Raw genomic sequence first — 57,671 nt, 5'->3', positions numbered from 1 at the left:
CCTGCAGGTAGCTGTTGGCCAGGCGCTTGATTTCGGGCGAGAAGGTGGCCGAGAACAGCAGCGTAATGCGCTGCTTGGGCAGGTACGAGAGGATGCGTTGCAGGTCGGGCAGGAAACCGATGTCGAGCATGCGGTCGGCCTCGTCGAGCACCACGTATTCGACCTGGTTCAGCACCGTGTTCTTGGCTTCAATATGGTCCAGCAGACGGCCCGGCGTGGCCACCAATACCTCGACGCCCTTTTTGAGCTCCAGCGTCTGCGGCTTCATGTCCATGCCGCCGAACACCACGGTAGCGCGCAGGTTGGTGTATTTGGCATAGACCTTGATGGCCTGCGCCACCTGGTCGGCCAGCTCGCGCGTGGGCAACAGCACCAGCGCACGCACCGGGTGGCGCGCCGGCGATGTCGAGCTGTTTTCGTGCTTGAGCATGCGTTGCAGCAGCGGCAAGGCAAAAGCGGCCGTCTTGCCGGTGCCGGTCTGGGCCGCCCCCATCACGTCTTTGCCTTGCAGAACGACCGGAATGGCCTGTTCCTGAATGGGGGTCATTGACTCGTAGCCCAGTTCGGCTACGGCGCGTGCCAGCGGTTCAGCCAGCGATAGATTTGAAAAAGAATGGGTCATTTAGCCTTCTATTATCGCATTTAACGATAAAAAGAGCCGATTCCCCGCCGACGCCGCCCGTTACAGGCTGCGCGCGCCGAACGTATCGCAGTCTTTCACGCTGCCGCTTTGCAGTCCGGCATTGAACCAGTGCGTGCGCTGGGCGCTGGTGCCGTGGGTGAAGGTTTCGGGTACCACGTGGCCGGTGGCGGCCTTTTGCAGGGCATCGTCGCCAATCTTGGCCGCGGCGTTCATGGCTGACTCGATGTCGCCGTTTTCCAGGATCTGGCGCGACGTCTGCGCGTGGTTGACCCAGACGCCGGCAAAGCAGTCGGCCTGCAGCTCCAGTCGCACGCTCAGCGCATTCGACTGGGCCTGGCTCGCGTGGCTGCGCATCTGTTCCACCTTGGCGCTGATACCCAGCAGGTTCTGCACGTGGTGGCCGACCTCGTGCGCGATCACATAGGCCTGCGCAAATTCGCCGGGCGCGCCGAGCTGGTTCTTCAGGGTCTGATAGAAGTCCAGGTCGATATACACCTTGCGGTCCACGGGACAGTAAAACGGGCCCATGGCGGATTCGCCCTGGCCGCAGGCGGTGGGCGTCGCGCCACGAAACAGCACAAGCTTGGGATCGGTGTAGGTGCCCCCGGCCTTGGAAAATATGTCGGTCCAGACGTCTTCGGTGTCGGCCAGCACGGTGGAGACGAACTTCGCCATGCGGTCGTCGGCCGGCGGCGCGTGCGCTGGCGCCTGCTGGGTTTGCGTCACGGGAGCGCCGCCGCCACTGAGCAGGCTCAGCACCGTCATTGGGCTGATGCCGAAGAAATACGACGCGACCAGCGCGATCACAATCGAGCCAATGCCGATGTGCCGCCCGCCCAGACCGCCGCCCAGAAAACCACCGCCACCACCACCGTCATCCCGGCGGTCTTCCACGTTGTCCGATTCGCGGTTGCCTTCCCACTTCATATCCGGCTCCTGTAATGTGATACGCAGCGATCCTGCGCTACAGTGCCAGCATGGTAACCGTTCAACGCCCGCCCCCCACCGTGCTGCTGACTGGGTTCGACGCCTTCGGCGGCGAGCACCTGAACCCGAGCTGGCTGGCTGTGCAGGCACTGCACGGACGCCGGATAGCCGGGCACCGCGTGGTCGCGGCCCAGTTGCCAACCGTGTTCGATGAGTCGCTGCACGTGCTGCGTGGTCTGCTCAAACAGCACAGGCCCGCGCTCGTGATCTGCTTGGGCCAGGCCGGCGGGCGCCACGCGCTGTCGCTGGAGCGCGTGGCCATCAACGTCAACGATGCGCGCATTGCCGACAATGCCGCGGCGCAACCCATAGATACGCCGGTCATCGCGAGCGGGCCGGCCGCGTACTTCACTACCCTGCCGATCAAGGCCATGCTGGCGGCGCTGCAGCAGGCGGGCGTGGCGGTGGAGGTGTCGCAAACCGCGGGCACCTTTGTCTGCAACCATGTGTTCTACGGCTTGATGCACCTGCTGGCCACGCAGCGCGGCTTCAGGCGTACGCGCGGCGGCTTCATTCATGTGCCGTACCTGCCCGAGCAGGGCGCGCCCTCCATGACGCTGGACGACATGGCGCGCGGCCTGCGGCTGGCAGTGCGCTGCGCGCTGACGACGCAGCACGACATCGTGCAGGGCGCGGGCGCGGTGAGCTGATGAGCCGCCCTGAGCCCACCGATGCACGCGTGCTGGACGCCGCGCAAACCGCTCCGCGGCTGCCCTACCCCGAGCTGGCCCGGGAGCTGCACCGCCTGCTGCTGGATGACACCGTGCAGGTGCCGGCCCGTCTGGTGCAGGCCCTGCCCGGCGGCGGCAGCCTGTTTGTGATGCCGGCGCTGGACAGCCGGCTGGCCATCACCAAGCTGATCACCTTCACGCCGGCCAATGCGGGCACGGCCCGCGCCACGATCCAGGGCGATGTGGTGGTGTTCGACGTGGCCAGCGGCGAGCGCCGCCTGCTGCTCGATGGCCCGACCGTGACGGCGCGGCGCACCGCGGCGGTATCGCTGCTGGCGGCGCAGCGGCTGGCGCCCAACCCGCACGGCCCGCTGCTGATCGTGGGGGCGGGCGTGCAGGGCCGCGCGCACCTGGAGGCGTTCGCCGTGGGGCTGGGCGTAAAAGAGTTCGTGATTGCTTCACGCAGTGCCGCCAGCGCGCACGCACTGGCCAGCCATGCGACGGCGCTGGGGCTGAACGCCAGTGTCACGCCCGACCCGAACGCGGCACTCACCGACTGCCCGCTGGTCGTGACCTGCACGCCAGCCAGCGTCGTGGTGTTGCATGCGCTCCCGCGCGATGATGCTTTTGTAGCAGCGGTGGGCGCCTTCACGCCGGCCATGGCGGAGCTGGACGCTGCACTGTGCCGCCACTTTGCGGCGCAGGGCACGATCGTGGTGGACACGGCAGATGCCGCGCATGAAGCGGGCGACTTGCTGCAGGCTGGTTTGGACGTGGCGGCGTTCGCGACGCTGCGCGGCGTGCTGCAGCGCGCACCGGACAAACCAGGCGCCACACGCGGTCCGGTGCTATTCAAGAGCTGCGGCTGGGCGGGCTGGGATCTGGCCGCTGCGCGGCTCGCCGCGCGTCAGCGTTCGGGCGAGTAAGACACCGTGCTGACGCTTTGCGGCGTCTGCGCCCCGTCGGACGAGACGCTGGCAGTGGCCGTGCCGGCCTCCGCACGCTGCAACTTCTCGGCCTTCTGCGCCAGGTGCCGCGACTCGCGCGCCTCGCCGCGGTCGACCTGAGCCGTGACCAACCAATCCATGGCCAGCAGCTGCAATGCAATGATGACGAGCGCAACACCGAGAAACAGCAGCTGGCGCGGCTGCACGGCGTTGAAGACGGCCGGCCGGCGCCGCGTGGACGTTGCCTCTTGCTCTTGTTGTGTACTCATGCGTGAATGTTAGAGCAGTCTTTTGCGCGCCATGACGGCGCATGCCGTAACCGCGTGTAAGACAACACCGCATGGCGCGATCGCCGGCGCCCCACTAACGCAGCAGCGCCGACATGGCCGACAGGCTGTTCAGGGTACGCACGGCGTCCTGCACCGTGGCGCCGGTGAAGCTGACTGTTACCGCATCGGTGCGCTCAAGACCAGGCAGAACGGCGAACAGGTCGGCCAGCGCGCTGGTCTGGGCCTGCAGGCGGCACTGGACCGGCAGCGCCATCGGTACCGGAGCAGCGGGCGGTGCAGCGCCACACGCGTGCATGACTTCGCGTGCCGCCGCCTCGATGGCGCCGCAGCTGTTGTGCGGAGACAGCGAGATGCCGCTGGTGTGACCCTGCGCCGCTTTGGTCACCACGAAGCGCGCCTGCGGCAGCAACGCGCGGGTCTCGGCGGCGAACACGTCGTCGCCGCTGGCCAGCAGCACCGGCACACCGAACTCGGCCGCCAACGCGCCATAGAGGCCGGCCTCGCCCAGTTCCTGCGCGTTGAACCAAACGCGCGCAAAGGCGAAGCTGTTGATGGTGTGGGCCAGGATGCCACGGCTTTGCGAGCGCGCGTGGTAGCCGATCATGAACACGCCCTGGCAGCCCTGCTCCACGCCGGCCATCATGCCGAGCACGCGCGGCTTGCCCAGTACCGCCCGGGCGCGGGGGTCCAGCTCGTCGGGCAGCAGGTTGCGAAAGCCGCCATGCGAGTCGTTCACCAGCACATCGGACGCTCCGCCGACGAAGGCACCGCGGATCGCGGCATTCGCCTCGGCCGTCATGAGCCGACGCGCGCGCTCGTACTCGGGGTTGCTTGGGCGGGTCTGCTCGGGGTGAAAGACGCCGGCCACGCCTTCGATATCGACGGAGATCAGGATTTTCATGACGGCATCATCTCGGGTCGATCTTGGGGTCGAGCGCATCGCGCAGGCCGTCACCCAGCAGGTTGAAGGCCAGCACGGTCAGGAAGATGGCCAGGCTCGGGAAGATCGCAATGTGCGGCGAGGTCATCATGTCGGCGCGCGCCGCATTCAGCATCGCGCCCCATTCGGGCGACGGCGGCTGAGCACCCAGCCCGAGAAAGGACAAGCTGGCCGCCGTGATGATGGAGGTCCCGATGCGCATGGTGAAGTACACCACCACCGACGAGATCGTGCCCGGAAAAATGTGGCGCGTAATCAGGGTCCAGTCGGAAGCGCCGAGCGAGCGTACCGCCTCGATGTAGGTCTGATGCTTGAGCGACAACGTGTTGCCGCGCACCAGCCGCGCGAAGGCGGGAATGCTGAACACCGCCACGGCAAAGATCACGTTGACCATGCCGCTGCCCAGAATCGCGACAATGCCGATCGCCAGCAGGATGCCCGGGAACGCAAACAGCACGTCGGAGATGCGCATCACGATGCGGTCCCACCAACCCTCGTAGTAGCCGGCGAGCAGACCCAGTGTGGTGCCAACGAGCGCGCCGACCGCCACCGAGATGAAGCCGGCCGCCAGCGAGATGCGCGTGCCCATCAGGATGCGGCTGAAAATGTCGCGCCCCAGCGAATCCACGCCGAACCAGTGAACCCACGAGGGCGCCGCGTTCAGCGCGTCGTAGTCGAAGTAATTCTCGGCATCGTAGGGCACGATAAAGGGTGCGGCCAGCGCCAGCAGCACCAACAGCAACACAAAGACACCGGCAGCCAGCGCCACATGCTGGTCCTTGAACTTGCGCCAGAACTCGCTCCAGGGCGTGCGGATGCCCTGACCGGGCAAAGGCGTTGCCTCGGCAGGTGAAGCGACGGACGTGTTCACGGCAGCCTCACTTGTTGTAGCGAATGGTGGGGTTGATGACGGCATACAGCACGTCCACCACCAGGTTGATCAGGATGAATTCGAGCGAGAACAGCAGCACCTCGGCCTGGATCACCGGGTAGTCGCGCATCTCCACCGCATCGATCAGGAGGCGCCCCATGCCGGGCCAGTTGAAGACCACCTCCACCACGATCGAGCCGCCGAGCAGAAAGCCGAACTGCAGGCCCATCATGGTGACGACCGGAATCAACGCATTGCGCAGGCAGTGCTTGACGACGACCACGGTTTCGCGCAGACCCTTGGCGCGCGCCGTGCGCACGTAGTCTTCCTTGAGGATGTCGATGAACGAGGAGCGCGTGAAGCGCGCCATCACCGCGGCCACGCCAGCACCCAGCGTGATCGAGGGCAGGATGTAGTGGCGCCAGCTGTCGGCGCCCACGGTCGGCAGCCAGCCGAGCTGCACCGAGAAGACTTCCATCAGCACCATGCCCAGTGCGAACGCGGGGAACGAGATGCCCGAGACCGCCAGGGTCATGCCCAGCCGGTCCGGCCATTCGTTGCGCCAGACCGCCGAGACGATGCCGATCACCATGCCGAGCAGCACCGACCAGACCATCGCGGCCAGCGTGAGCCACAGCGTGGGCAGAAAGCGCTCGGCGATCTCGGTCGAGACCGGGCGCTTGCTGCGCAGCGAGCGGCCGAAGTCGGCCTGCGCCGCATTCACGAAGAACCGGACGAACTGCTGGTACAGCGGTTTGTCCAGCCCCAGGTCGGCGCGCACCAGCTCAACGGTCTGCTGGTCCGCCTCGGGGCCGGCGGCCAACCGCGCGGGGTCGCCGGGCAGCAGGTGCACGAACAGGAACACCAGCACCGCGACGATCAACAGCGTCGGGATCAATCCCAGCAGGCGTTTGACGATGTAGTTGAGCATTGGAGCCGATGGTCCGCAGTGTCATTCCCTGATCTGCGATGTCATTGCCTGACCCGTGATGTCATTCCCGCGAAGGCGGGAATCCACTGTTGTCCCCACCCCGGGCTGACGTTCTGGATTCCCGCCTTCGCGGGAATGACAAGCTCTTATTTTTGACATGAAGATGAAATTACTTCTTCAGGTCGATCTCATCGAAGTTGAACGAGCCGTCGGGCATCACGTAGACGCCGGTCAGGTTCTTGTTGTGGGCCGACAGCAGTTGCTCGGTCGCCAGAAAGGCCCAGGGCGCATCGTTCCAGATGTGTTCCTGCGCGTCCTTGTAGAGCCTGGCCTTCTCGGTCACGTCGGTGATGGCCAGCGCCTTGGCAAGATCGGCATCGACCGTGGGGTTCTTGTAGTAGGCCGTGTTGAACATCTTCGGCGGGAACGACTCGGACGCCAGCAGCGGACGCAGGGCCCAGTCGGCCTCGCCCGTCGAGGACGACCAGCCGACGTAGTACATGCGCACCGGTGCCGTGGCCGGGTCCTGCGCACTTTCCACGCGCTCCACGCGCTGGCCCGCCTCCAGCGCCAGCACCTGGGCCTTGATGCCGACCTGCGCCAGTTGCTGCTGCACGAACTGGATCACCTTCTGCGCCGTGGTGTAGTTGTAGGCCGACCACAGGGTGGTCTCGAAACCGTTGGGATAGCCCGCTTCCTTGAGCAGTTCGCGCGCCTTGGCGGGGTCGTAAGGCCAGGGGCCCAGCTTGACCGCGTACTCGACTCCCTTGGGCACCACGCCCTCGGCCGGAATGGCGTAGCCCGAAAAGGCCACCTTGACCAGCGCCTGCTTGTTGATGGCGTAGTTGATGGCCTGGCGCACCTTCACATTGTCGAACGGCTTTTGCTGCGTGTTCATCGAAATGTAGCGCTGGATGATCGAGGGCGCGGCAACCACCTCGACCGTGGACTTGCCCTTGAGCAGATCGGCCTGCTCATACGGCAGCGGAAAGGCAAAGGCTGCCTCGCCGGTCTGCATCATGGCGCTGCGGGTGTTGTTGTCGACCACCGGCTTCCAGGTGATGGTGTCGACCTTGGGATAGCCCTTCTTCCAGTAGCCGTCGAACTTTTCGACCTTCATGTAGTCGGTCTGCTTCCACTCGACGAACTTGAACGGGCCGGTGCCCACGGGCGCCAGCGCAATGCCCTTGCTGCCGTACTTTTTCAGCGCGGCGGGAGAGATCATCACGGCCGAGGGGTGGGCCAGCGTGTTGATGAAGGCGGAAAACGGCTCGGCCAGCGTGATGCGCACCGTGTACGGATCGAGCACCTCGGTCCTGGCGATGTTCTTGTACAGGCTGTAGCGCTTGAGCTTGTTCTCGGGATTGGTGACACGGTCGAAGTTGACCTTCACCGCTTCGGCATTGAAGTCGGTGCCATCCTGGAACTTCACGCCTTTGCGCAGCTTGATGGTGTAGCTCAGGCCGTCCTTGGCGGCCTGGTAGCTCTCGGCCAGCACGTTGACCAGCTTCATGTCCTTGTCAAAACCGAACAGGCCCTGGTAGAACGACTTGGCGACGGCCTGGGACAGCGTGTCGTTGGCGTCGTAGGGGTCGGTGGTGGTGAAGTTGGACTGCACCGCGATCACCACGTCCTTGGCGGCGTAGGCCGGCGCCGCAAACTGCACAGCCAGCGCCACCGCGCCCCAGGCCAGCAACGGGCGGGTCTTGCGGGGAGGATTGAGTCTTGGTTTCATGGGTCGTTCTCCAAAATAATCGCAGACGCGATGGGGTTGCAACAAGGGTTTCACGGTTTCAGTAAAGGCCGCCCACGGCATGCCGCGCGACGAAGTGGCCCGAGCCGACCTGCACCAGCGGGGCGACCACGGGCTCATCGCCCAGCGCGCGGATCGGGCTCGCTATTTCTTCGGACAGCAGCGCGCTGCGGCCGCGCCGGCGTGCCGGATCGGCCACCGGCACGGCCGCCATCAGGCGCCGCGTGTAGGCGTGCTGCGGGTTCTCGAAGATGGCGCGGCGCGGGCCGATCTCGACGATCTGCCCCAGGTACATCACGGCGACGCGGTGGCTGACGCGCTCGACCACCGCCATGTCGTGCGAGATGAACAGGAAGGCGATGCCGAACTCGCGCTGCAGGTCCAGCAGCAGGTTGACGATTTGCGCGCGGATCGAGACATCGAGCGCCGACACCGACTCGTCGGCAATGACGATCTTGGGATTCAGCGCCAGCGCGCGCGCAATCGCGATGCGCTGGCGCTGGCCACCCGAGAACTCGTGCGGGTAGCGCTGCGCGACCTCGGCCGGCAGGCCCACGCGCTCCAGCAGCCCGTTGACTCGTTCTTCGGCGGGTTTGCCGCGCGCCACGCCATGGATCAGCAGCGGCTCCATGATCGAGAAGCCGACCGTCAGGCGCGGATCGAGCGAGGCGAACGGGTCCTGGAACACGAACTGGATATCGCGCCGCAGGCTTTGCAGGGCGCTGCCCCTCAAAGGCGCAATGTCGCGCCCGGCCACCTCGACCGAGCCGCTGCTGATGTCCACCAGCCGCGAGAGCGAGCGCCCGGTGGTCGACTTGCCGCAGCCCGACTCGCCCACCAGCGCCAGCGTCTCGCCCGCATACAGATCGAAACTGACCTGCTCGACCGCATGCACGCGCCGCGTGACGCGGCCCAGCACGCCGCTGCGCAGGGAAAAGCGCGTGGACAGCTTGTGCACGCGCAGCACCGGGGCCTGATCCATGCGCACCGAGTCCGGTTCGGAGACGGGTGGCGACGGGGCGCCGCCGGCACCCGCCACGGCCAGCAAGGGAAAACGGGCCGGCCGCTCCAGGCCCTGCATGGCACCGAGGCGGGGCACGGCCGCCAGCAGGGCGCGGGTGTAGGGATGCTGCGGGGCGGCGAACAGCGGCTGGCAGTCGCCCTCCTCCACTTTTTCGCCCTGGTACATCACCAGCACGCGGTCGGCCACCTCGGCCACCACGCCCATGTCGTGCGTGATGAAGATCACGCCCATGTGCATCTCGTCCTGCAGGGCGCGGATCAGGCTCAGGATCTGCGCCTGGATGGTCACATCCAGCGCCGTGGTCGGCTCGTCCGCGATCAGGAGCGAGGGCTTGCACGACAGCGCCATGGCGATCATCACGCGCTGGCGCATGCCGCCCGAGAGCTGGTGCGGATAGCGGTCCAGCACGTTGCGCGCCTCCGGGATGCGCACCAGATCCAGCATGCGCAGGGCCTCGGCACGTGCGGCAGAACGGCTGGCGCGCTGGTGCAGGCGGATCGACTCGGCGATCTGCTCGCCGACCGGAAACACCGGATTCAGCGAGGTCATCGGCTCCTGGAAGATCATCGCGATCTCGGCGCCGCGGATCTGCCGCATGCTGGCCTGGCTGGCCTGCGCCAGATCGAGCGCGGCGCCGCCGCGGCGCGTGAAGTTGAGCTCGCCGCCAACGATGCGCCCGCCGCCGTGCTCCACCAGCCGCATGATCGCCAGCGAGGAGACCGACTTGCCCGAGCCCGATTCGCCCACGATGGCCAGGGTCTCGCCGGCGTCGACCTGAAACGACAGCGAACGCACCGCATCCACGCTGCGCTCGCGGGTCTCGAAGCGCACGCTCAGGTCCCGTACGTCGAGTACGCGCTGCGCGCCAGCGTCAGGAACCCTGGTGGGGTCGCTCACGACGGCCCCTGCTTCGTGGTGAATGGATCGGCGTCGTCGGCTCCGTAAATCGCGCAGACCGGCTCGCCGCCGACGCGGGCGTAGCCACGGTACATGCCCTCGGTGTTGAACGGCAGTGCGACCTGGCCTTGCGCATCGACCGCGATCAGGCCGCCGCGGCCCCCGATGCGCGGCAGCTTGTCCATGATCACGCGCTGCGTTGCCGCCTGCAGCGACAGGCCGGCGTATTCCACCAGCGCACAGACGTCATGGGCCGTCACGGCGCGCATGAACATCTCGCCCGTGCCCGTGGTGGACACCGCCACGAGATGGTTGGCGTAGCAGCCCGCGCCCACGATGGGTGAATCGCCGACCCGGCCCACGCGCTTGTTGGTCACGCCGCCCGTGGAGGTGGCCGCGGCCAGGTGGCCCTGCGCATCCAGCGCCACCGCGCCGACGGTGCCTAACTTGCTGTCCGGGTCCAGGGGCGCGGCCGCACCGGCCCCCACGCTTGCCACCGCGTGTGCTGCACTGCCCCCCGAGGGGGCCGAGCTTGCGTGAGGTGGCCCTTCGCCGCGCTCCTGCGCTGCCAGGCTGGCGGCGTCGTGGTCGAGCAGCATGGCGCCGCTGCCGGCCCCCGCCTGCTGGCGCGCGCGCAGCCACTGGGCGTGCCGCTCGGGGGTGGCGAACCAGTCGGGCGCGACCAGTTCCACGCCGTGGCGGGCCGCAAATTCCTGCGCGGCGGGTCCGATCATCAGCACATGGCCGCTGTGCGTCATCACGGCGCGCGCCGCCCGCACCGGGTTGCGCACCCGCGTAACGCCCGCGACCGCGCCGGCGGCCAGCGTCGCGCCGTCCATCACGCAGGCGTCCATCTCGTGGGTGCCTGCGTCGGTGTAGACGGCGCCCTTGCCGGCATTGAACAGCGGGCATTCCTCGAGCAGGCGCACGGCCTCGGTCACGGCATCGAGTGCACTGGCGCCGCCGGCCAGCAGCGCCACACCCGCGCGCAGCACGTCCTGCAGGGTGCGGCGATAGTCGGCCTCGAGCGTTGGGTTCATGCTGGCGCGCAGGATGGTGCCGGCACCGCCGTGGATTGCTATGACAGGGGTGATGCTCATGATGTCTTCATGCCCGCCATCCGGAGCCGGCCGCTTCAGGCCCGCGGCAAGGTCACGCCGCGCTGGCCCTGGTATTTGCCGCCGCGGTCCCTGTAGCTGGTTTCGCAGACCTCGTCGCTCTCGAAGAACAGCACCTGGGCGCAGCCCTCGCCCGCGTAGATCTTGGCCGGCAGCGGCGTGGTGTTGGAGAACTCCAGCGTCACGTAGCCTTCCCACTCGGGCTCGAACGGCGTGACGTTGACGATGATGCCGCAGCGCGCATAGGTGCTTTTGCCCAGGCAGATGGTCAGCACGTTGCGCGGGATGCGGAAGTACTCCAGCGTGCGGGCCAGCGCGAAGCTGTTGGGCGGGATGATGCAGACGTCGTCATGAAAATCGACAAAGCTTTTTTCGTCGAAGTTCTTCGGGTCCACCACGGTGCTGTGGATGTTGGTGAAGACCTTGAACTCGGGCGCGCAGCGGATGTCGTAGCCGTAGCTGCTGGTGCCGTAGCTGATGATCTTGTGGCCGTCGTGCTCGCGGATCTGGCCGGGCTCGAACGGCTCGATCATGCCGGTCTGCTCGGCCATGCGGCGGATCCATTTGTCGCTTTTGATGCTCATAGGGGGTTCCTGCGTTGCCAATGATTGTAGGCAAGCCCGGGCCGCGCCAGCCGTGCGCCGGTTTCGTCAATCCCGCACGGGCAGAAATGACCGTCAGGCGCCCGCGATCACGGTCTTTTCGACCAGCCGGTCGTCACCCAGAACGATCATGGCGAACAGCAGTTCGTCCAGACTGCTGGCGCGCGCCGTTCGGCGGGCCAGCAAGGGCGTGGCCTGCGGATTGAGAACGATGAAGTCGGCTTCGCAGCCCGGCTGCAGGTTGCCCACCACGCCCGCCAAGCCGAGCGCCTGCGCCGCGCCGGCGCTGTGCTGCCACCACAGGTGCTGGGGCGTCAGGCTCAGGCCGGGCCGGAGCTGCCCGCCCTGCTCCACCGAGGCGCGGCCCACGTAGTACGCGGCCAGCATGGTGTGAAACGGGCTGAAGCTGGTACCGCCGCCCACGTCGCTGGCCAGGCCGTAGCGGAAGCCCGCGCGGTCGGCACCGGCGTAGTCGAAGAAGCCGCTGCCCAGGAACAGGTTGCTGGTCGGGCTGACCGCCGCCGCCGTGCCGGTGTCGCGCATCAGGGCCCGGTCGGCGTCGTCGAAGTGGATGCAGTGCGCGTAGACCGCACGTTCGCGCATCAGGCCGAAATCGTCGTAGACCGACAGATAGCTTCGCGCGGCGGGAAACAGCTGACGCACCCAGGCCACCTCGTCCCGGTTCTCGGCCACATGCGACTGGATCCAGACGTCGGGGTAGCGGGCGGCCAGCTCACCCGCGCCGCGCAGCTGCGCCTCGGAGCAACTGGGCGCGAAGCGCGGCGTGATGGCATAGCCCAGCCGGTCCTTGCCGTGCCATTGCCGGATCAGTGCCTCGGTGTCGGTGAGGGACTGCTCGGTGTCATCACGCACGCCGTCGGGCGAGTGACGGTCCTGCAGCACCTTGCCGGTGATCAGGCGCAGCCTGTGTTTTTGCGCTTCACCAAACAGGGCGTTTACCGACGCGGGGTGCGAGGTGGCAAAGGTCAGCGCCGTCGTGACGCCGTTGCGCAGCAGCTCCGCTATGAAAAACGTAGCTGCCTGCGCACTATGGTCAAGGGCTACAAAGCGTTTTTCTTCAGGAAACGTGTAGTTCTCGAGCCACGGCAGCAAGCCCTCGGCGGGCGAGCCGATCACGTCCGTCTGCGGGTAATGCAGGTGCAGATCCACAAAGCCGGGCGCGAGGATGCGTCCCGGCAGGTGCTCGACGGTAATGCCGGGAAAACGGACCGCCAGATCGCGGTACGGTCCGACCGCGTGCACGACCTCTACCGCGTTCGTGCCGGGCCCGACCACCAGCAGGCCGTCTTCTTCATAGACGGCCGATCGGTGCGGGTCGCCATCGGTGGCGAAACGGAGAATGGCGGCGCGGTAGGCATGCATGGCAGCGCTATTTTGCGATCTTTCCCTGCACGCCTGATACGAGAAAATTCATATTCAGTATTTGTTCATCGCTCAAGGCCTGGCCCCTGGCCAGCACGAGGTGGCCTTCGTTGTCCTCGATCGGACCGGCGAACGGCTTGAGCTTGCCGCTGGCGATGTCTTTCTCGCGCGCCAGCACTTCGCTGCGAACCGCCTTGGGCACTTTAGCCCCAAAGCCTTCCATGCGGATCATGCCCTCCTTGACGCCGCCCCAGACATTGCCGCTCTTCCACGTGCCGTTCAGCACCGCCCGCGCGCGCGCCGTGTAGTAGGCGCCCCACTGATGCGTCACCGCGACGATCTGCGCGTCGGGCGCGACGGCCCGCATGTCGGAGTGGTAGGCCACGGCGAGCTTGCCACGCTCCTGGGCCGCTGCCATCACGGCATTCGAGCCGGTGTGGAAGGCAATCACATCGGCACCCTGGTTGAACAGCGTCATGGCGGCATCGCGCTCGCGCGGCGGGTCGAACCAGCTGTTCAGCCAGATCACCTTCACCACTGCCTTCGGGTTCACCGAACGCATGCCCAGCGTGAAGGCATTGATGCCCTGCAGTACCTCGGGAATCGGAAAGCCCGCGACATAGCCCGCGACGTTGGTTTTGGTCATGCGCCCGGCCGCGATGCCCGACAGGTAGCGGCCCTCGTAGTAGCGCGCATTGGCCACCGCGACGTTGGGCGCCGTCTTGTAGCCCGTGATGGATTCGAACTTCACATCCGGAAAGTCTTTGGCCACCCGGAGCGTGGGCTCCATGTAGCCAAAGCTCGGCGTGAAGATGAGTTTGTTGCCCTGCTGCGCAAGGTCGCGGATCACGCGCTCGGCGTCGGCGCCTTCGGGAACATTTTCCACGTACGTGGTCTTGACCTTGTCACCCAGTGCCGCCTGCACGGCCTGGCGTCCCAGTTCGTGCTGATGCACCCAGCCGGCCGGCGTGATGGGCGTGACATAGACAAAGGCGATCTTGAGCGGCTCTTTGAGAGCCACGGGTGCGGCGTCTTTGGCTTGGGAAAAAGCGGGAGAAAACAGGCAGGCGGCCGCGAGCGCGGCAGCGAGGTTTTTATACATGGTAGTCCTCTACATGGCCCCGGTATGAACAAACGCAAAACCCGCCGGGGCGGCGGGTCGGTGCGGCGCTATTTTACCGCGCTCTCCCTGTCATTCCCGCGCAGGCGGGAATCCACGGCAACGTGCCAACCCCGTCTGGATTCCCGCCTGCGCGGGAATGACAAGAGTATTTGCGGGAATGGCATGGAGTAGGGAATGACGAAGAGTCATTCAAACGAGACAAACACCTCAGCAACCTGGTCTAGGTAGCGGCGCTTCGCGCCCGACTCGATGAAGCTCGCCTCGAAGCTGTTGCACGCTAACTGGTAGGCGTGTTGCGCGGTCAGTCCCGTTGCCGCGAAGGTCTGCAGGAAGTTCTCGTTCATGTAGCCGCCGAAGTAGGCCGGATCGTCGGAGTTGACGGTGGCCACGAGGCCCGCATCCAGCAGCGCGCCGATGTTGTGGTCGGCGAGCTGCGGGAACACGCAGAGCCTGAGATTGGATAACGGGCACACGGTCAGCGGAATGCGGTCACGGGCAAGGCGCTGCATCAGAGCGGGATCTTTCGACGACTGCACGCCGTGGTCGATGCGTTCGACCCGCAGCACATCGAGCGCGGTCCAGATATAGGCGGGCGGCCCCTCCTCGCCGGCATGCGCCACCAGATGCAAGCCCAGTTCGCGGCAGCGCGCAAACACGCGTGCGAATTTTTCGGGCGGATGCCCGAGCTCGCTCGAATCGAGCCCGACGCCGATGAACTTGTCGCGGTGCGGCAGCGCCTGCTCCAGCGTCTCGAAAGCCTCTGTTTCACTCAGGTGCCGCAGGAAACACAGGATCAGCGACGCGCTGATGTTCAGTTCGGCCTGGGCGTCCACACAGGCGCGGTGCAGGCCGTTGATCACCGTGTCCATCTTGATGCCGCGCGCCGTGTGGGTTTGCGGGTCGAAGAAGATTTCCGTGTGCGCTACGTTATCCATAGCAGCTCGCGCAAGGTAGGCGCGGGCCATATCGTAAAAGTCCTGCTCATGCAGGAGCACGCTGGCGCCCGCGTAGTAAATGTCCAGAAAGCTTTGCAGGTTGGTGAAGGCATAGGCGCGGCGCAGGTCCTCCACGCTCGCGTAGGGAAGGGCCACGCTGTTGCGCTGCGCGAGAGCGAAGATCAGTTCGGGCTCGAGCGAGCCTTCGATGTGGATGTGCAGCTCGGCCTTGGGCATGCGGCGCAGCAGCTCCGGCAGGCGGTCAGGGGATATGGGTTTCACGGCAATGTTCATCAGCAGACTCCAAACGTGATGCCGAGGGTTTTGAGGTGGCGCCGATAGGCCGACGAGGCCTTGTCGGCGGCGGTGTGCAGCTCGGCCCGCAAGTCCAGCGGCAGGCGTCGCGGGCGCTGCGATTCGAGCACCGGCTGGTCCTGCATGAAGATGGTGTGCTGGAACGCGCGCAGCTTGTCGTCCGGCGACTCGAAATCGGCCACCGCGAGCCGGAACCACACGCAGCTGGCTTCCGGTGTCAGCGGGCAGACGAACAGGGCGATGGACTCGTGGTAGCCCGCGATGGCCACCGTGGCGGCGTCCGGCACCTTGGTCAGGACGGCGCTGTACGGCCCGGTCACTTCGTAGGTGTACTCCACCTGGGCAGGCGCCGTCGAATGCAGATTGGATTGCGGCTGCCAGGCCTTGCAGCCGGTGGCCAGCAAACCGGTGGGCGTGGGCCGCACCTGGTAGTCGTCGATCGCGGTGGCGTGGCGTGCGTCGCCGGGCACGCTGCGCATTCCGAGCCAGCCTTCGTGCACGAAACCGAAGTGCGCCATGTCCAGGAAATTCTCGACCAGCCGCGGCGCGCTGGTGGCCACCCCGTAAGGGCCGCAATGGAGCTTGCGCAGGCGCGCATCGTCTTCCGCGGCAAACGCGGGCAGCGCGGCCTCGCCCTGCACAATCTGCACCCATACCAGCCCGTAGGCTTCGCGCGCCGCATAGGTGTGGGCGCAACTGGAGGCCGGGGGCACAAAGCTGGGCAGCGCCGGCACGTGCATGCAGCGGCCCGATGCCTCGAATTGCCAGCCGTGATACGGACACTCCAGTCGGCCGTCCTGCACCCGCCCGAGCGACAGCCGGGCGCCGCGGTGCGGACACTGGTCGGCCCAGGCGTGCACCGTGCCGGCCGCATCGCGCCAGAGCACCACATCGCGCTCGAGCAGGCGCGCCGCGAGCGGCTGCCCCACCACATCGGCACCGAGTGCCACCGGATGCCACAGTGTTTCTTCGATCATGGTTTTCCAATAAAAAAGGGCCGCCTCACGACGACCCTTGGCTTTATGACGATCAATTATTTCTTGTCGCCGGGGACCTTGCCTTCCACGCCCTTGACGTAGAAGTTGATGGCCTGCAGGAACTTGTCATCGGCCACCGCATCCTTGGCCAGCACCACCTTGCCGGTGTTGTCCACGATGGGACCTTTCCAGATCGCGAACGAGCCGTCTTTCAGGCCGCTCTTGATCTCGTCGATGCGGGTCTTGGTCTCAGTAGGCACATCGTCGGCGATCGACACCATGTCGATGGCGCCTTCCTTGACACCCCACCAGCTGCGGCTGGAGGTCCACTTGCCGTCGAGCACGTCATGCACGGTCTTGATGTAGTACGGCGCCCAGTTGATGATGGCCGAGCCCAGGTGCGCCTTCGGGCCGTAGGCCGTCATGTCGGAATCCCAGCCGAACGCGCGCTTGCCCTTTTCTTCCGCGGTCTTGAGCACCGCGGGCGAATCGGTGTTCTGGAACAGCACGTCGGCGCCGCCGTTGATCAAGGCCGTCGCGGCCTCGGTTTCCTTGGGCGGGTTGTGCCAGTCGTTGACCCACACCACCTTGGTCCGGATCTTGGGGTTGCTCGACTGCGCGCCCAGCGTGAAGCTGTTGATGTTGCGCAGCACTTCGGGGATCGGCACCGAGCCGACCACGCCCAGCGTGTTGCTCTTGGTCATCTTGCCCGCGATCACGCCGGCCATATAGGCACCTTCGTAGGTGCGGCTGTCGTAGGTGCTCATGTTGTCGGCGGTCTTGTAGCCGGTAGCATGCTCGAACTTCACATCCGGAAAATCCTTCGCCACCTTGAGCATGGGCTCCATGTAGCCGAACGTGGTGCCGAAGATCAGCTTGTTGCCTTGATTGGCAAGGTCACGCAACACGCGTTCGGCATCCGCCCCTTCGGGCACGCTCTCGACAAAACTGGTGACCACCTTGTCGCCGAATTCCTTGTCGACCGCCTTGCGGGCCTGGTCGTGCGCATAGCTCCAGCCACCGTCGCCGACCGGGCCGACGTAGGCGAAAGCGATCTTCAAGGGCTCGGGCTTGGCAGGCGCCGGTGCCGACACGGGGGCCGGTGTCGCAGCCGGGGCCGGCGCGGCCTCCTCTTTTTTGCCGCAGCCTACCAGGGCCGCGGCCGCGATGGCCGACAGGGCCGCCACTTTGAGCATCGAGCGTTTTTTCAGGTCAGTCATGTCAGTCACTTTCTTGCAAGGTTGGACACAGGTTGGCAAAAATCCGATTATGAACCGGGGTAAAAGGGTTTTCCAAGCGAAGCCGGCATGTTGATGCGAATCCAGGCCGGGTTGCGCGAAATTAGCGCCAGTACCACCACGGTGGCCAGATAAGGTGTCATCGCCAGGAACTGGCTGGGCATCTCCACACCCCGGCTCTGCAGGTAAAACTGCAGCATGGTGACGCCGCCGAACAGGTAGGCGCCGAGCAGCACGCGCGCCGGCCGCCAGGTCGCAAAGGTGGTCAGCGCCAACGCGATCCAGCCCTTGCCGGCGACCATACCCTCGACCCACAGCGGCGTGTAGACCAGCGAGATATAGGCCCCCGACATACCGCACAGTGCGCCACCGGCCACCACCGCCGCCAGGCGGATGCGCCGCACCGGGTAGCCCAGGGCGTGCGCCGAGTCGGGCGATTCGCCCACGCTGCGCAGCACCAGGCCGGCGCGCGTTCGGTACAGGAACCAGATCAGGCCGAAGGCCAGCGCGATGGTCACGTACACCAGCGGATGCTGGCGAAACAGGGCCGGGCCGATCAGCGGAATATCGCCCAGCACGGGGATGGAAAAATGCGGGCGCTCGGGCAATTTGGCCTGCACGTAACCGGCGCCCACAAAGGCCGAAAAGCCGGCCCCGAACAGGGCCAGCGCCAGCCCGGTCGCGTACTGGTTGGTGTTGAGCCAGATCACCAGCACGCCAAAGATGGCGGCCAGCACGGCGCCCGCGCCCATGCCCGCTAGAAAACCGATCCAGTCGCTGCCGGTATGCACGACAACGGCGAACCCGGCAATGGCCGAACACAGCAGCAGGCCTTCGGCCCCGAGGTTGACGACGCCGGCCTTTTCATTGATCAGCAGACCCAGCGAGGCGATGGCGAGCACGGTGCCCGCATTCAGCATGGAGGCGAAGAGCAGGGCATAGGATTCCATCACTTCACTCCCTCTTTGTTCGACCAGGTGGTCTTGATCCGGTACGCAATCAGGGTGTCGCAGCCCAGCAGGGTGAACAGCAACAGACCCTGGAACACATCGGTGAGCGACTTGGGCAGGCCCAGACGCGATTGCGCGAGTTCGCCGCCGATGTAGAACATGCTCATGAGGATGGACGAGAACACGATGCCCACCGGATGCAGGCGCCCGACAAAGGCCACGATGATGGCCGCAAAACCGTAGCCCACCGGGATGTAGGGGGTGAGCTGGCCGACCGGGCCGGCCACCTCCAGCGCGCCGGCCAGGCCCGCCGCGCCGCCCGAGATGAGCAGCGCCGTCCACAGGGCCTGGCGCGATGAAAAGCCCGCGTAGCGCGCGGCGGCGGGCGCGAGACCGCCCACCTGCTGTGCAAACCCGGCGCGTGTGCGAAACAAAAACACCCACAGCGCCGCCACACCGCCCAAAGCAATCAGGAGCCCGATGCTCACGCGCGAGCCGTGCATCAGCCGCGGGATTTGCGTCACCGCCTCGAAGGTCTTGGTTTGCGGAAAGTTGTAGCCCGCCGGATCTTTCCAGGGACCGAACACCAGATAACTGAGCACATAGATGGCGACGTAGACCAGCATCAGGCTGACCAGGATTTCGTTGGCATTGAAGCGGTCGCGCAAAAAGGCCGTGATGGCCGCCCAGGCCATGCCGCCGAGCACACCGGCGCCCATGATGGCGATGACGATCCAGCTGCCGGTGCTCTTGTCGGCCAGCAGCGCCACGCCGCCCGCGGCCACGGCACCGATCACGTACTGGCCTTCGGCGCCGATGTTCCAGACGTTGGTGCGGAAGCACACCGCCAGCCCCAGCGCAATCAGGAGCAGCGGCGTGGCCTTGACCATCAGCTCGCCCAGTGCGTACGGGGAGCGGATCGGCTCCCAGAAAAACACCTGCAAGCCCTTGACCGGGTCCTTGCCCAGCGCCACGAACAGGATGACGCCGATGATGACGGTGATCAGCAGCGCCAGGAGGGGCGAGCCGTAGCTCCAGAATTTCGACGCCTGCGGGCGCGCTTCAAGCTTGAGCATGCTGCACCTCCGCGCTGGCCGGCGCATTCCACAGGCCGCTCATCCATTCGCCGATCTGGGCCACGGTGGCGCGCGCGCGATCGACCGAGGGCGACAGCCGCCCCTTGGCGATCACATACAGGCGGTCGCTGATCTCGAACAGCTCGTCGAGCTCCTCGCTGACCACCAGCACGGCGCAGCCCGCATCGCGCAGCGCCAGGATTTCACCGCGAATCTGCGCCGCGGCGCCGACATCGACACCCCAGGTCGGCTGCGAGACGATCAGCAGCGTCGGATTCGCGTCGATCTCGCGCCCGACAATGAACTTTTGCAGATTCCCGCCGGACAGCGAGCGGGCCTCGGCGTTCGGGCCGCCGGCCTTGACATTGAAGCGCCGGATGATGTCGCTGGCCTGGGCTTCGAGCGCGCGCACGTTGATCCAGCCGCGATTCCACCAGGCGGTGCCGATTGCATTGCGCCGCGTCAGCAGCAGGTTATGCGCCAGCCCGAGCGTGGGCACGGCACCGCGCCCCAGCCGCTCTTCCGGCACAAAGTGCACGCCCAGCGCGCGCCGGCGCCCCGGGCCGAACCTGCCGGCGCTCTGGCCTTTGATTTGAATCATCGGCGCTGCCGCGCGCGTGTCCTCGCCCGACAGCGCATACAGCAGCTCCTGCTGGCCGTTGCCCGAGACACCGGCGATGCCCACCACCTCGCCGGCGCGCACGCTCAGGGAGATGGCTTCCAGGTCCACGCCGAACTGGTTTTCGGTGGGCAGCGTCAACTGGTTCACCGCCAGCACGGTGGCGCCGGTTTTGACCTCGCGGTGCTGCAGCGCCGGCGGCTCGGCGCCGATCATCAGGCGGCTCAGCGAAGCGTTGGTCTCCTGGCGCGGGTCGCAGACCCCGGTCACCTTGCCGCCGCGCAGCACGGTGCAGGCGCTGCACAGCTCGCGGATCTCGTGCAGCTTGTGGCTGATGTACAGGATGCTGCAGCCCTCGGAGGCGATCTTCTTGAGCACCCCAAACAGCCGGTCCACGGCCTGCGGCGTCAGCACCGAGGTGGGCTCGTCCAGGATCAGCAGCTTGGGGTCGGTCAGCAGCGCGCGGATGATTTCCACGCGCTGCATCTCGCCCACGCTGAGCGTGTGCACCGGGCGCAGCGGATCGACCTCGACGCCGTATTCGGCCGCCTTGGTGGTGATACGCCGCGTGACCTCCGCCAGCGTCAGGCTCCTGGACAGCCCGAGCCAGACGTTCTCGGCCACGGTCAGCGTGTCGAACAGGCTGAAGTGCTGGAACACCATGCTGATGCCCAGAGCGCGCGCCTCCTGCGGGTTGCGGATGTGCACCGGCTGGCCGTTGAACACGACGCTGCCTTCGTCGGGCTTGACCGAGCCGTAGATGATTTTCATCAGCGTCGATTTGCCGGCGCCGTTTTCACCGAGCACGGCATGGGTTTCGCCGGCCTGCACGGTGAGCGACACATCACTGTTGGCGACCACCGCCGGGTAGCGCTTGGTGATGTGCGCGAGCTGGAGTCTGGGAGGAGTCATGGCGCCGATTGTCTCTCGTATATTTATGGTTGAACAGGCTTCGGGTCGTGGCACAGTATGGGTAGTTCGCTATTTCTTTCGTAGCGCTTCGGCGACCGACCGGACGCGCTCGCGCAGCCATTTGGCGGCGCTGGAGGCGTGGCTGCGTTCATGCCAGAGCTGGTAGTACATCAGCTGCGGGAATTCGATCGGGCAGGGCAGGATTTTGACCGGCAAGCGCTCGGTGAAGCGTTCGCAATACTGGCGCCCCGTGGTCAGCACCAGCAGGCTCGAAGCCACCATCGCGGGGATCAGGCCGAAATGCGGGCAGCGCGCCGTGATGTTGCGCTGCAGGCCCAGCGAGTCGAGATGGTCGTCAATCACGCCGCGCCCGCCCGGGTGCAGCGGCGTGGGCGCGATGTGCTCGCCCTGCAGCCAGCTCGCGGCGTCCCAGGGCCGGCGCACGGCAGGATGATCCTTGCTGACCAGGCACACCACCTCGTCGCCAAACAGGCGGCCCATGTGCAGGTCGTCCGGGGCCTTGAGCCAGTTGCCGATCACCACGTCGACCTCACCCTGCGCCAGATGCGTGTGGTAGTCGGAGTCGGCCGACAGCGGGTGGATTTCGATGTGGCACAGCGGCGCCTGGGCCTTGATTTGCGCGACCAGCTGCGGCAGAAAAAACGGGTCCAGGTAGTCGCTGGCGGCGACGCGGAACGTGTTGCGCGCGGTTTGTGGCTCGAACCCGCGCGCCTCGGTAAACAGCACCTCGGCCGCGCGCAGGATGCCGGCGCTGGGCTCGACCATGCGCAGCCCGGCGTCGGTGGGCACCATGGCGGCGCCCGAGCGCACCAGCAGCGGGTCGCCGGCCAGCTCGCGCAGGCGCTTGAGCACCGCGCTCACCGCGGGCTGGGACATGCCCAGGCGGATGGCGGCTCGCGAGACGTTGCGTTCGGTTAGCACGGTGTACAAGACCCTGATCAAGTGGAGGTCTATCTTGTCAAAAAGCGCCTGGTCTCTCATATAGGTATGTGCATGCTCGTCATATGCCGATGCTTATGTCGGATCGCCGCCGCCGGTGCGCTCTTTTGCGCAGGGACACTTTTGTGTCCGATGCACGAAACCATTCGATTCGTCAGTTGCCGCCGCCAGCCTGTCTCGCTGGGCAATGTACCACCCGCCCGCCCGGATGGTCGAGCTGGCCGCCTACAGCCGCTGCATCCACGACGCCATCTCGTCGGCCACCTGCGCCACCAGCGCCGGCTGGCCCGCGAGGTAGTGGTTGCCGCCCTGGATATCCACATTGCGGATGCGCGGGCCGCCGGCGCTCAGCCACGCATCGCGCGTGCTCGGAAAGGTGGACTGGTCTGCCGTGTAGGTGCACAGCAGCGCCGGCACGCTGGTGCGGGCCAGATTGGCCGGGCCGTCGGCACGGCTGTGCGATGACCATTGCGACAGGAACGCGGTGAGCGAGGTAATGCGGCCCATCTGGCTGGCCGCGTAGTTGACGGCGCGCGCACCCTCAACCCCGTTGCCCCAGACGCTGCCGGGCTGCCGGTCGTTCGGCTCGATGCTGAGATCGAGGCAGCGCGGGTCGGCATGGGTGCGGTAGATGACGAAGGTCTGGTCGCACGGGCTGCCGGGCGTGCGCTGGCTGCGCAGCAGGCGCAGGCGCGCCCAGACCCAGTCCTCGATGCGTGCGAGGCGTGCGCGCTGCGCGGCCTTGAAGCGGGCCAGGAATTCAGGCGTGTACGGCGGCGAATGGGCCGCGCTGTAGATATCAAGCGCCGGGTCGGCGCTGAGCGGGTCGTGCTCATCGATCACCGAGGGGTCGATCCAGTTGCGCATCAGGATGGAGCGGCCTTCGTGCGCGGCGCACAGCGCCAGGCCGTCCGCCGGCGGCAGGTCGGCCGCCGACAGCCCGGCCGGGTCGCCGTCCACCAGGGTGTCGATGGTGAGCCGCTCGGCCTGGGCCTGGTAGAAACTGGCCAGCGAGGCGCCGCCCGAATTGCCGATCAGCACCACCTTGTCGTAGCCCTGCGCGCGCAGCCATTGCACCCCCGCCCCCAGATCCTGGATCACGCGCTCCATCAGCAGCAGGGTGTCGTTGCCCGCGTAGCGCGAGTTCAGCCCCAGGCAGCAGATGCCGCGCTCGGCCAGCGGCCCGATCAGGTAATGCCCCATGAAATTGCTGGCCGGATGCATCACGATGGCGGCGGTCTTTTTGGGGCCGGCCGGCGCCGCATAGGCGCCGTAAATGCGCGGGCGCAGCAATTGCAGGCCCGACTGGCTTTCCAGCGCGGCGCCGGGCTTCACATCGATCACGGCAAGTTGCAGTGCAGGCATGGGTCCTCTCGATTCGGCTCCTGGCTTGATGAAAGTTGTACCGGGTTGTACCTTATTCGGCAAACAAATCTACCAGCGTCTGGCGCAGCCAGCGATTGCAGGGGTCGGCCTCGAAGCGCCGGCTCCAGTGCAGCGACACGGTGAAGTCGCGCAGCGGGAATTTCGGCTCGAGGATGGCGTAGCCCCCGCCGGCGTTGAATTCGCGCGCGATATTGCGCGGCATCACCACGCCCAGGTCGGTGGCCTTGACGATGGCGGGCAGCACCAGGTAGTGCGTGGTGGTCATGCGCAGCTGCTTTTCCAGCTTGAGCATCTTCAGGATGCGCAGCGTATCGCTGTGGGAGCGCACCGCCACCAGCTCGACGCGCCGCAACTCCGCCATCGTCGGTGCCTTGCCGCGGCTGGACTTCACCAGCGGGTGGCCGGCACGCAGCAGCAGCACATAGCGGTCGTCGAGCAGGCGCTCACGCCGTGTGTCGGTGACGGTGGGCAGGAAGCCCACGGCAAAGTTGAGGTAGCCGCTGTCCAGCCCCGGCACCACCTGGGCCGGCTCGAGTTGCACCAGCTCCAGCCGCAGGCCGGGCGCAAGCTGCATCACACGCTGCATCAGCGGCGGCATGAACACGCGCTCGCCGATATCGCTCATGTGCAGGCGAACCAGGCGCTGCGAATTCGCCGGATCGAACTGCTCGTCCTCGGTCAAGGCCTGCTCAATCGCCGCCAGCGCGAGCTGCACCGCCACCGCCAGCCGCTCGGCACGCGGCGTCGGCTTGACGCCGCCGGGGGCGCGCTCGAACAAGGGATCCTTGAGCAACAGGCGCAGGCGCATCAGGCCCTGGCTGGCGGCCGGCTGCGTGAGGTCCAGCAGCTCGGCGGCGCGGCTCACATTGCGCGTGCGAAAGACGGTTTCAAACAGCCGCAGCAGGTTCAGGTCGATGTCTTTGATATGCATATATCTAATACCGAATATTCCGGTTATTTTATTGATTTATACAGCCATCGCCCGCAAGATTGAAGAATGCCCATCCACCCCACGTCACCAGGAGCCGCGCCCTTGCTGGCGAAAGTCAGCGTTCGCGCCGCCGTGCTGGACTTGCTGCGCGGCTTCAACATCACGACCCTGTTCGGCAACCCGGGCTCCACCGAATTGCCGCTGTTCCTCGATTTCCCCGCCGACTTCCGCTACGTTCTGGGCTTGCAGGAATCCGTGGTGGTGGGCATGGCGGACGGCTATGCACAGGCCACGCGCAATGCCTCGTTCGTGAACCTGCATTCGGCCGTGGGCGTGGGCCACGCCATGGGCAACATCTTCACCGCCCACAAGAACCGCACCCCGGTGATCATCACGGCGGGCCAGCAGGCGCGCTCCATCCTGCCGTTTGATCCATTCCTGTTCTCGGCCCAGGCCACCGAGCTGCCCAAGCCCTACGTCAAATGGAGCTGCGAGCCGGCGCGGGCCGAAGACGTGCCGCTGGCCATTGCCCGCGCCTACTACATCGCCATGCAGGAGCCGCGCGGGCCGGTGCTGGTGTCGGTCCCCGCGGACGACTGGGACAAACTCACCGAGCGGGTGCTGCCGCGCGTGGTGAGCACCGAATCGCGTCCCGAGCCGCGCGTGCTGGCGCAGATCGGCGCCGCGCTCGACGCCAGCGCGCGCCCGGCCTTCGTCATCGGCGCCGCGGTGGACCGCGGCAATGCCTGGAACGAGGTGCTGCAACTGGCCGAGCGCCACAACGCGCGTGTCTGGACGGCCCCCATGTCGGGACGCTGCGGCTTCCCCGAAGACCATCGCCTGTTTGCCGGATTCCTGCCGGCCATGCGCGAGGCGATTGTGAGTCTGCTCGGCGGTCACGACCTGATTTTTGCCATCGGCGCGCCAGCCTTCATCTATCACGTGGAAGGCGCCGGCCCGCATGTGCCCCCTGGCGCCACGCTGTACCAGCTGATCGACGACCCGACGATTGCGGCCTGGACGCCGGTCGGTACGTCGGCCGTAGGCAGCATCCGCCTGGGCGTGCTCGATTTGCTGGCGCGCCCGGCGCCCGCACCACGCGCCCTGCCAGCCTCGCGCGCCACGCTGCCGCGGGCCGAACCCTCGGTACCGATGTCGACGGCCTATGTGCTGCAGACACTGGCCGAAGTGCGCGAGCCGGCATCCATCGTGGTCGAGGAGGCGCCGAGCGCGCGCGCGCCCATGCACGACTACCTGCCAATTTTGCGCAGCGAAACCTTCTACACCATGTGCAGCGGCGGCCTGGGCCACAGCCTGCCGGCGGCCGTAGGCGTGGCACTGGCCAAACCCGGCGCGCGCGTGATCGGCCTGGTGGGCGACGGCTCCGCCATGTACTCGATCCAGGCGCTGTGGAGCGCGGCGCAGCTGCGGCTGCCCATCACCTTCGTCATCCTGAAAAACCGCCGCTATGCGGCGCTGCAGGAGTTCGCCCCGGCCTTCGGTTTCAGGCCCGAGGATCAGTTGGAAGGCACGGCCCTGCCCGACCTCGACTTCGTCGCGCTGGCCAAAGGCCACGGCTGCGACGCGGTGCATGTCAGCGACGCCGCGCAGTTGCACGAAGTCCTGCGCCAGGCGCTGCGCTCGACCAGCCCGATCCTGGTGGAAGTGGATGTGGCCTGAACGCCATCCCCTCAAAAAAAAGAAAAAACCCTCATGGTTCCCAAATTCGCCAAGGTTTCCCCGCTTGCCCAAAGCGCGGCATCACGTTAAGAATCCGGACACCGCCCGCTCACCCACGATAAGCCTCACTCGACCCAGACAGATTTTTCTTCAGCGCGATTTTTGGTTTCGACCTTTCCACCTTCTGCCTTCAAGAGCAGGAATCACAACCAGGAGACAAGACATGCGTTACACCAAACTGCACAGCACACTCACCACATTGCGTGCCCACGCGGGCACGGCGGCGCTGGCCGGCGCCACGGCTTTGCTGCTGCTCGGCACCGGGGCGCAGGCGCAGGACAAACCGGTCCAGCTCAAGCTGTCCAGCTGGGTGCCGCCACAGCATCCGCTGAACCCCTCGCTGATCGCCTGGGCCGAAGACATCAAAAAGGCGTCGGGTGGCAGCATCACCGCGACGATGTATCCGTCCGAGCAGCTCGGCAAGGCCTTCGACCACTACGACATGGCGCGTGACGGCATCGCCGACTTCGCCTACGTCAACCCGGGCTACCAGCCGGGGCGCTTCCCGGTGATGGCCGGCGCCGGCCTGCCCTTCCTGTTCTCCAACGCCAAGGGCGGCTCGGCCGCCATCGACGCGTGGTACCGCCCCTACGCGGCCAAGGAAATGAAGGACGTGCATTTCTGCTTCGCCTTCGTGCATGACCCCGGTACCTTCCATTCACACAAGAAGATCGTGCTGCCCTCGGATGTCAAGGACATGAAGATCCGTCCCGCCACCAGCACCATCGGCCAGCTCGTCACCTCGCTGGGCGGCACCAACGTGCAGGCGTCGGCACCGGCCGCGCGCGATGCGCTCTCGCGCGGCGTGGCCGACGCGATCACCTTCCCGTGGGGCTCCATCGTGCTGTTCGGCATCGACAAGGTGGTGAACTATCACATGGACGTGGCGCTGTACACGACGCCGTTCGTTTGGGTCATGAACAAGGACAAGTACAACGCCATGTCCCCCGCGCAGAAAAAGGTGATCGACGACCACTGCACCACCGAATGGGCCGAGAAGGTCGCCTCGCCCTGGGCCGACTTCGAGTACGCCGGCCGCGCCAAGATCGCCGCCGAACCCGGCCACGAGATCTACAAGCTGACGCCGGACCAGCTCGCTGCGTGGCACAAGGCGGTCGCGCCGGCCGAGGCCGAGTGGGCCAGCAGCGTGAAGAAGGCCGGCTACGACCCGAAGGCGGTGATGGACTCGCTCAAGCAGGAGCTGGTGAAGCACAAGGCCGGCCTGTAACGGCGGGCAGCAGCAGCCATGAAGCGCGATTTCATGGACCGCGTGATCGACACCATCGAGTGGCTGGCGGCGCTGTTCATCGGCATCGTCGCACTCGACATCTTCGTCGCGGTGGTGCTGCGCAAGTTCTTCAACACCTCGATCCCCGACAGCTACGACTTCGGCAAGCTGCTGCTGGGCACGCTGATCTTCTGGGGCATCGCCGCCACCAGCTACCGCGGCACGCACATCACGGTCGACCTGGTGTGGAGCAGCGCCAGCGTGCGCGGCAAGCGCTACATCGACGTCTTCGCGACGCTGGTACTGCTGTTCGTGGTGACCGTGCACACCTTCGCGATCTTCGACAAGGTGCGCGGCACCTACCACGACCACGTGCAGACCTTCGATCTGAACCTGCCCGTGTGGCCGCTGTACGCGCTGGCCTGGGCGGGGGACGCCGCGGCCGTGATGCTGATTGCCATCCGCACCTGGCAGCTGATCTTCCGGCCGGAACGGCTCGCCGAGCCGGAACATGGCCGGGAAGTTGAATGAGATGGAATACATGACGATTCACCTTGTTTCCGGGGGCGCGCGATGAGCAACGACATGGTGGCCCTGGTCGGCTTCGCCGTGCTGTTCATCCTGATGCTGGCACGCGTGCCGGTCGGCATGGCGATGGGCCTGGTGGGCGTGACCGGCTACAGCTACATCGTCGGCGGCGGGCCGGCCATGAAGCTGGTCAGCCTCACGTCGATGCGCACCGTCACCGACTACACCTTCGGCGTGATTCCGATGTTCATGCTGATGGGCGCGTTCGTGTCCGCGTCGGGCCTGTCGAAGGAAATGTTCCGGGCGGCCGACGCCTTCATCGGCCACCTGCGCGGCGGCCTGGGCATTGCCACCATCGTGGCCTGCGGTGGCTTCGCGGCCATCTGCGGCTCCTCGGTGGCGACCGCCGCCACCTTCTCCGTGGTCGCGTATCCGGAGATGCGCCGCTTCGGCTATCCGCAGTCGTTTTCGACCGGCGTGATCGCGGCCGGCGGCACGCTGGGCGCGATGCTGCCGCCCTCGACCGTGCTGGTGGTCTACGCCATCCTCACCGAACAGGACATCGGCAAGCTCTTCATGGCCGGCATCCTGCCGGGCCTGCTGGCCATGGCGATGTACGTGATCACCATCAATCTCATCGTCAAGCTCAGGCCGGACCTGCTGCCGGCCGGCGAGCGCAGGCCCTGGGGCGAGCGGGCCCAGGCGCTCAAGACGGTGTGGGCGCCGTTGACCCTGTTCATCTTCGTCATCGGCGGCCTGTACGGGGGATTCTTCACACCCACCGAGGCGGGCGGCGTGGGCGCGAGCGGCGCCTACCTGCTGGGCGTGCTGCGCGGCAAGCTCGATCGCAAGAAGACGCGCGACGCGCTGTTGCAGGCCACGCGCACCACGGCGGCGGTGTTCACGGTGCTGATCGGCGCGCTGCTGTTCGGCTACTTCCTCACGATCACGCAGACGCCGCAAAAGCTCACCGAATTCCTCACCTCACTGGGCATCGGCCGCTACGGCGTGCTGGCGCTCATGATGGTGACGTTCCTGATTCTGGGCAGCCTGATGGACGCGATGGCGATGATCATCCTGACGGTGCCCATCGTCTTTCCGGTCATCACCGCGATGGGGTTCGACCCCATCTGGTTCGGCATCATCATCGTGATGACGGTCGAACTCGGACTGATTCATCCCCCCGTGGGCATGAACGTGTTCGTGATCAAGAGCGTGGTGAAAGACGTGAGCTTCACCACCATCTTCAAGGGCGTGCTGCCCTTTATCGCCACCGACATCCTCCGGCTGGTCATCCTGATTGCGTTCCCCGTCATCGCGCTGTGGCTGCCGCAGCACATGGGCTGACACATCCGGGATACCCGCGCGTCCTATTCGGTCTTGGCGCCGTCCTTGAACCAGCGCGCGAACATCGCGCGCTCCTCGTCGGTCATGCCGGTGGCGTTGTTCATCGGCATGATTTTAGTGACCACGACCTGCTGGTACATGTCCTGCGCGTGTTCCTTGATCAGCGCCGGGGAGTCGAAGCGGATATTTTTCATCTGCACCGTGGCGCCGTGGCACATATAGCAGCGCTGCTCCACGATTTTTTGCACATCCTTGAAGGAAACATCGGCTGTAGCCCCCGTGGCGCCTGCACTTGTAGCTACGGAGTTGGTAGCAGCCGGCCTGATCCAGGCGATCACACCCGCGATCACCAGCATGCCGGCCAGCGCATACGGCAGCGGATTGCCGTTGCGCCCCAGTTTGAAGCCGTGGCGCATCACGAAGAACTGGCGGATGGCGGCGCCGGCGAACATCATGAGAATCAGCACCAGCCAGTTGTTCGGGTTGCTGTAGGCAAAGCTGTAGTGGTTGGACAGCATGGCAAACAGCACCGGCAGCGTGAAATAGGTGTTGTGCACGCTGCGCTGCTTGCCGCGCTTGCCGTGGATCGGGTCCACCGGCTGCCCGGCCTTGATGGACGCCACGACCTTGCGCTGGCCTGGAATGATCCAGAAGAACACATTGGCGCTCATCGAGGTGGCCATCATGGCGCCCACCAGCAGGAAGGCGGCGCGCCCGGCAAAGAGGTGGCAGGCCAGCCAGGACGCCACGCACACCAGCACCAGCACCAGCGCACCGACGATGGCGTCGCCGTTGTTGCGCTGGCCGAACACGCGGCAGATGCCGTCGTACAAGAGCCAGAACACCACCAGGAAGGCCAGCGCCGCCGCGATGGCCGCGGCCGGCGCCCAGTCCATGAGCGATTTGTCGATCAGGTAGATGTTGGCGCTCCACAGGTAGGAGACGGTGAACAGGCTGAAGCCGGTCAGCCAGGTGGTATAGCTTTCCCAGTAGAACCAGTGCAGATGGTCGGGCAGTCTGGGCGGCGCGACATTGAACTTGACGGGGTGGTAGAAGCCGCCGCCGTGCAGCGCCCAGAGTTCGCCGCTGACACCCTGTTTTTTGAGGTCCTCGTCGACCGGCGGCGTCAGGCTGCTGTCCAGAAAAACGAAATAGAACGAGGAGCCCACCCAGGCGATGGCGGTGATGACATGGACCCAGCGCAGCAGCAGGTTGGCCCAGTCGAGATAGTAACTTTGCATGTCTCTCAACCTCGCGGCGCGAAGCCGCATTTTTCCAACCTGCTCACCACTGCGGGCGCTCTGAGCAGAAATCCGGCCGCGAACTACAAAATTTGTGCCCCGCTGCGACCTGTACACGAGAAGTGTATACACTTTTCCGTCCGGGCTCCAGCGCCTTGCCGTGCCGGCGACTCAGTACAAACCCTAGATTTGGAGCTGCAGCAATTGCGCGGCAACGCCCACGGCAATCACCTCAGGTTCCTTGCCCTGGATGCCGGGCACGCCGATCGGGCAAGTGATGTGCGCCAGCTCCTCGGCCGTGAAACCGCGCGCCTCGAGCCGGTGCCGGAACGTGGCCCATTTGGTCTTGCTGCCGATCAGACCGATATAGGGCAGGTCGGCCCGCGCACGCTGGCGCTGCAGGCAGGCCGCCACGATGTCCAGGTCCTCGGCATGGCTGAAGCTCATGATGATCACGCGCGAACCCGGTGCCAGGTCCTTCACCGCGGACTGCACCGGATCGGAATATTCGCAGCGGACGTCGGCGGGAACGTCTTGCGGAAAGATGCCATCGCGACTGTCGATCCAGGTCAGCGAGAACGGCAGCATGGCGATCACGCGGGCCAGCGCGGCGCCCACATGGCCGCCGCCGAACAACGCGACCGGCTGCAGGCGGGGTGCCAGCCGTTCGCGCAGCGCCGGGACATCGGCCAGCGTGACGCATTCAAACTGCAGGTGCACAACACCGCCGCAGCATTGGCCCAGGCTCGGGCCCAGCGCAAAGCGCAGCACCGGCTCGCCCGGCGCACCGGCCAGGCGCGCGCGCGCAGCGTCGATGGCCTGAAACTCCAGATGACCACCCCCAATGGTGCCGATCAGGTCCTGCGCGAACACCGCCATCCAGGCGCCGCGCTCGCGCGGTGCCGAGCCTTTGGTTGACGCCACGCTGACCAGCACCGCGCCCTCACCCGCGAGCCGGGAGAAGAAAACTTCTGTCTTATTCACAAACCGATACCTCTGCGCGCGAACCTGTAGCGCGCGCCGCGACTGATTTCAGGCAAAGTATGCTCCGAGCCTTTTAAAACCCGTTCAGCCATCTCGTGCCTGCCGCCAATATGAATCACACCCCTCCCCTCCGGCTTCGAAAGACCGCTTCGGCGCCCGTCCCGAACCGGCGCCTGTTGCTGGGTGCCGGCTGCGCCGCAGCAGCGGCTCTGATCGCCGGCTGCACGACGGCACCAAGTCTGGCGCCTGCGCGCGCACCCGCGGCACCCGTGGCACCCTTTGTGCCAGGTGCGAGTACCGCGCCACGGGCTTCCACTGCGACCACGGCCCGCGAATACCGTCGTGACGCGGCACGTCACCTGTATGCCCTCAACGCCGACAGGATCTACAAGGGCAAGCTGCCGCCCATGCTGTACGCCGTCGGGGTGCTGCAGGTGGACATCGACGGCCGGGGCCGGGTACTGCGTACGCGCTGGATGCGCGCGCCCACCCAGGCCCCCGAAGTGATCGCCGAGATCGAGCGCACGGTACGCCAGGCGGCGCCGTTCCCGGCGCCGCAGCGGCTCGGTCAGGTCACCTACACCGACGTCTGGCTGTGGGACAAAAGCGGCCGCTTCCAGCTCGACACGCTGACCGAAGGGCAAATCGGGGAAGAGCCGCAGTAGCATGGTGCCGCGGCTCAGGAGCCGCGATAGGTCGAGTAGCTCCATGGGCTGACCAGGAGCGGGACGTGGTAGTGCTGATCGGTGTGGGCCACGCCGAAGTCCAGGCTCACCCGGCCCAGAAAATTCGGCTCGGGCAACGCCACGCCACGCGCCTTGAAATAGCCCGCGACGTCGAACACCAGGCGGTAGGTGCCCTGGCGCAGGCTGGCGCTGTCGAACAGCGGGGCGTCGGTGCGCCCGTCGCTGTTGAGCGTCAGTTTGCGGATCAGGGTCGTCGTGTCGCCCTGCGTGCTGTAGAACTCCACCGCCATGCCGGCCGCGGGGCAACCGTGCATGGTGTCCAGTACATGTGTGCTCAAGCCCATGGTGTATTCCGATCCATAAGGGTCCAACGGCAAAGCGCCAAATTTGGTCGACAGAAGTGTATACACTTTTTAAAAATGACGCTATCATGCCCTTCATGCAACCGTCCAGCACCAGTTTCATTGTCGATGCGCTGACCCGTGCCATCGTCGAGCACCGCCTGCAGCCCGGCGCCAAACTCGCCGAGCAGAAGCTGGCGGACCACTTCGGCGTGTCGCGCACGCTGGTGCGCCAGGCGCTGTTCCAGCTGGCGCAAAACCGGCTAATCCGGATGGAGCCGGCGCGCGGCGCCTTCGTGGCGGCACCGCCCGTTGCCGAGGCCAGGCAGGTTTTTGCGGTGCGCCGCATGCTCGAGGCCGAGATGACGCGCGCCTTTGTGCGCGAGGTCACGCCGGCCAAAATCCGCGCGCTCAAGGAACATGTGGCGCAGGAGCGGGCAGCGGTCGAGCACGAGGACGTGGCGGGCCGCACCGAGCTGCTGGGCGACTTTCATGTGCGCATGGCCGAGCTCATGGGCAACCAGGTGCTGGCGCAGATTCTGGGCAAGCTGGTGGCGCGCTGCGCGCTGATCACGCTGATGTACCAGAGCGCGAGCGCCGCCCGGCACTCCAATGAAGAACACGCCGAGATCATCAAGGCGCTGGCCGCGCGCGATGAAGAGCGTGCCGTGCACCTGATGAACGAGCACCTGCTGCACGTTGAAGAGAACCTGACCTTCGATCGCAAGGTGCCCACCAGCGATATTTCCATGGCCTTGTCCTGACCCCGCATCATGAACACCTACGACAGCACCCTGCCCTACCCGCGCGACCTCAAGGGCTACGGCCGCAACCCGCCGCACGCGCAGTGGCCCGGCAACGCGCGCATTGCCGTGCAATTCGTGCTCAACTACGAAGAAGGCGGCGAGAACTGCGTGCTGCATGGCGACGCCGGCTCCGAGCAGTTTCTCTCCGAGATGTTCAATCCCGCGAGCTTTCCCGAGCGCCACATCAGCATGGAAGGCATTTACGAATACGGCTCGCGCGCGGGTGTCTGGCGCATCCTGCGCGAGTTCGAAAAGCGTGGCCTGCCGCTCACGGTCTTTGGCGTCGGCATGGCGCTGCGGCGCGACCCCGAAGTCGCCAGCGCCATGAAGGAATTGGGCCACGAAATCGCCTGCCACGGCTGGCGCTGGATCCACTACCAGGGCGTTGACGAAGCCACCGAGCGCGAGCACATGCGCCTGGCCATGCAGACCATCGAGCAGCTCACCGGCGAGCGCGCGCTGGGCTGGTACACCGGGCGCGACAGCCCGCGCACGCGCCGGCTGGTGGCCGACTACGGCGGTTTCGAGTACGACAGCGACTACTACGGCGACGACCTGCCGTTCTGGATGAAGGTGCGCAAGAGCGACGGTACGGTGGTGCCGCAGCTCATCGTGCCGTACACACTCGACTGCAACGACATGCGCTTTGCGCTGCCCCAGGGCTACTCGCACGCCGAGCCGTTCTACCAGTACATGCGCGACAGCTTCGATGCGCTCTACGCCGAGGGCGACCCGGATGGCGAGGACCGGCCCAAGATGCTGAGCATCGGCATGCACTGCCGCATGCTGGGCCGGCCCGGGCGCATCGTGGCGCTGCAGCGCTTTCTGGATCACATTGCGAAGCACGACCGCGTCTGGGTGTGCCGGCGTGTCGACCTCGCGCGGCACTGGAAACAAGTTCACCCCTACCAAGGATGACCATGGCCATCACGCTCTCCCAACTCAATGCGGCCTCCAAGGGCGAGGCCCTGACGATGCTCGACGGCCTGTACGAGCACTCCCCCTGGATCGCCGAGCAGGCGCTTGCCGCACGACCGTTCCGCTCGCTGGCGCAGCTCAAGCATGCGATGGCCCGCGTCGTCGCGGACGCCAGCCGCGACGCACAAGTCGCGCTGATCCGCGCCCACCCCGAACTGGCCGGCAAGGCCATGCTGGCCGGAACACTCACGGCCGCATCGGCGAACGAGCAGAACCGGGCCGGCCTGACCGACTGCACGCCCGACGAGCTCACGAAAATCCGGCAGCTCAACGCCGCCTACAACGCCAGGTTCGGCTTCCCGTTCGTGCTGGCGGTGCGCGGGCCGCGCGGCACGGGCCTGAACAAGCGGGACATCCTCAAGACCTTCGAGCGCCGGCTGGAGAATCATCCGGATTTTGAACTGGCCGAGTGCCTGCGCAACATCCACCGCATCGCCGAAATTCGCCTGCACGACGTGTTCGGCGACACGCCCGAGCTCGGCAATCTGGTGTGGGACTGGGCCGAGCGGCTGACGGTGCACAGCGACCCCGGCTACGCGGAGCGCGGCGAGCTGACCGTGACCTACCTGACCGACGCACACCGCGCCTGCGCGCAGCGCCTGTCGCACTGGATGCGCGAGGAGTGCGGCTTCGACGAGGTCGCGATCGACGCGGTCGGCAACGTCGTCGGCATCTACCACGGCAGTGACCCGGCCGCCCGCCGCCTGCTGACCGGCAGCCACTACGACACCGTGCGCAATGGCGGCAAGTACGACGGACGCCTGGGCATCTTCGTGCCGATGGCCTGCGTGCGCGAACTGCACCACCAGGGCCGGCGCCTGCCCTATGGCTTCGAGGTCGTCGGCTTTGCCGAGGAGGAAGGCCAGCGTTACAAGGCGGTGTTCCTCGGCTCGGGTGCGTTGACGGGCCACTTCGACATGAACTGGCTGGAGCAAAAGGACGCCGACGGCGTCAGCATGCGCGAAGCGATGGAGCATGCGGGCCTGTGCATAGCCGACATCCCCAAGCTCAGGCGCGACGCATCGAAGTACCTCGGCTTCGTCGAGGTGCACATCGAGCAGGGGCCGGTTCTCAACGAACTCGATCTGCCGCTGGGCATTGTGACTTCGATCAACGGCAACGTGCGCTATCTCGCCGAGATCGTCGGCATGGCCAGTCACGCCGGCACCACGCCGATGGACCGCCGCCGTGACGCCGCCACGGCCGCCGCCGAGCTGGCGCTGTACGTCGAAAAACGCGGCGGCGCGGTGCCGCACCTGGTGGCCACCGTGGGCATGCTTGAAGTGCCCAACGGCTCGATCAACGTGGTGCCCGGGCGCTGCAAGTTCAGCATCGACATCCGCGCCACCACCAACGAGGTGCGCGATGCCTGTATCGCCGACGTGTGCGCCGAGCTGGCGCGCATCTGCGAGCGGCGCGGCCTGCACCACAAACTGGAAGAAACGATACGTGCCGCCGCCGCACCGAGCGCACCCGCCTGGCAGCAGCGCTGGGAGCGCGCCGTGGACGCCCTGGGCGCGCCGCTGTACCGCATGCCCAGTGGCGCAGGCCATGACGCCATGAAGCTGCACGAGGTGATGCCGCAGGCCATGCTGTTCGTGCGTGGCGAGAACGCCGGCATCAGCCACAACCCCCTGGAGAGCACGACCAGCGACGACATGCAGCTCGCGGTCGAGGCCTTCCAACAGCTTCTTGACAACCTTGCCGCGGAGATGAAATGACCGATTATGAAAAACTGGACGCTTGGATCGACGCCCACTTCGACGAAGAAGTGCGCTTCCTGCAGGAGCTGATCCGCGTGCCCACCGACACGCCGCCCGGCAACAACGCGCCGCACGCCGAGCGCACGGCCGAACTGCTCAAGGGCTTCGGCTTCGAGGCCGAAAAGCATGCCGTGCCGCAGGCCGACGTGCGCGCCTACGGCATGGAATCGATCACCAACCTGATCGTGCGCCGCCCCTATGGCAAGGGTCGCACGATTGCCCTCAACGCGCATGGCGACGTGGTGCCGCCCGGCGAGGGCTGGACCAAGGCGCCCTACGGCGCCGAGATCGTGGATGGCAAGATCTACGGCCGCGCCACGGCCGTGAGCAAAGGCGACTTCGCCACCTTCACCTTTGCCGTGCGTGCGCTCGAGGCGCTGCAGGCCAAACTGAACGGCACGGTGGAGCTGCACTTCACCTACGACGAGGAGTTCGGCGGCGAGATGGGGCCGGGCTGGTTGCTGCGAAACAAGCTCACAAAACCCGACCTGCTGATTGCCGCAGGCTTCAGCTACGAGGTCGTGACGGCGCACAACGGCTGCCTGCAACTCGAAGTGACCGTGCACGGCAAAATGGCGCACGCCGCCGTGCCCGACACCGGCGTGGATGCGCTGCAGGGTGCGGTGCAAATCCTCAATGCGCTGTATGCCCAGAACATCCTGTACCAGCAGGTCACATCCAAGGTTGTGGGCATCAACCACCCGTATCTCAACGTGGGCCGCATCGAAGGCGGCACCAACACCAACGTGGTGCCCGGCAAGGTCATCTTCAAGCTGGACCGGCGCATGATCCCCGAAGAGAACCCGGCGCAGGTCGAAGCCACGATCCGCCAGGTGATCGCCGACGCCGCGGCCACGCTGCCCGGCATCACGGTGGACATCCGGCGCCTGCTGCTGGCCAATGCCATGAAGCCGCTGCCCGGCAACCAGCCGCTGGTGGCGGCGATCCAGAAGCATGGCGAGCAGATTTTCGGCCAGCCCATTCCCGCCATGGGCACGCCGCTGTACACCGACGTGCGCCTGTACGCCGAGGCTGGCATCCCCGGCGTGATCTACGGCGCCGGGCCGCGCACCGTGCTGGAGTCGCACGCCAAGCGGTCCGACGAGCGGCTCGAACTGGAAGACCTGCGCCGCGCCACCAAGGTGATTGCGCGCACCCTGCGCGACCTGCTCGGCTAAGCGCCGCGGCCCCGGGCGCTCGTGCGCCCGATGGCCGCACCTGAATCCAAACAGTTTTAACCGGAGGGTGCCGAATAACACGGGATAACCCTGAATCCGGTTTTCAGTGGATTGTCTACATTTCTTGCATGCAAGATTTGTATTTGACTCTTGCATGCACTAATTCCATTCCTGGAGACTGCGATGCAAAAGTTTTTCAAGTCCTTGTTCGGACAGGTCCTGCTGGCCCTGGTGGCCGGCGTCATCATCGGCGTTGTCTGGCCCGCGTTCGCCGTTCAACTCAAGCCGCTCGGTGACGGTTTCATCAAGCTGATCAAGATGATCATCCCGATCCTGGTGTTCTGCGTGGTGGTGCATGGCATCGCGGGCGCGGGCGACCTCAAGCGCGTGGGCCGGGTCGGTGTCAAGGCGCTGATTTATTTCGAACTCGTCACCACCGTGGCCCTGGGGCTCGGCCTGCTGCTGGCCTTCGTGTTCCAGCCCGGCGTCGGCATGAACATCGATCCGAAGACGCTGGACCCGACCGCGCTGAGCGCCTACACCGAGACGGCCAGCAAGCTCACCGGCGGCGGCACGGTGCAATTCCTGATGAAGCTGATTCCCAGCACCGTGGGCAACGCGTTCTCTACCGGCGACGTGCTGCAGGTCCTGCTGTTCGCCATCCTGTTCGGCTGCGCGCTGTCGCTGCTGGGCGAACGCGGCACCCCCGTGAAGACCTTCATCGAAGCGCTCTCGCACGTCATCTTCAAGATCATGGGCATCCTCATCAAGCTGGCGCCGCTGGGCGTGCTGGGCGCCATCGCCTTCACGGTCGGCGGCTACGGCATCGGCTCGCTCAGGCAGCTGGGCATGCTGGTGGCGCTGTTCTATGGCGCGGTCGTCATCTTCGTGGTCGTGATCCTGGGCCTGATCCTGCGCGTGGCGGGCTTCAACATCTTCAAGCTGTTGCGCTACCTGCGCGAGGAGTTGATGGTCGTGCTCGCCACCACCTCGTCGGATGCCGTGCTGCCGCAGGTCATGTCCAAGCTCAAGCGCATGGGCATCCGCGACTCGACGGTCGGCCTGGTCATCCCCACGGGCTACTCGTTCAACCTCGATGCCTTCTCGATCTACATCACGCTGGCCGCCGTGTTCATCGCGCAGGCCACCAACACGCACATCACGATGGGCCACCTGCTGACCATCCTGGCGGTCGCGCTGATCACCTCCAAGGGCGCGCACGGCGTGCCGGGCTCGGCCATCGTGGTGCTGGCCGCCACGCTGCAGGCGATTCCCGACATTCCGGCCATCGGCCTGGTGATGGTGCTGTCGGTGGACTGGTTCATGGGCATCGCGCGCGCCCTGGGCAACCTGACCGGCAACTGCGTCGCCACCGTGGTGGTGGCCGCCTGGGAGGGTGACATCGACCGCGAGCGGGCCCACGCCGTCCTCGACGGCCAGCCGGTGCCCGCCACCGAGGACGACATCGATGTCGAGATCGCGCGTCAGCCCGCCGTCGCCTGATTCATGCCACGACCCAAAATAACGGAGTTGCCATGGCCAGTCCCTCGGAAATAGCCCGGCGCGTGGTCGAGTCCATCCTGTCCCAGCGGCTCTCCCCGGGCGAGCGGCTGGGTGAGCAGGATCTGGCGGACCTGTTCGGCGTGAGCCGCACCCTGATCCGCGAGGCCCTGATGCAATTGCAGGCGCGCGGCTTTGTGGAGGTCCGCTCGCGCCGGGGCTGGTACGTGGTGGAGCCTTCGCTCGAAGAAGCCAGGGATGCGTTCTCGGCCCGGCGCATTGTCGAGGCGGGCATTCTCTCGGCCGTGGCCGACGACCATCCCGACGGAAGGCCCCTGCAGTCGGTGGTGCGCACGCTGCGCCAGCACATCGTGCAGGAAGAGCAGGCCATTGCGGATGCCGATGCCGCCACCCGCGCCTTTTTGCTGGCCGACTTCCACGTGTGCCTGGCGGAATGCATGGGCCATCGCATGCTGTGCGACGTGCTGCGCGACCTGACCGCGCACACCACGCTGGTGGCCACGCTGTACCAGTCCGAGCACGACGCGCGGCAGTCGTGCGCCGAGCATTCGGACATCGTCGCGGCGCTGGAAACCGGCGATTTTGCGCTGGCGCGCCAGCGCATGCTAACGCACATCGGCCATGTGGAGGAAGCATTGAATCCCGGGGCTCCGCCCGTGCAGGGCCGGCTGCAGGCCGCGCTCACGCCCATGACGCTGCGCACCGGGCGCGCCGCGCGCTGACGGCGCCATTCCATTCAAAACAGTCAAAACTGCCTTATCCGGCAGCCTCCTCAATCCTAGGGTTTACCGCTATACGTGGGCGCCTGTAAAGTGTATACAGTTTCGTGCACACCTCTTCACTGCACGACAGGACGCACCATGACCGAAACCGTTCACCCCGTTGACGAGCATCTGCCTGCGGGCAAACTCACCGCCCTGGGCCTGCAGCACGTGCTGGTGATGTACGCCGGCGCCGTGGCAGTGCCGCTGATCGTGGGCCGCGCGCTCAATCTCAGCCCCGAGCACGTGGCCATGCTGGTCTCCGCCGACCTGTTTTGCTGCGGCATCGCCACGCTGATCCAGTCACTGGGCGCCACGCGCTGGTTCGGCATCAAGCTGCCGGTCATGATGGGCGTCACCTTTGCCGCCGTCTCGCCGATGGTCGCCATCGCCAACGCCAACCCCGGCCCCAGCGGCGCGCAGATCCTGTTCGGCTCCATCATCGGCGCCGGCATCATCTCGATCCTGATCGCGCCCTTTGTCAGCCGCATGCTGCGGTTCTTTCCGCCGGTGGTCACCGGCACCATCATTGCGATCATCGGCATCACGCTGATGCGCGTGGGCATCAACTGGATTTTCGGCAACCCGTTCGGCCCGACCGCGCCGAATGTCGTGGACCCGGCCTACCTGAAGTGGCTGGCCGACGCGACCGCGCCCGGCTCGGCCCTGCCGGCCGTGCCCAAGGGACTGGCCATCATCCCGACCGTCCCCAATCCGAAATACGCCGACCTGACCGGCGTGGGCGTTGCCGCGGTGGTGCTCGCCACGATCCTGCTGATCTGCCGTTTCACCAAGGGCTTTCTGGCCAACATTTCGGTGTTGATCGGCATCGTGGTCGGCGGCGTCCTGGCCACCGCCATCGGCCTGATGACCTTCGACAAGGTCGGCAAGGCGGCCTGGTTCGACATCGTGCTGCCATTCCAGTTCGGCATGCCCATCTTCGACGTGGTGTCGATTCTCACCATGTCCCTGATCATGATCGTGGTCATGATCGAGTCCACCGGCATGTTCCTGGCGCTGAGCGAGATGACGGGGCGCAAGATCGAGCAGCCCGACCTGGCGCGCGGCCTGCGCACCGACGGCCTGGGCACGCTGATCGGCGGCATCTTCAACACCTTCCCGTACACCAGCTTCTCGCAGAACGTGGGGCTGGTCGCCGTCACCGGCGTGCGCAGCCGCTTCGTCTGCGTGGCCGGCGGCGTCATCCTGATTGTGCTGGGCCTGCTGCCCAAGATGGGCGCGCTGGTCGAGTCGCTGCCCACCGTGGTGCTCGGCGGCGCGGGCCTGGTGATGTTCGGCATGGTGGCCGCCACCGGCATCCGCATTCTGGCGGGAGTGGACTTCAAGACCAACCGCTACAACTCGCTGATCGTGGCCATCGCCATCGGCGTCGGCATGGTGCCGCTAATTGCCCCCAATTTCAAGCAATGGATGCCGCATGCCATCCACCCGCTGATCGAATCGGGCATCCTGCTGACTTCCATCGCCGCCGTGCTGCTGAACCTGTACTTCAATGGCGCCAAGCAAGATACCGAGGCCACCGTCGCCGCCGCGCGCCAGGCCGACGCGCACTGATCGGCATCTTGCGTATGCTATTAACTTGATAGCTTCCAGTGCATATTGGCTATGGGCTACAGGGTCTTTTCGCATACAACCATGAGATAAAGATACCGGCGCCGGGCGATGCGTCCGGTTGCGCGCCAGAGGCATCACGGCGACAAATTTTTTCCATTGCGCAAGTCCATAACCATGAAAGAGGCCCCGCTTTGCGGTAGCCTCTTTTTTCGTCGACACAACAACTGGAGGCACTCATGACCGATTCCATCTCCCCCGCCGAGGCCGCCCTGCGCGACGCCGCCCGCGAATACCACCGCAGTCCGGTGCGCGGCAAGATCTCCATCACGCCGACCAAGCCGCTGTCGAACCAGCGCGACCTGTCCCTGGCCTACTCGCCCGGCGTCGCCTATCCCTGCCTCGACATCGAGGCCGATCCGACGCTCGCGGCCGAATACACCTCGCGCGCCAACCTGGTCGGCGTGATTACCAACGGCACGGCGGTGCTCGGCCTGGGCGACATCGGCCCGCTGGCGGCGAAGCCCGTGATGGAAGGCAAGGGCTGTCTGTTCAAGAAGTTTGCCGGTATCGACGTGTTCGACATCGAACTGGCCGAGCCCGACCCGGACAAGCTGGTCGACATCATCGCGGCAATGGAGCCCACGCTGGGCGGCATCAACCTGGAAGACATCAAGGCGCCGGAGTGCTTCTACATCGAGAAGAAGCTGCGCGAGCGCATGAAGATCCCGGTGTTCCATGACGACCAGCACGGCACCGCGATCATCTCGGCGGCGGCCATGCTGAACGGACTGGAACTGGTGGGCAAGAAGATCGAGGACGTCAAGATCGCGGTGTCGGGCGCGGGCGCCGCCGCGCTGGCCTGTCTGGACGTGATGGTCGGCCTCGGGGCGCAGGCGAAGAACATCTACGCGTGCGACTCCAAGGGCCTGATCTACCAGGGCCGCGCCGGCGGCTTCGACGATTCGAAGACGCGCTATGCGCAAAAAGACAGCGGCGCGCGCACGCTGGCCGACGTGTTCCACAACGCCGACGTGTTTCTCGGCTGCTCGGCGCCGGGTGTGGTGACGCAGGAGATGGTCAAGACCATGGCGCCCCGACCCATCATCCTGGCGCTGGCCAACCCCGAGCCCGAGATCCGGCCCGAGCTGGCCAAGGCCGTGCGCCCCGATTGCATCATCGCCACCGGCCGCTCGGACTACCCGAACCAGGTCAACAACGTCCTGTGCTTTCCCTACATCTTCCGCGGCGCACTCGACTGCGGCGCCACCACGATCAATGAGGCCATGAAGCTGGCCTGCGTGCGCCAGATCGCGGACCTGACCAAGGCCGACATCAGCGAGGAGGTCGCGCACGCCTACGTGGGCCAGGAGCTAGTGTTCGGCCCCGACTACATCATCCCGAAACCGTTTGATTCACGCCTGATCCTGCGCATCGCGCCCGCGGTGGCGCAGGCCGCGCAGGATTCCGGCGTGGCGACCCGGCCGATCACCGACATGCGCGCCTACCGCCAGCAGCTGACGCGCCACGTTTACTCCACCGGCATGGTGATGCAGCCGGTGTTCAACGCCGCGCAGGCCGTGCCTGACGAGAAAAAGCGCGTGGCCTATGCCGAAGGCGAAGACGAGCGCGTGCTGCGCGCCGTGCAACTGGTGCTCGACGAAGGCCTCGCGCGCCCGATCCTGATCGGCCGCCCCGCCGTGATCGAAACCCGCATTGCCAAGGCCGGCCTGCGGCTCAAGCTCGGGCGCGACGTGGAATGCGTGAACCCCGAGGACGACCACCGTTTTCGCCAGTACTGGGAAACCTACCACCACATCATGGGCCGGCGCGGCGTGACGCCGGAGGCCGCCAAGGCAGCGGTGCGCCGCTCCACCACCACCATCGGCTCGCTGATGGTCAAACTGGGTGACGCCGATGCCATGCTGTGCGGCCTGCTGGGGCGCTTCGACATCCACCTGGAGCACGTGCGCGACATCATCGGGCTCAAAGAGGGTGCTTCCGGCTTCGCCACGGTGAACGCGCTGATGCTGGACACCCACACGCTGTTCATCGCCGACACCTTCGTCAACGAAGACCCGAGCGCCGAGCAACTCGCCAGCATCGCGCTGATGGCGGTCGAGGAGATCCGGCGCTTCGGCATTCCGCCCAAGGTGGCGTTCCTGTCGCACTCGAACTACGGCTCCTCGAACCGCGCCTCGGCGCGCAAGATGCGGCTGGCGCAGGAACTGTTTGCGAAGATGGCGCCCGACGTGGAGTCCGATGGCGAGTTGCATGGCGACGCGGCGCTGTCGGAGGAGGTGCGGCGCACATCGCTGATGGACACGCGGCTGTCGGGCGAGGCCAACATCCTGATCTGCCCGAATCTGGACGCAGCCAACATCCTGTTCAATGTGCTCAAGATGACGGGCGGCCACGGCGTCACGATCGGGCCGGTGCTGCTGGGCGCGGCCGCAACGGTGCATGTGCTGACACCGTCGTCCACCGTGCGGCGCGTGGTAAACATGACGGCGCTGGCGGTGGCGACCTCGGCCGCCCATCGGTAGGCGAACCAGTCCCCCCTATTTATCCGGGCTGTTGGAAATAACCGACACCATGGTCTTTTTCGCGGTGATACCTTCACATCGCCATGAAAAATGACCCCCACGCTTCCCACTTCGTGTGGTCGCTGCCCCCCGAGGGGGCGCTTTTTCATCTTGGGGCGGCCCGGCGATGAAAAAGATCTGGGATATTTCACCCGCCGTTGACGAGCACGCCGCCGTTTTTCCCGGCGACGCGGCGTACTCGCAGCAACTGCACTTTGCGCTCGGGCCGGGCTGCCCGGTCAACGTCAACACGCTCACGTTCTCGCCCCACACCGGGGCACACGCCGATGCGCCCATGCACTATGCCCATGGCGCAGCGGCGATTGGCGCCGTGGATCTGCTGCCGTACCTGGGCCCGTGCCGCGTGATCCACTGCATAGCCTGCGGGCCGCTGGTGCTGCCACGGCACATCGAGCACGCCCTGCACGCCTTGCCCGCCTTGCCCGCGCGCGTGCTGCTGCGCACCTCAGCCGTGGCCCGCCAGGATTGGGCATCTTTTACGGCGATCGCCCCCGAGACCATTGCGCTGTTAGCTACCAAAAACGTAGCGCTCGTCGGCATCGACACGCCCAGCGTGGACCCGGCGACCAGCCAGGACCTGCCCTCGCACCACCAGTTGCTGCAGCACGGGCTGCGCGTGCTGGAAAACCTGGTGCTGGATGCCGTGCCCGAGGGCGACTACGAACTGATCGCCCTGCCGCTGAAGCTGGTGCGCGCCGATGCCTCGCCGGTGCGCGCGATCCTGCGTGAACTCTGAAGCCACTCCCCAGCCCTCTTTATTTTGAGAACACCATGACCAGCTTGACAGACTGCCAGCAGCGCGATGCACAAGACCCCCTGCGCTCCCTGCGCGACCAATTTTCCATTCCCCCCGGCGTGATTTACCTCGACGGCAACTCGCTCGGCGTGTTGCCCAAAACGGCGGCGGCCCGCATCGCCGAGGTCGTGACGCAGGAATGGGGCAGCGGCCTGATCCGCTCCTGGAACAGCGCCGGCTGGTTCGAGATGCCGCAGCGCCTGGGCGACAAGATCGCGCGCCTGATCGGCGCCGCGCCGGGCGAGGTGGTGGCGACCGACAGCACCTCGATCAACCTGTACAAGGTGCTGAGCGCGGCGCTGCACATTGCCGCGCAGGACGCGCCGCAGCGCAAGCTGGTCGTGAGCGAACGCAGCAACTTCCCGACCGATCTCTACATCGCGCAGGCGCTGTGCGCCGAGCGCGGCCTGCGCCTGCAACTGGTCGAGCCGGAAGAAATACCGGCGGCCCTCACGCCCGAGGTCGCGGTACTGATGCTGACCCACGTCAACTACCGCACGGGCGCGATGCACGACATGGCGGCGGTCACCGCGGCAGCGCATGCAGCCGGCGCCCTCACGGTCTGGGACCTGGCGCACAGCGCGGGCGCCGTGCCGGTGGACCTGAATGCGGCCAGGGCCGACTTCAGCATCGGCTGCGGCTACAAATACCTCAACGGCGGACCGGGCGCGCCGGCCTTCGTCTGGGTCAATCCCAAACACGCCGACCGGTTCTGGCAGCCGCTGGCGGGCTGGTGGGGCCACGCCGCGCCGTTCGAGTTCACGCCCGAGTACCGTCCGGCGCCGGGCATCGCACGCTACCTGTGCGGCACCCAGCCGATGCTGAGCCTGGCGGCGCTGGAATGCGGGCTCGACACCGTGCTGGCGGCCGAGCCTTTTGGCGGCATGGCGGCCCTGCGCGCCAAGTCGCTGGCCTTGAGCGACCTGTTCATCGAACTGGCGCTCGAGCGCTGCGCCGGCCACGGCCTGGGCCTGGCCACCCCGCGCGCGCATGCACAGCGCGGCTCGCAGGTCTGCCTGACGCGCACGAATCCGAAGGAGCCCGGCGCCGCCTCGGGCGCCTACGCCATCGTGCAGGCGCTGATTGCGCGCGGCGTGATCGGGGACTTCCGCGCGGGCGATCCTTCGACAGGCTCAGGACGAACGGGAAACCAGGACATCCTGCGCTTTGGCCTGACGCCCTTGTACCTCGGCTTCGAAGATGTCTGGCAGGCGGTCGAGCAGCTGCGGCAGGTGCTCGAGAGCGGCGAATGGCAGCGAGCCGAATTCAACCAGAAAATGGCGGTGACGTGATGAGCAACGAACAAATCGTGATCGAAGAAAAGGCCCAGCTGGACTTCAGCCAGTCGATGAGCTATGGCGACTATCTCCACATCGACGAGGTGCTGAATGCGCAGCATCCCCTGTCGCCGGCGCACGACGAGATGCTGTTCATCATCCAGCACCAGACCAGCGAGCTGTGGATGAAGCTGATGTTGCACGAGCTGGGCGCCGCGGTGCGCTGCCTGGCCCGCGACGAGCTGCCGCCGGCGTTCAAGATGCTCGCGCGGGTCAGTCGCATCTTCGATCAGCTGGTGCACGCCTGGGACGTGCTCGCGACCATGACGCCGCCCGAATACAGTGCAATCCGCCCCTACCTCGGCCAATCGAGCGGATTCCAGAGCGCGCAGTACCGCTGCATCGAATTCTCGCTCGGCAACAAGAACCCGGCGATGCTGGGTCCGCACCAGCACAACCCGCAGCGGCTGGCGATGGTGCGCGCCGCGTTCGAGGCGCCGTCGCTGTATGACGAAGCGCTGCGCCTGCTCGCGCGCCGCGGGCTGCCGCTGCCCTTTGACCAAACCGAGCGCGACTGGACCCAGCCGCGAGAGGCCAGTGACGCGGTCGAGCAGGCCTGGCTCACCGTGTACCGCGACCCGAACCATTACTGGGACCTGTACCAGCTCGGCGAGAAGCTGACCGACCTGGAAGACGCATTTCGCGTCTGGCGCTTCAAGCACGTGACCACGGTGGAGCGCATCATCGGCTTCAAGCGCGGCACCGGCGGCACCGGCGGCGTGAGCTATCTGCGCAAGATGCTCGAGGTGGTGCTGTTCCCCGAGCTCTGGAAGCTGCGCACGGATTTATAAGAAAAGAGGCTGTAGCCCATATAAAATCTTCGCAGGTAGCTACTAAATAAATAGCAAACCAATCGTAGACTACGTCCCACCGTACAGCCACGGCAGATCCAGCAGCCGCTCGCCCAGCAGCTTGAGCGCCGCGTCGCGCCCCCAGCGCACCAGCCCGTCGGCATGAAAAATCTGCCCGTTGCGAATCGCGCGGGCCTGCACCCGCGCGTTGCGCTGCCAGCGATTGAGTGCGTAACGGGCGAGCATGGTCGGCACATCGAGCGCGGGGTCCAGCGCCTGGCCCAGCACGCGCCCGAGCTCGGCCGCGTCTTCAATCGCCATGCCCGCGCCCTGCGCCAGGTACGGGCGCATCGGGTGCGCCGCATCGCCAAGCAGCGCCACGCGCCCCTGCGCCTGCTGCTGCGCGCCCTGCAAGGGCGGGCGGTCGCACAGCACCCACAGGCGCCAGGCGTCGATGGCGTTGATCAGGTCCTGCAGCGGCGCACAGGTGCCTGCCAGCGCGGCGCGCAGCGCCTGGGCGTTGGTGGCGTGGTCCCAGTTGTCCAGATCCGCGCTGCTGGCCGCATCCAGCCGCCCCTGCACGATGCCGACCACGTTGAGCCACTCGCCCCCGCGCACCGGGTACTGCACCACATGCAGGCGCGGCCCCAGCCACGCGGTGACGTGCTGGCTGCGCAGCCGCTCGGGCAGGCGCGACTGCGGCAGCAGCGCGCGATACGCCAGATGGCCGGTGACGCGCGGCGGCCCGTCGCCCAGCAGCCACTGGCGCACCGGGCTCCACAGGCCGTCGGCCCCGATCAGGGCGTCGCCCTCGATTTGCGGGCCCCAGGCTGGCGGCTTCTTGCCAATTTCTTCGCCGGACCGCACCCGGCCTTGCACCGTCACGGCATCGCCGGTTTGCGTGAAGCGTGCCAGGCGGAAATTGAGATTCAGCGTCGCATCCATGCGCTGCCGCACCTTGTCGAGCAGCAATTGATGCAGGTCGGCCCGGTGCACCGTGGCGTAGGGCGCGCCGTAACGCTGCACCATCGCGTCGCCCAGCGGCAGCACGCCGAGCTCGTGGCCCGAGACGGCGTTGCGCACCTGCAGCCGATCGGGAAAGGCGGCGGCTTGGGCCAGCGCCCCGGCCAGATCCCAGCCCTGCAGCACACGCGTCACATTCGGTCCGAGCTGGATGCCCGCGCCCACCTCGCTGAACCGGGCGGCCTGCTCGAACAGCCGCACCTCCCAGCCCGCGCGCGTGCAGGCCAGCGCCGCCGCGAGCCCGCCAATGCCACCGCCTGAAATCAATGCCTGCCGAATCATGCAGGCAGATTTTGCCCTGCTTTACGGCCCGCGAACGCAGCGAATGGCCGCCCCGCAGGGATTCAGGCCAGCAACTGCCTCAGCACAAACGGCAGGATGCCGCCGTTGCGGTAGTAGTCCACCTCGATCGGCGTGTCGATGCGCAGCGTCAACGTGACCTCGGTCTTGCTGCCGTCGGCGCGCGTGATCACGAGCCTGGCGTCACTTTGCGGTTTGAGGTCGGGGTGCGGCGTGATGGCAATCACTTCGTTGCCCGTGAGTCCGAGCGATTGCCACGAGTCCGCCCCCTTGAACTGCAGCGGCAGCACACCCATGCCCACCAGGTTGCTGCGGTGGATGCGCTCGAAGCTCCTGGCCACCACCGCCTTGATGCCGAGCAGCTGCGTGCCCTTGGCGGCCCAGTCGCGGCTCGAGCCGTTGCCGTACTCCTCACCCGCGAACACCACGGTCGGCACGCCGGCCGCCATGTACTTCATGGCCGCGTCGTAGATGAACATCTTGGCGCCGTCGGGCTGCAGCAGCGTGATGCCGCCCTCCTCGCGCGAGCCATCGGGGCCGGGCGGCACCATCAGGTTCTTGATGCGCACATTGGCAAAGGTGCCGCGCATCATCACATCGTGGTTGCCGCGGCGCGAACCGTAGCTGTTGAAGTCGGCCCTGGCCACGCCGTTTTTCAAAAGCCATTGGCCGGCCGGCGATTTCTCCGCAATCGCACCGGCCGGCGAGATGTGGTCGGTCGTGATGGAGTCCCCGAACAGCGCCATGATTCTGGCGCCTTTCACCTCGATCGCCCCGACCGCATCCGACCTGGAGGCGCCTTCTTCAAGAGCAAACCCGTCGAAGAATGGCGGCTCGGCAATGTAGGTACTGGGCGGCCAGGCATAGGCCTCGCCCGCCACGCCCTCGATCTCCTCCCACAGCGCGCCGGGCTGGCTCGCGATGCGTGCGTAGTTCTCGCGAAACGCCTTGCCGTTCATCGCGAACTTCATGAGCTTGTAGATCTCGTCGCTGCTCGGCCAGATGTCGCCCAGGTACACGTCCTTGCCCCCGGTGCCCTGGCCCACCGGCTCGGTCATCAGGTCGCGCCGCACGGTGCCGGCAATCGCAAACGCCACCACCAGCGGCGGGCTGGCCAGGAAGTTGGCCTTGATGTTCGGGTGGATGCGCGCCTCGAAGTTGCGGTTGCCCGAGAGCACGGCCGCGCACACCAGGTTGTGCTGGTTGATCGCGTCGTTCAGCTGCGGCGTCAGGTCGCCCGAGTTGCCGATGCAGGTGGTGCAGCCGTAGCCGACCAGCCCGAAGCCCAACTGCTCCAGGTACGGCATCAGGCCGGTCTGGGTCAGGTACTCGGTGACGATGCGCGAGCCTGGCGCCAGCGAGGTCTTGATGTGCGGCTGCACGCGCAGGCCCGCCTGCACTGCCTTCTTGGCCAGCAGGCCCGCCGCCAGCATCACGCTGGGGTTGGAGGTGTTGGTGCAGCTCGTGATGGCGGCGATCAGCACATCGCCATGGCCCAGCATGATGTCGCGCTCCATCGGCTCGGGCACGCCGGCGTGCGCCTTGCTCGATTCCAGCGTGGGCCGGTTCAGCACCATTTCCGCCACGTCACGCGCGGCCCCCAGTGGCAGCGGTGGTGCCAGTGGGGCACCATTGGTGCGCGGGACGGCGGTGTGCACGGGGTAGCGCGTGTCCAGCCGCTCGGCGCGCTGGTTGAAGCCATTCTCGGCATTGGGTTTGGAAAACAGCGTGGCGAACTGGCTCTTCATCTTGCCCAGATCGATGCGGTCCTGCGGACGCCTCGGACCGGCCAGGCTGGGCGTCACATCGCCCAGATCGAGCCGGATCACCTGCGAGTAATCGATCTCGCCCGATTTGGGCACACCGAACAGCCCCTGCGCCTTGAAGTAGGCCTCGAACGCCTCGATCTCGTCCCTGCTGCGCCCGGTGCCGGCAAAGTACTCAAGGGTCTTCTCGTCCACCGGAAAGAAATTGACGGTGGCGCCGCACTCGGGCGACATATTGCCCAGCGTGGCCCGGTCCGGCACGGCCAGCGTGCGCGTGCCCTCGCCAAAGAATTCGACAAACTTGCCCACCACCTTGTGCTGGCGCAGCACCTGCGTCACGGTCAGCACCAGGTCGGTCGCCGTCACGCCCTCGCGCAGCCGCCCGGTCAGTTCCATGCCGACCACATCGGGCGTCAACAGGTACACCGGCTGGCCCAGCATGGCGGCCTCCGCCTCGATGCCGCCCACGCCCCAGCCGACCACGCCAATGCCGTTGATCATGGTGGTGTGGCTGTCGGTGCCGACCAGCGTGTCGGGGTAGTAAACATGGTCCTTGGTCTTGTGCACGCCGCGCGCCAGGTATTCCAGATTCACCTGGTGACAGATGCCCACCCCCGGCGGCACGACGCGGAACGTGTCGAACGCCTGCATGCCCCATTTCATGAACTCGTAGCGTTCGCGGTTGCGCTTGAATTCGAGCTCCATGTTCAGCGTCAGCGCATTCTGGATGCCGTAGTAGTCGACCATGACCGAGTGGTCCACCACCAGATCGACCGGCACCAGCGGCTCGATGCGCTTGGGGTCCTTGCCGAGTCGCACCGCCGCGCTGCGCATGGCGGCGATGTCGGCCAGCAGCGGCACGCCGGTGAAGTCCTGCAGCATCACGCGCGCCACCACGAACGGGATTTCGTCGGTGCGGTCCTCGACAGGGCCCCAGTTGGCGACCTGCGCCACATGCTCGGCCGTGACCTTCCTGCCATCGCAATTGCGCAGCACCGACTCCAGCACGATGCGCAGCGACACCGGCAGCCGCGCGATGCCGGGGAACTGCCGGGCCAGCGCCGGCAGGGAGTAAAAGCTGCCGGTTTTACCCGACGCCGTCTTGAAAGACTTGACGGTGGATGCAAAAGGATGTGCCGCGGTTTTCATCTGACTCTCCTGTGTTGTTGGCGTTAGCGCACCATTGTGGCCATATCCGGGTGCCGGCGCTTCAGGCCGGCCCGATGTCCTGATGGTGTGGGTGCCTCCTATTGTGGTACCCGCGAAAGACATTTTCAAACCGCCTGCGTTGCCACGCGCGAGTGCGTCGGCGTCATGGCCGTTTCAACGGACGATGGCGGCACTGCCGCCATCAAAAGGAAAAAGCCCGCCGAAGCGGGCTTTTCGCCATTGACGGTGCAGCGCTTACGCCACCACGCCTTCCTTCAGCGTATCCGCCAGGTCCGTGTAATCCTTGACCTTGTCAAAGTTCAGGTACTGGTAGATCTGGTCGCTGGCGGCCGTGAGGACGCCCATGTCGGCCATGTATTCGGCCTTGGTCGGGATGCGCCCGAGCTTGGAGCAAATCGCGGCCAGTTCGGCGGAGCCGAGATACACGTTGGCGTTCTTGCCCAGGCGGTTCGGGAAGTTGCGGGTGGAGGTGGAGAACACCGTGGCGCCCTCGCGCACCTGCGCCTGGTTGCCCATGCACAGGCTGCAGCCTGGCATTTCCATGCGCGCGCCGGCGTTGCCGAGCACGCCGTAGTGGCCTTCTTCGCTGAGCTGCTTGGCATCCATCTTGGTGGGCGGCGCGACCCAGAGCTTGACGGGGATATCGCGCTTGTTTTCCAGCAGCTTACTGGCGGCGCGGAAGTGGCCGATGTTGGTCATGCACGAGCCGATGAACACCTCGTCGATCACGGCGCCCGACACATCGCTAAGCGTCTTGACGTCGTCCGGGTCGTTCGGGCAGGCCACGATGGGCTCGTGCACGTCGGCCAGGTCGATCTCGATCACGGCCGCGTATTCGGCATCGGCGTCGCGCGCCAGCAGCTGCGGGTTCGCGAGCCACGCTTCCATGGCGGCAATGCGGCGCTTGATGGTGCGCACGTCCGAGTAGCCCGTCGCAATCATCCACTTGAGCATGGTGATGTTGCTGGTGATGTACTCGATGATCGGGGCCGGATTCAGGTGCACCGTGCAGCCGCCCGCGGAGCGCTCGGCCGACGCGTCGCTGAGTTCGAAGGCTTGCTCCACCTTGAGGTCGGGCAGGCCTTCAATTTCCAGAATGCGGCCCGAGAAGATGTTTTTCTTGCCCTTCTTCTCGACCGTCAGCAGGCCAGCCTTGATGGCGTACAGCGGAATCGCGTTGACCAGGTCACGCAGCGTGACGCCGGGCTGCATCTTGCCCTTGAAGCGCACCAGCACGCTCTCGGGCATGTCCAGCGGCATCACGCCGGTGGCCGCGCCGAACGCCACCAGGCCGGAGCCGGCCGGGAAGCTGATGCCGATCGGAAAGCGCGTGTGGCTGTCGCCGCCGGTGCCGACCGTGTCGGGCAGCAGCATGCGGTTCAGCCAGCTGTGGATGATGCCGTCGCCCGGGCGCAGCGGAATGCCGCCGCGATCGCTCATGAACTCGGGCAGCTCGTGGTGCATCTTCACGTCGATCGGCTTCGGGTAGGCCGCCGTATGGCAGAAGCTTTGCATCACCAGGTCTGCACTGAAACCCAGGCAGGCCAGGTCCTTGAGCTCGTCGCGCGTCATCGGGCCGGTGGTGTCCTGGCTGCCGACCGAGGTCATGCGCGGTTCGCAGTAGGTACCGGGGCGCACGCCCTGGCCTTCGGGCAGGCCGACTGCGCGGCCGACCATTTTTTGCGCCAGGGTGAAGCCTTTTTTCGTGTCGTGCGGGCTTTGCGGCAGACGGAACAGGGTCGAGACCGGCAGCCCCAGCGCCTCGCGCGCCTTGGCGGTCAGGCCGCGGCCGATGATCAGCGGAATGCGGCCACCGGCGCGCACCTCGTCGAACAGCACCTCGCTCTTGAGCGTGAACTCGGCGATGACTTTTCCGCCCTTCAGCGCCTTGCCTTCGTAGGGGCGCAGCTCCAGCTCGTCGCCCATGTTCATCTGGCTCACGTCGAGCTCGATCGGCAGCGCGCCCGAGTCTTCCATGGTGTTGTAGAAAATCGGCGCGATCTTGTTGCCCAGGCAGACACCGCCAAAGCGCTTGTTCGGCACGAACGGAATGTCCTCGCCAGTGAACCACAGCACCGAATTGGTGGCGGACTTGCGCGAGGAGCCGGTGCCGACCACGTCGCCCACATAGGCCACCAGGTTGCCGCGCGCGCGCAGGTCTTCGATGAATTTGATGGGGCCGCGCTTGCCGTCTTCCTCGGGCGTGATGCCATCGCGCTTGTTCTTCAGCATGGCCAGCGCATGCAGCGGAATATCGGGGCGGCTCCAGGCGTCAGGCGCGGGCGAGAGGTCGTCGGTGTTGGTCTCGCCCGTGACCTTGAACACGGTCAGCTTGATGCTCTTGGGCACTTCGGGGCGCGACGTGAACCACTCGGCATCGGCCCAGCTCTGCAGCACCGCCTTCGCGTGCGCGTTGCCCTGGTCGGCCTTGTCCTTGACGTCGTGGAACTGGTCGAACATCAGCAGGGTTTTCTTCAACCCCTCGGCGGCCACCGCCGCCACGGCGGCATCGTCGAGCAGATCGATCATCGGGCTGATGTTGTAGCCGCCCAGCATGGTGCCGAGCAGCTCGGTGGCCTGCTCGCGCGACAGCAGCGGGCATTTTTCGGTGCCGTGGGCCACGGCAGCGAGGTAGCTGGCCTTGACCTTGGCGGCGTCGTCCACGCCGGCGGGCACGCGGTGCGTGATCATCTCGACCAGCGCCGCTTCCTCGCCCGGGGGCGGGTTCTTCAGCAGTTCGATCAGCGCGCCGGTCTGCTGGGCCGACAGGGGCAGCGGCGGAATGCCGAGCGCGGCACGCTCGGCGACATGGGCACGGTAGGTTTGTAAAAACTCGGGCAGCATGGAGGGGATCCTTCCTGATTTTAGAAAATAATGGCGCCAGCCCTTCAATGGCGGGCGCTTTAAGCTATTTATTTAGTAGCGGCCGGCGCTGCGCCGGTCTTCACCGGCGCGTCCAGCAGGCCGGGGCCGGGATGCTCTTTCATGTTCTCGGCGACCATCGCCTGGGCCGGGCTCTTGCACTCGTCGGCCATGCGTTGACCGAGCTTCTGGTTCATGAGCATGGACTTGTTGGACAGCTGGAGCCACACCGCACCCTCGCGGTGGTCTTCCAGGCGCACCGCGCCGGTCGACGTCACCACCGGGAACATGCGGTAGCTGAAGTTTTTGCCGCGCACGTCGAAGTAGCCCGGCGTCTTGGGATCGGGCGTGAGCGTGACGGTGGCACCCAGCTCGCACGGCAGGCTGCCCACGTATACGCGCTGCGCAATCGCCAACTCGGCGGGCGTCAGCGCGGCGTCGGCCGCTTCGATGCCTGCGGCCGCGTTGATGGCGGCGCTTTTGAGGTTTTGGCGGTTCGTGCTGACCACGGGCTTTTTCTTCGCCACATGCCTGGCGGCGGGCTTGGTGACATGCTTGGCGGCCGGTTTGGCCACTGCGGCGTCGGGCGTGGTGCCCGTTTGCGCGAGCACCAGGGCGGGGCTGAGCAGAATCAGGCTGGCGGTGAGGAAGGCTTTCATGAGGGTGTCTCCGTGGAATGCATCGTGGGGGGGTCAGCGGGGTTGAAATAAATCCGGATGTCATCGGGCAGTTCCCTGCCCGTCTGGTGGGCGCGCTCCAGCACCTGCCAGAAGTAGCGGTAACTGGCGCGGTCCTGCAGCTTGCCCTCAAAAGAGACGGGAGCCCAGTCTGCAGATGCAGCAGCGACCATTATTTTTGTAGCCATCTCGATCTCGCGCGGACTCGGCGCAAACGCCTGCAGGATAGTGCGGATCTGGTCCGGGTGGATGCTCCACATGCGGGTGTAGCCGAATTCGCGCGCGGCCCGGCGCGCGGCCGCGCCCAGCGCCTGCGTGTCCTTGAACTCGGTCACCACGCAGTGCGAGGGCACCTTGCCCCAGGCATGGCACGCCGAGGCGATCTCGAGCTTGGCGCGCACCACCAGCGGATGCGTGAACTGGCCCTGCACGCCCATGCCGTCCGAGGGGATCGCGCCGCCATGGCTGGAGACGAAGTCCATCAGGCCAAAGCTCAGCGACTGCACGCGCGGGTGCGCGGCGATCTCGAAGGCGCGCTGCACGGCGGCCGGCGACTCTATCAAAACCTGTAGCGGCAAATGCCCGGCAGATGCAGACTCCAGGGCTTTTTCAGCCCGAATCACGTCGTCCACCGACTCCACTTTCGGAATCATGATGTGGCACAGCTTGCGCCCGGCCGCGCCCGCAATCGTGGCCATGTCGGACTCGAACGCGGGATGGTCCACTGGATGCACGCGCACGGCGACGCGCGCCTTGCCGTCCGCCAGCAGCGCCAGCGCCACCACCAGCGCCGCGTGATCGGCCTCGCCACCGACCGGCGCGCCGTCCTCGCAGTCCAGCGTCACGTCGAACACGCAGGCGCCGAATTCCTCGGTGAACTCGGCCTGCAGCTGCAGGCTCTTGCGCATGCGCGCCTCGACGCCGCTGTAGTGGTCGCACACCGGCAGGAAAGCGCGGGCCGCCTGGGCACCCAGCAGCACTTCGCGCGGATGGCGACCAGCAGCGCTCATGTCATTTGCTCCACCGCGCTTGGCATGACCCGCGCCCCATGAAACCAGCGTAGCCAAATGCCAAGGCACCCGCGGAACTGGCTCCGCCAGGCCGCTGGGTGCGCCCCCTAGAGGGGGAGGCGCCGCAGGCGCTTCGGGGGTGTTTCATCCCGGTACTCATGGCTTGCGCTGCGCCACGATGAACAGGCGTGGAAACGCCAGCAGCAGGCGCCCGTCGGCGCGCGGCGGATACGCCTGCGCGATGCGGCGCTCGTACTCGGCCAGGTAGCTGGCCTGCAGTGCGGGCGGCAGGCGATCGACAAAGGGCTTGAGCCCCGTGCTGCGCACCCATTCGACGATCGCGGCGGGCGTCGCCATCGGATGCTGGTAGATGGTGCGCCAGACGTCGACCTGCGCCGCCTGCTTTGCCAGCAGGTCGTAATAGCCGCCGATGCCCAGCAGTGCGGTGCGCAGCCGGTCGGCGTCGCCGATAGGCTGCGCCCACGGCGCCTGCGCCGCCAGCTCGCGCATCAGGCGATGCGTCGGCTCCTGGCGGTTGTCGGGCATCTGGATGGCCAGCACGCCGCCGGGCGCGAGCGCGGCAAACAGGCGCGGAATCAGTGTTTCGTGATCGGGCACCCATTGCAGCGCGGCGTTGGCGTAAATCAGGTCGGGCGCCCCGCCCTGTGCGGCGTCGGGCGTCCAGCTCGCGATGTCGCCGAGCTCGAAGCGCACCTGCGGCAGGCGCTGGCGTGCGCTCGCCAGCATGGCTTCGGAGTTGTCGGTGCCGGTGACCTGCGCGGTCGCAAAACGCCGCACCAGCAGTTCGGTGGAATTGCCGGGCCCGCAGCCGAGATCGACTACCCGCGCCGCCTGCTCCAGCGGCACGCGCGCCAGCAGATCCTGCGCCGGCCGCGTGCGCTCATCCTCGTAGCGCCGGTACAGGTCCGGATTCCAGTCGTGCATGGTCAATGGGCGGGGATTTCTGGCTCACGCAGCAGCGTCTTTTCGCGGAACACCGCGGAACCGGCTTTGCCGGGCCGCTGGTGTTGCCCCCGGCAAGGGGGGTGGCGAAGCGACACGAAGTGCGCGCAGCCTGGGGGTGTTACAACAAGTGCGCCACGCCGGCCTGCTCGTCCAGCAGTTCCTTGAGCGTCTTGTCGATGCACTGCTGGCTGAAGGCGTCGATCGGCAGGCCCTCGACCCGCTTGTATTCGCCGTTCTCGCAGGTGACCGGCACGCCGAACATCACGTCCTTGGGAATGCCATAGCTGCCATCGGACGGGACGCCCATGGTGACCCACTTGCCGTTGGTGCCCAGCGCCCAGTCGTGCATGTGGTCGATCGCCGCGTTGGCCGCGGAGGCCGCGCTGGACAGGCCACGCGCCTCGATGATGGCGGCGCCGCGCTTGCCCACGGTGGGCAGGAACACGCTGGCATTCCATTCCTGGTCGTTGATCATCTTGGCCACGCTCTCACCGTTGATGGTGGCGAAGCGGTAGTCGGCGTACATGGTGGGCGAGTGGTTGCCCCAGACGGTGAGCTTTTCGATGTCGGCCACGGCCTTGCCGGTCTTGGCGGCAACCTGGCTCAGCGCGCGGTTATGGTCCAGCCGCAGCATGGCCGTGAAGTTCTTGCTCGGCAGGTCGGGCGCGCTCTTCATCGCGATATAGGCATTGGTGTTGGCCGGGTTGCCGACCACCAGCACCTTGACGTTGCGGCTGGCCACGGCGTTCAGGGCCTTGCCCTGGGCCGTGAAGATCTGCGCGTTGACCGCGAGCAGCTCGGCGCGCTCCATGCCCGGGCCGCGCGGACGCGAGCCGATCAGCAGCGCGTAGTCGACGTCCTTGAACGCCGTCATCGGGTCGCCGTGGGCCTGCATCTCGACCAGCAGCGGGAAGGCGCAGTCCTGCAACTCCATCATCACGCCCTTGAGCGCCTTCTGGGCTTTCTCGTCGGGGATTTCGAGCAGTTGCAGGATCACGGGCTGGTCCTTGCCCAGCATTTCGCCCGAGGCGATGCGAAACAGGATGGCGTAGCCGATTTGACCTGCGGCGCCGGTAACGGCGACGCGAACGGGTTTTTTGCTCATGATGGACAGCTCCAGAAAGGGTGATGAAAGAGGCCTCCAAAAAGGAGCCCGGGCGCTTGGCGAAAGCGGTTCGAAACAGGCTGCAAGTTTACCCGCGAAAACCCGGACC

The 57,671-nt window shown here is 66.2% G+C and carries 49 protein-coding genes (1 of these 49 cut by a window edge); 18 read left to right on the top strand and 31 right to left on the bottom strand.

Annotation, left to right across the window (positions count from 1 at the left end):
- On the bottom strand, positions 1–622 hold the 5' end (the start) of the coding sequence (locus B0E49_RS13190) for a DEAD/DEAH box helicase (RefSeq protein WP_077562662.1). It extends 818 nt beyond the left edge of the window; only the first 622 of its 1,440 coding nucleotides appear in the window; the start codon lies at positions 620–622; its stop codon lies beyond the left edge, outside the window.
- 60 nt (positions 623–682) lie between these two features.
- A complete protein-coding gene (gene ypfJ / locus B0E49_RS13185) occupies positions 683–1,570 on the bottom strand; it encodes a KPN_02809 family neutral zinc metallopeptidase (RefSeq protein WP_077562661.1) in 888 nt (295 codons plus the stop codon).
- 50 nt (positions 1,571–1,620) lie between these two features.
- Here ypfJ and pcp point away from each other — a divergent pair, with 50 nt between their 5' ends.
- Both pcp and B0E49_RS13175 read left to right on the top strand, forming a co-directional pair.
- Entirely contained in the window at positions 1,621–2,280 is a 660-nt protein-coding gene (pcp, locus tag B0E49_RS13180) for a pyroglutamyl-peptidase I (protein ID WP_077562660.1), read from the top strand.
- Entirely contained in the window at positions 2,280–3,227 is a 948-nt protein-coding gene (locus B0E49_RS13175; protein ID WP_077562659.1) for a delta(1)-pyrroline-2-carboxylate reductase family protein, read from the top strand. Before pcp ends, B0E49_RS13175 begins: the two co-directional genes overlap by 1 nt.
- On the opposite strand, the gene B0E49_RS13170 is transcribed toward B0E49_RS13175, so the two are convergent.
- From B0E49_RS13170 to B0E49_RS13080, 19 genes are all read right to left on the bottom strand, one after another.
- A complete protein-coding gene (locus B0E49_RS13170) occupies positions 3,209–3,517 on the bottom strand; it encodes a hypothetical protein (RefSeq protein ID WP_077562658.1) in 309 nt (102 codons plus the stop codon). The two genes, B0E49_RS13175 and B0E49_RS13170, sit on opposite strands and share 19 nt — an antisense overlap.
- Positions 3,518–3,611: 94 nt before the next feature.
- On the bottom strand, positions 3,612–4,439 hold the full coding sequence (locus B0E49_RS13165; RefSeq protein ID WP_077562657.1) for a M55 family metallopeptidase: 828 nt from the start codon (positions 4,437–4,439) through the stop codon (positions 3,612–3,614).
- A 7-nt stretch (positions 4,440–4,446) separates the two neighbouring features.
- Positions 4,447–5,394, bottom strand: a complete 948-nt coding sequence (gene gsiD / locus B0E49_RS13160) for a glutathione ABC transporter permease GsiD (protein ID WP_144264557.1) — start codon at positions 5,392–5,394, stop codon at positions 4,447–4,449.
- Positions 5,357–6,280: a glutathione ABC transporter permease GsiC gene (gene gsiC / locus B0E49_RS13155; protein ID WP_077562655.1), complete on the bottom strand. Its 924-nt coding sequence runs from the start codon at positions 6,278–6,280 to the stop codon at positions 5,357–5,359. The genes gsiD and gsiC overlap by 38 nt, the downstream gene beginning before the upstream one ends.
- Positions 6,281–6,449: 169 nt before the next feature.
- Positions 6,450–8,015: a glutathione ABC transporter substrate-binding protein GsiB gene (gene gsiB / locus B0E49_RS13150; RefSeq protein WP_077562654.1), complete on the bottom strand. Its 1,566-nt coding sequence runs from the start codon at positions 8,013–8,015 to the stop codon at positions 6,450–6,452.
- Between the two features lie 58 nt (positions 8,016–8,073).
- Positions 8,074–9,954, bottom strand: coding sequence for a dipeptide ABC transporter ATP-binding protein (locus B0E49_RS13145; protein ID WP_077562653.1), 1,881 nt, complete (start codon positions 9,952–9,954; stop codon positions 8,074–8,076).
- Positions 9,951–11,054: an isoaspartyl peptidase/L-asparaginase family protein gene (locus B0E49_RS13140; RefSeq protein WP_077562652.1), complete on the bottom strand. Its 1,104-nt coding sequence runs from the start codon at positions 11,052–11,054 to the stop codon at positions 9,951–9,953. Before B0E49_RS13140 ends, B0E49_RS13145 begins: the two co-directional genes overlap by 4 nt.
- A gap of 35 nt (positions 11,055–11,089) precedes the next feature.
- On the bottom strand, positions 11,090–11,656 hold the full coding sequence (gene dcd / locus B0E49_RS13135; protein WP_077562651.1) for a dCTP deaminase: 567 nt from the start codon (positions 11,654–11,656) through the stop codon (positions 11,090–11,092).
- A gap of 93 nt (positions 11,657–11,749) precedes the next feature.
- Positions 11,750–13,057, bottom strand: a complete 1,308-nt coding sequence (gene guaD, locus B0E49_RS13130) for a guanine deaminase (protein ID WP_077562650.1) — start codon at positions 13,055–13,057, stop codon at positions 11,750–11,752.
- Between the two features lie 7 nt (positions 13,058–13,064).
- Positions 13,065–14,159: a BMP family ABC transporter substrate-binding protein gene (locus B0E49_RS13125; protein ID WP_077562649.1), complete on the bottom strand. Its 1,095-nt coding sequence runs from the start codon at positions 14,157–14,159 to the stop codon at positions 13,065–13,067.
- 206 nt (positions 14,160–14,365) lie between these two features.
- Positions 14,366–15,409 (bottom strand): adenosine deaminase, encoded by a 1,044-nt coding sequence (locus B0E49_RS13120; RefSeq protein ID WP_077562648.1) that lies wholly within the window; start codon positions 15,407–15,409, stop codon positions 14,366–14,368.
- Positions 15,409–16,407, bottom strand: a complete 999-nt coding sequence (locus B0E49_RS13115) for a Rieske 2Fe-2S domain-containing protein (protein ID WP_077562647.1) — start codon at positions 16,405–16,407, stop codon at positions 15,409–15,411. Before B0E49_RS13115 ends, B0E49_RS13120 begins: the two co-directional genes overlap by 1 nt.
- Positions 16,408–16,463: 56 nt before the next feature.
- A complete protein-coding gene (locus B0E49_RS13110) occupies positions 16,464–17,627 on the bottom strand; it encodes a BMP family ABC transporter substrate-binding protein (protein WP_077562646.1) in 1,164 nt (387 codons plus the stop codon).
- Between the two features lie 47 nt (positions 17,628–17,674).
- Complete coding sequence (locus B0E49_RS13105) at positions 17,675–18,595, bottom strand: ABC transporter permease (RefSeq protein ID WP_077562645.1); 921 nt, start codon at positions 18,593–18,595, stop codon at positions 17,675–17,677.
- Positions 18,595–19,671, bottom strand: coding sequence for an ABC transporter permease (locus B0E49_RS13100; protein ID WP_077562644.1), 1,077 nt, complete (start codon positions 19,669–19,671; stop codon positions 18,595–18,597). The genes B0E49_RS13105 and B0E49_RS13100 overlap by 1 nt, the downstream gene beginning before the upstream one ends.
- The gene (locus B0E49_RS13095; protein WP_077562643.1) at positions 19,658–21,202 is read right to left on the bottom strand and encodes an ABC transporter ATP-binding protein; all 1,545 of its coding nucleotides are present in this window, start codon (positions 21,200–21,202) and stop codon (positions 19,658–19,660) included. Before B0E49_RS13095 ends, B0E49_RS13100 begins: the two co-directional genes overlap by 14 nt.
- A gap of 69 nt (positions 21,203–21,271) precedes the next feature.
- Entirely contained in the window at positions 21,272–22,204 is a 933-nt protein-coding gene (locus B0E49_RS13090; protein ID WP_077562642.1) for a LysR family transcriptional regulator, read from the bottom strand.
- A gap of 183 nt (positions 22,205–22,387) precedes the next feature.
- Positions 22,388–23,527 carry an alpha/beta hydrolase gene (locus tag B0E49_RS13085; protein WP_077562641.1) on the bottom strand — a complete coding sequence of 380 codons (1,140 nt, stop codon included), beginning with the start codon at positions 23,525–23,527 and terminating at the stop codon, positions 22,388–22,390.
- A gap of 52 nt (positions 23,528–23,579) precedes the next feature.
- A complete protein-coding gene (locus B0E49_RS13080) occupies positions 23,580–24,479 on the bottom strand; it encodes a LysR family transcriptional regulator (RefSeq protein WP_077562640.1) in 900 nt (299 codons plus the stop codon).
- Positions 24,480–24,545: 66 nt separating this feature from the next.
- Here B0E49_RS13080 and mdlC point away from each other — a divergent pair, with 66 nt between their 5' ends.
- The 4 genes from mdlC to B0E49_RS13060 all read left to right on the top strand — a co-directional run bounded on the left by mdlC (position 24,546) and on the right by B0E49_RS13060 (position 29,322).
- Positions 24,546–26,159: a benzoylformate decarboxylase gene (gene mdlC, locus B0E49_RS13075; protein ID WP_077562639.1), complete on the top strand. Its 1,614-nt coding sequence runs from the start codon at positions 24,546–24,548 to the stop codon at positions 26,157–26,159.
- A 223-nt stretch (positions 26,160–26,382) separates the two neighbouring features.
- Complete coding sequence (locus B0E49_RS13070; RefSeq protein WP_077562638.1) at positions 26,383–27,447, top strand: TRAP transporter substrate-binding protein; 1,065 nt, start codon at positions 26,383–26,385, stop codon at positions 27,445–27,447.
- Positions 27,448–27,465: 18 nt separating this feature from the next.
- Positions 27,466–27,978 (top strand): TRAP transporter small permease, encoded by a 513-nt coding sequence (locus B0E49_RS13065; protein WP_144264555.1) that lies wholly within the window; start codon positions 27,466–27,468, stop codon positions 27,976–27,978.
- A 42-nt stretch (positions 27,979–28,020) separates the two neighbouring features.
- A complete protein-coding gene (locus B0E49_RS13060) occupies positions 28,021–29,322 on the top strand; it encodes a TRAP transporter large permease (protein WP_077562637.1) in 1,302 nt (433 codons plus the stop codon).
- 23 nt (positions 29,323–29,345) lie between these two features.
- Here the strand turns inward: B0E49_RS13060 and B0E49_RS13055 are convergent, their stop codons facing one another.
- Together B0E49_RS13055 and xdhC are read right to left on the bottom strand one after the other, a co-directional pair.
- Positions 29,346–30,563 (bottom strand): urate hydroxylase PuuD, encoded by a 1,218-nt coding sequence (locus B0E49_RS13055; RefSeq protein ID WP_077562636.1) that lies wholly within the window; start codon positions 30,561–30,563, stop codon positions 29,346–29,348.
- Positions 30,564–30,746: 183 nt separating this feature from the next.
- Positions 30,747–31,547 (bottom strand): xanthine dehydrogenase accessory protein XdhC, encoded by an 801-nt coding sequence (gene xdhC, locus B0E49_RS13050; RefSeq protein ID WP_077562635.1) that lies wholly within the window; start codon positions 31,545–31,547, stop codon positions 30,747–30,749.
- A gap of 110 nt (positions 31,548–31,657) precedes the next feature.
- Here xdhC and B0E49_RS13045 point away from each other — a divergent pair, with 110 nt between their 5' ends.
- Positions 31,658–32,212, top strand: a complete 555-nt coding sequence (locus B0E49_RS13045; protein ID WP_286137997.1) for a hypothetical protein — start codon at positions 31,658–31,660, stop codon at positions 32,210–32,212.
- Positions 32,213–32,226: 14 nt separating this feature from the next.
- Here the strand turns inward: B0E49_RS13045 and uraH are convergent, their stop codons facing one another.
- Entirely contained in the window at positions 32,227–32,577 is a 351-nt protein-coding gene (gene uraH / locus B0E49_RS13040) for a hydroxyisourate hydrolase (protein WP_077562634.1), read from the bottom strand.
- Between the two features lie 95 nt (positions 32,578–32,672).
- On the opposite strand from uraH, the gene B0E49_RS13035 reads away from it, so the two are divergent.
- The 11 genes from B0E49_RS13035 to kynA all read left to right on the top strand — a co-directional run bounded on the left by B0E49_RS13035 (position 32,673) and on the right by kynA (position 46,683).
- On the top strand, positions 32,673–33,338 hold the full coding sequence (locus B0E49_RS13035) for a GntR family transcriptional regulator (RefSeq protein ID WP_502688707.1): 666 nt from the start codon (positions 32,673–32,675) through the stop codon (positions 33,336–33,338).
- Positions 33,339–33,347: 9 nt separating this feature from the next.
- Positions 33,348–34,298 (top strand): allantoinase PuuE, encoded by a 951-nt coding sequence (gene puuE / locus B0E49_RS13030; RefSeq protein ID WP_077562632.1) that lies wholly within the window; start codon positions 33,348–33,350, stop codon positions 34,296–34,298.
- 2 nt (positions 34,299–34,300) lie between these two features.
- The gene (gene uraD, locus B0E49_RS13025; protein WP_077562683.1) at positions 34,301–36,079 is read left to right on the top strand and encodes a 2-oxo-4-hydroxy-4-carboxy-5-ureidoimidazoline decarboxylase; all 1,779 of its coding nucleotides are present in this window, start codon (positions 34,301–34,303) and stop codon (positions 36,077–36,079) included.
- Positions 36,076–37,299: a M20 family metallopeptidase gene (locus B0E49_RS13020; protein WP_077562631.1), complete on the top strand. Its 1,224-nt coding sequence runs from the start codon at positions 36,076–36,078 to the stop codon at positions 37,297–37,299. The genes uraD and B0E49_RS13020 overlap by 4 nt, the downstream gene beginning before the upstream one ends.
- 183 nt (positions 37,300–37,482) lie before the next feature.
- Entirely contained in the window at positions 37,483–38,802 is a 1,320-nt protein-coding gene (locus B0E49_RS13015; RefSeq protein WP_077562630.1) for a C4-dicarboxylate transporter DctA, read from the top strand.
- A 32-nt stretch (positions 38,803–38,834) separates the two neighbouring features.
- Positions 38,835–39,542 carry a GntR family transcriptional regulator gene (locus B0E49_RS13010; RefSeq protein ID WP_077562629.1) on the top strand — a complete coding sequence of 236 codons (708 nt, stop codon included), beginning with the start codon at positions 38,835–38,837 and terminating at the stop codon, positions 39,540–39,542.
- Positions 39,543–39,680: 138 nt separating this feature from the next.
- The gene (locus B0E49_RS13005; RefSeq protein ID WP_077562628.1) at positions 39,681–41,156 is read left to right on the top strand and encodes a nucleobase:cation symporter-2 family protein; all 1,476 of its coding nucleotides are present in this window, start codon (positions 39,681–39,683) and stop codon (positions 41,154–41,156) included.
- A 236-nt stretch (positions 41,157–41,392) separates the two neighbouring features.
- Positions 41,393–43,699, top strand: a complete 2,307-nt coding sequence (locus B0E49_RS13000) for an NADP-dependent malic enzyme (protein WP_077562627.1) — start codon at positions 41,393–41,395, stop codon at positions 43,697–43,699.
- A 166-nt stretch (positions 43,700–43,865) separates the two neighbouring features.
- A complete protein-coding gene (kynB, locus tag B0E49_RS12995) occupies positions 43,866–44,495 on the top strand; it encodes an arylformamidase (RefSeq protein WP_077562626.1) in 630 nt (209 codons plus the stop codon).
- 35 nt (positions 44,496–44,530) lie between these two features.
- Positions 44,531–45,847 (top strand): kynureninase, encoded by a 1,317-nt coding sequence (gene kynU, locus B0E49_RS12990; RefSeq protein ID WP_077562625.1) that lies wholly within the window; start codon positions 44,531–44,533, stop codon positions 45,845–45,847.
- A complete protein-coding gene (gene kynA / locus B0E49_RS12985; protein WP_174571100.1) occupies positions 45,847–46,683 on the top strand; it encodes a tryptophan 2,3-dioxygenase in 837 nt (278 codons plus the stop codon). Before kynU ends, kynA begins: the two co-directional genes overlap by 1 nt.
- Before the next feature lie 69 nt (positions 46,684–46,752).
- On the opposite strand, the gene B0E49_RS12980 is transcribed toward kynA, so the two are convergent.
- From B0E49_RS12980 to B0E49_RS12950, 7 genes are all read right to left on the bottom strand, one after another.
- Positions 46,753–47,988, bottom strand: a complete 1,236-nt coding sequence (locus B0E49_RS12980; RefSeq protein ID WP_077562623.1) for an FAD-dependent monooxygenase — start codon at positions 47,986–47,988, stop codon at positions 46,753–46,755.
- Between the two features lie 62 nt (positions 47,989–48,050).
- Positions 48,051–50,921, bottom strand: a complete 2,871-nt coding sequence (locus B0E49_RS12975; RefSeq protein WP_077562622.1) for an aconitate hydratase — start codon at positions 50,919–50,921, stop codon at positions 48,051–48,053.
- Positions 50,922–51,176: 255 nt separating this feature from the next.
- Complete coding sequence (locus B0E49_RS12970; RefSeq protein ID WP_077562621.1) at positions 51,177–53,786, bottom strand: bifunctional aconitate hydratase 2/2-methylisocitrate dehydratase; 2,610 nt, start codon at positions 53,784–53,786, stop codon at positions 51,177–51,179.
- Positions 53,787–53,854: 68 nt separating this feature from the next.
- On the bottom strand, positions 53,855–54,463 hold the full coding sequence (locus tag B0E49_RS12965) for a hypothetical protein (protein WP_077562620.1): 609 nt from the start codon (positions 54,461–54,463) through the stop codon (positions 53,855–53,857).
- Positions 54,460–55,491, bottom strand: coding sequence for an HpcH/HpaI aldolase/citrate lyase family protein (locus tag B0E49_RS12960; protein ID WP_077562619.1), 1,032 nt, complete (start codon positions 55,489–55,491; stop codon positions 54,460–54,462). Before B0E49_RS12960 ends, B0E49_RS12965 begins: the two co-directional genes overlap by 4 nt.
- Positions 55,492–55,647: 156 nt before the next feature.
- On the bottom strand, positions 55,648–56,436 hold the full coding sequence (gene tam, locus B0E49_RS12955; RefSeq protein ID WP_077562618.1) for a trans-aconitate 2-methyltransferase: 789 nt from the start codon (positions 56,434–56,436) through the stop codon (positions 55,648–55,650).
- A 139-nt stretch (positions 56,437–56,575) separates the two neighbouring features.
- Positions 56,576–57,562: a malate dehydrogenase gene (locus tag B0E49_RS12950; protein WP_077562617.1), complete on the bottom strand. Its 987-nt coding sequence runs from the start codon at positions 57,560–57,562 to the stop codon at positions 56,576–56,578.
- Positions 57,563–57,671 lie beyond the last annotated feature (109 nt).

The sequence above is a fragment of the Polaromonas sp. C04 genome, from assembly GCF_002002705.1.
Classification (GTDB): Bacteria; Pseudomonadota; Gammaproteobacteria; order Burkholderiales; family Burkholderiaceae_C; genus Rhodoferax_A.
This window is presented reverse-complemented; position numbering and strand designations above follow the sequence as displayed.

Bases quoted from the DNA above. Each gene is read 5' to 3' on its own strand.
- ypfJ (WP_077562661.1), bottom strand. From the start codon at position 1,570: ATGAAGTGGGAAGGCAACCGCGAATCGGACAACGTGGAAGACCGCCGG.
- pcp (WP_077562660.1), top strand. From the start codon at position 1,621: ATGGTAACCGTTCAACGCCCGCCCCCCACCGTGCTGCTGACTGGGTTC.
- B0E49_RS13175 (WP_077562659.1), top strand. From the start codon at position 2,280: ATGAGCCGCCCTGAGCCCACCGATGCACGCGTGCTGGACGCCGCGCAA.
- B0E49_RS13170 (WP_077562658.1), bottom strand. From the start codon at position 3,517: ATGAGTACACAACAAGAGCAAGAGGCAACGTCCACGCGGCGCCGGCCG.
- B0E49_RS13165 (WP_077562657.1), bottom strand. From the start codon at position 4,439: ATGAAAATCCTGATCTCCGTCGATATCGAAGGCGTGGCCGGCGTCTTT.
- gsiD (WP_144264557.1), bottom strand. From the start codon at position 5,394: ATGCCGTCATCAACCCCACCATTCGCTACAACAAGTGAGGCTGCCGTG.
- gsiC (WP_077562655.1), bottom strand. From the start codon at position 6,280: ATGCTCAACTACATCGTCAAACGCCTGCTGGGATTGATCCCGACGCTG.
- gsiB (WP_077562654.1), bottom strand. From the start codon at position 8,015: ATGAAACCAAGACTCAATCCTCCCCGCAAGACCCGCCCGTTGCTGGCC.
- B0E49_RS13140 (WP_077562652.1), bottom strand. From the start codon at position 11,054: ATGAGCATCACCCCTGTCATAGCAATCCACGGCGGTGCCGGCACCATC.
- dcd (WP_077562651.1), bottom strand. From the start codon at position 11,656: ATGAGCATCAAAAGCGACAAATGGATCCGCCGCATGGCCGAGCAGACC.
- guaD (WP_077562650.1), bottom strand. From the start codon at position 13,057: ATGCATGCCTACCGCGCCGCCATTCTCCGTTTCGCCACCGATGGCGAC.
- B0E49_RS13125 (WP_077562649.1), bottom strand. From the start codon at position 14,159: ATGTATAAAAACCTCGCTGCCGCGCTCGCGGCCGCCTGCCTGTTTTCT.
- B0E49_RS13120 (WP_077562648.1), bottom strand. From the start codon at position 15,409: ATGAACATTGCCGTGAAACCCATATCCCCTGACCGCCTGCCGGAGCTG.
- B0E49_RS13115 (WP_077562647.1), bottom strand. From the start codon at position 16,407: ATGATCGAAGAAACACTGTGGCATCCGGTGGCACTCGGTGCCGATGTG.
- B0E49_RS13110 (WP_077562646.1), bottom strand. From the start codon at position 17,627: ATGACTGACCTGAAAAAACGCTCGATGCTCAAAGTGGCGGCCCTGTCG.
- B0E49_RS13105 (WP_077562645.1), bottom strand. From the start codon at position 18,595: ATGGAATCCTATGCCCTGCTCTTCGCCTCCATGCTGAATGCGGGCACC.
- B0E49_RS13100 (WP_077562644.1), bottom strand. From the start codon at position 19,671: ATGCTCAAGCTTGAAGCGCGCCCGCAGGCGTCGAAATTCTGGAGCTAC.
- B0E49_RS13095 (WP_077562643.1), bottom strand. From the start codon at position 21,202: ATGACTCCTCCCAGACTCCAGCTCGCGCACATCACCAAGCGCTACCCG.
- B0E49_RS13090 (WP_077562642.1), bottom strand. From the start codon at position 22,204: ATGAGAGACCAGGCGCTTTTTGACAAGATAGACCTCCACTTGATCAGG.
- B0E49_RS13085 (WP_077562641.1), bottom strand. From the start codon at position 23,527: ATGCCTGCACTGCAACTTGCCGTGATCGATGTGAAGCCCGGCGCCGCG.
- B0E49_RS13080 (WP_077562640.1), bottom strand. From the start codon at position 24,479: ATGCATATCAAAGACATCGACCTGAACCTGCTGCGGCTGTTTGAAACC.
- mdlC (WP_077562639.1), top strand. From the start codon at position 24,546: ATGCCCATCCACCCCACGTCACCAGGAGCCGCGCCCTTGCTGGCGAAA.
- B0E49_RS13070 (WP_077562638.1), top strand. From the start codon at position 26,383: ATGCGTTACACCAAACTGCACAGCACACTCACCACATTGCGTGCCCAC.
- B0E49_RS13065 (WP_144264555.1), top strand. From the start codon at position 27,466: ATGAAGCGCGATTTCATGGACCGCGTGATCGACACCATCGAGTGGCTG.
- B0E49_RS13060 (WP_077562637.1), top strand. From the start codon at position 28,021: ATGAGCAACGACATGGTGGCCCTGGTCGGCTTCGCCGTGCTGTTCATC.
- B0E49_RS13055 (WP_077562636.1), bottom strand. From the start codon at position 30,563: ATGCAAAGTTACTATCTCGACTGGGCCAACCTGCTGCTGCGCTGGGTC.
- B0E49_RS13045 (WP_286137997.1), top strand. From the start codon at position 31,658: ATGAATCACACCCCTCCCCTCCGGCTTCGAAAGACCGCTTCGGCGCCC.
- uraH (WP_077562634.1), bottom strand. From the start codon at position 32,577: ATGGGCTTGAGCACACATGTACTGGACACCATGCACGGTTGCCCCGCG.
- B0E49_RS13035 (WP_502688707.1), top strand. From the start codon at position 32,673: ATGCAACCGTCCAGCACCAGTTTCATTGTCGATGCGCTGACCCGTGCC.
- puuE (WP_077562632.1), top strand. From the start codon at position 33,348: ATGAACACCTACGACAGCACCCTGCCCTACCCGCGCGACCTCAAGGGC.
- uraD (WP_077562683.1), top strand. From the start codon at position 34,301: ATGGCCATCACGCTCTCCCAACTCAATGCGGCCTCCAAGGGCGAGGCC.
- B0E49_RS13020 (WP_077562631.1), top strand. From the start codon at position 36,076: ATGACCGATTATGAAAAACTGGACGCTTGGATCGACGCCCACTTCGAC.
- B0E49_RS13015 (WP_077562630.1), top strand. From the start codon at position 37,483: ATGCAAAAGTTTTTCAAGTCCTTGTTCGGACAGGTCCTGCTGGCCCTG.
- B0E49_RS13010 (WP_077562629.1), top strand. From the start codon at position 38,835: ATGGCCAGTCCCTCGGAAATAGCCCGGCGCGTGGTCGAGTCCATCCTG.
- B0E49_RS13005 (WP_077562628.1), top strand. From the start codon at position 39,681: ATGACCGAAACCGTTCACCCCGTTGACGAGCATCTGCCTGCGGGCAAA.
- B0E49_RS13000 (WP_077562627.1), top strand. From the start codon at position 41,393: ATGACCGATTCCATCTCCCCCGCCGAGGCCGCCCTGCGCGACGCCGCC.
- kynB (WP_077562626.1), top strand. From the start codon at position 43,866: ATGAAAAAGATCTGGGATATTTCACCCGCCGTTGACGAGCACGCCGCC.
- kynU (WP_077562625.1), top strand. From the start codon at position 44,531: ATGACCAGCTTGACAGACTGCCAGCAGCGCGATGCACAAGACCCCCTG.
- kynA (WP_174571100.1), top strand. From the start codon at position 45,847: ATGAGCAACGAACAAATCGTGATCGAAGAAAAGGCCCAGCTGGACTTC.
- B0E49_RS12980 (WP_077562623.1), bottom strand. From the start codon at position 47,988: ATGATTCGGCAGGCATTGATTTCAGGCGGTGGCATTGGCGGGCTCGCG.
- B0E49_RS12975 (WP_077562622.1), bottom strand. From the start codon at position 50,921: ATGAAAACCGCGGCACATCCTTTTGCATCCACCGTCAAGTCTTTCAAG.
- B0E49_RS12970 (WP_077562621.1), bottom strand. From the start codon at position 53,786: ATGCTGCCCGAGTTTTTACAAACCTACCGTGCCCATGTCGCCGAGCGT.
- B0E49_RS12965 (WP_077562620.1), bottom strand. From the start codon at position 54,463: ATGAAAGCCTTCCTCACCGCCAGCCTGATTCTGCTCAGCCCCGCCCTG.
- B0E49_RS12960 (WP_077562619.1), bottom strand. From the start codon at position 55,491: ATGAGCGCTGCTGGTCGCCATCCGCGCGAAGTGCTGCTGGGTGCCCAG.
- tam (WP_077562618.1), bottom strand. From the start codon at position 56,436: ATGCACGACTGGAATCCGGACCTGTACCGGCGCTACGAGGATGAGCGC.
- B0E49_RS12950 (WP_077562617.1), bottom strand. From the start codon at position 57,562: ATGAGCAAAAAACCCGTTCGCGTCGCCGTTACCGGCGCCGCAGGTCAA.